We start from the raw sequence: 57,671 nt of genomic DNA, 5'->3' as shown, positions 1-57,671 counted from the left end.
CTCGCTGACCAGCGACAGCGACGCGGAGCCGCCGGCGGGCGGGCCGGAGCAGCTGGAGAACGGCGACTTCGGGGACGGGCTCGGCGGCTGGTTCACCTACGGCACCAACGCCACCAGCACCGCGGACGGGCGGCTGTGCACCACCGTGCCGGCCGGTCTGGCCAACCCGTGGGACGCCGGGATCGGGCAGAACGACGTGCCGCTGGTCGACGGCGCGACCTACACCTTCTCGTTCGAGGCGTCGGCCTCGCCCGGCTCTTCTGTCAACGCCAACGTGCAGCTCGGCGACGCGCCGTTCACCTCGTTCTTCTCGCGCGCGGTGCCGCTGACCCCCGCCACCCAGACCTTCGAGTACACCTTCACCGCGAGTGCGGACACCGAGCGGTCGCAGGTGGTGTTCCACGTGGGCGCCAATACCGCCGAGTACCGGCTCTGCCTGGACGAGGTGTCCCTGCGCGGCGGCGAGGAGGAGCCGCCGTATGTGCCGGACACCGGGCCGAGGGTCCGGGTGAACCAGGTCGGCTACCTGCCGAACGGGCCGAAGCACGCGACCGTCGTGACCGACGCCACCGCGGCGCTGCCGTGGCAGCTCAAGAACGGCGGCGGAACGGTGCTGGCCAGCGGGAACAGCACGTCGCGAGGCGTCGACCCGGCTTCGGGGCAGAACGTGCACACGGTCGACTTCAGCGCCTACACCGGCGCGGGGACCGGCCTGACGCTGGTCGCCGACGGCCAGGTCAGCTACCCGTTCGACATCTCCGCCGACGTGTACGACCAGCTGCGCTCGGACTCGCTCCAGTTCTTCGCGATCCAGCGCAGCGGCATCGCCATCGACGGCGCGCTGTTCGGCGCGCAGTACGCGCGGCCCGCCGGTCACCTGGGGGTCGCCCCCAACCAGGGTGACACCGACGTACCCTGCCAGCCGGGCGTCTGCGACTACCGGCTGGACGTGCGCGGCGGCTGGTACGACGCGGGCGACCACGGCAAGTACGTCGTCAACGGCGGCATCGCGGCCTACCAGCTGCTCAGCACCTTCGAGCGGACCAAGACCGCGATCACCGGCTTCGGCGGCGCGGAGCTGGGCGACAGCACGCTGCGGGTGCCGGAGCGCGGCAACGGCGTGCCGGACGTCCTGGACGAGGCCCGCTGGGAGCTGGAGTTCCTGATCCGGATGCAGGTGCCCGCGGGCAAGCCACTGGCGGGCATGGCGCACCACAAGATACACGACCAGAACTGGACCGGCCTGCCGCTCCAGCCGGAGGACGACCCGCAGCTCCGCGAACTGCACCCGCCGTCCACGGCGGCCACCCTCAACCTGGCGGCCACGGCCGCGCAGTGCGCCCGGCTGTTCGCCCGGTACGACTCCGCCTTCGCGGCCAAGTGCCTGACCTCCGCCAAGCGCGCCTGGACGGCCGCCAAGGCCAACCCGGCCAGGTACGCCAGCCCGAACGACGGCAACGGCGGCGGCACCTACAACGACAACGACGTGAGCGACGAGTTCTACTGGGCGGCGGCCGAGCTGTACCTGACCACCGGCGAGGCCGCCTACCTGACCGAGCTGCGCGCCTCGCCGCACCACACCGGGAACGTGTTCAGCTCGACCGGGTTCGGCTGGCCGGCCACCGCCGCGCTGGGCCGGATGGACCTGGCCACCGTGCCGAGCGAGCTGCCGGCCGCGGAGCGCAACCAGCTCCGCCAGTCGGTGGTGACGGCCGCGGACGGGTATCTGGCCACGCTGGCCGGTGAGGCGTACGGGTTGCCGCTACCGGGGAGCGGCAACAGCTACTTCTGGGGTTCCAACAGCAACATCATCAACAACGTGATCGTGATGGCCACCGCGTACGACCTGACCAGGGACCGCAAGTACCAGGCCGGGGCGCTGCAGGGGATGGACTACATCTTCGGCAGGAACGCGCTCAACCACTCCTATGTCACCGGCTGGGGGGAGAAGAACCCGCAGAACCAGCACAGCCGGATCTTCGGCCACCAGCTAGACGAGACCCTGCCGAATCCGCCGGCGGGCTCGATCGCCGGGGGCGCGAACGCGGCGCTGGAGGATCCGTACGCCTCCGGCCTGCTGGCCGGGTGCAAGCCGCAGTTCTGCTACGTCGACCACATCGAGTCGTACGCGACGAACGAGGTGGCGGTCAACTGGAACTCGGCGCTGGCCTGGATCGCGTCCGCGCTGGCCGACCAGGGCAACGGGCAGGCGCCGGCCGCCGGGGCGTGCCGGGTGGACTACGTCCGGCACGGCGCGTGGGCCGGCGGGTTCACCTCGCAGGCCACCGTCACCAACACCGGGACGACGCCGATCGACGGCTGGACGCTGCGGTGGGCGTGGACCGGCGACCAGAAGGTGACCGACCACTGGCTGAGCAGCATCACCCAGTCAGGCGCGTCGGTGGCCGCGACCAACCTCAGCCACAACAAGAAGATCATGCCGGGCAGCACGGTGACGTTCGGCTTCCTCGGGGACAGCGCCGGCGGGGCGAACCCGGCTCCGGGGCTGTTCACCCTGAACGGGAAAGCCTGCGCGTAACTACCTGCGCGTAACTATCGGAAAACAGGGCCGCGTCGTCTCCGGACGGCGCGGCCTTTTCACATCCCGCGACCGAAATTTTCGGACATACTTAGAAATGTGTCGGCCGTTTCGGTTCCTGCCTCTGGTCGGCGGAGGCGGGCGCGGCCGGGATGGGCGAAGGAGCGACCGGTGAAGAGCACGACAGGGCAGGATCTGGCCGGTCACCCGACCCAGATCGTGCCGTTCCACGCGACCGGCGCGACCGGCGCGACCGGCGCGACCGGCGCGACCGGCGAGGTCGCGACCGGCCCGCTGACCTGGGCGCAGCAGCACATGTTCGCGCTGATGGAGCAGCTGGCTCCGGACACCAGCAGCGTCAATCTCCGATTCACCTGGGCGCTCCGTACGGGGGTCGGCGCGGCCGAGGTGTTCGAGGCGCTGCGGGAGCTGATGGAGGGGTTCGACGCGCTGCGCACCGTCTACGTGCCGCCGCCGTACGGGCCGGGGCAGCGGGTGCTGCGCGAGGGCGAGCTGGAGGTTCCGGTCGTGGAGGCCGGGCCGGGGGCCGCCGCGACGGTGGCCGGCGAACTGGCGGCGGCGATGTGGGCGGTGCCGTTCGACGTGTGCGAGGAGTGGCCGATCCGGGTCGCGCTGGTGACCTCGGGCGGGGCGCCGAGGCAGCTGGCGGTGGTGGCGTCCCATCTGGTGCTGGACCAGACGGGCGGGCACTGGCTCCACTACCACCTGCGGGGGGTGCTGGCCCGGCCGCCCGCGGCCGTACCCGGGGCGGAGGTCGTGCACCGGCCGCTGGACGAGGCCGAGTGGGAGAAGTCGGACGCGGGGCGGCGGCACGGCGAGCGCGCGGTGCGCTGGCACGCGGAGACGTTCCTGGCGATGCCGCAGACCATGCTGCCGCGCCCGGCGGCGGCCGTGGAGCCGCCGCGCTACCGGTACCTGCAGTTCGACTCCCCCGCGCTGGCGATGGCGGTGGCCGCCCTGAGCGCACGGCACAACGTCAGCGCGGCGAGCGTGCTGTTCGCGGGGATCAGCGCGATCGCGGGGCACGTCAGCGCGCTGGACCGGTCGTTCCTGCAGCTCACGGTGGGCAACAGGATCGCGCCGAGGACCCGGTTCGCGGTCGGCATGCACACCCAGGACGTCCCCGTATGCATCGATTTATCGGATATTTCGGTATCCGATCTGATGGTGCGGGCGGGGACGGCGCTCACCCGGGCGGCCCGGTTCGGGGCGCATCCGCCCGGCGAGCTGGCGGCGCGGCGGCGCGAGATCGAGTACGAGCGCGGCATCTCGTTCGACCTGTCCTGCTGGCTCAACTACCGCCGGTTGGGGCCGCCGCGCCCGCCCAACCCCGGCGCGATCGGCCCGGACACGCTGGAGCGCACGCTCTGGCGCTGGCTGCCTGGCGTGGACAGCAGCACCAGCAGCTACTTCGTCTTCGCCGACGACGCCGGGGACATGCTGCGGCTGACCATGCTGCTCGACTCGGCGGTCCTGCCGCCCGAGGAGGCGCTGGACTGGCTGCGCGGGGTGGAACGGCTGCTGGCCGCCGCCACCACGGCCGAGATCGGCACCGCCGAGATCGGCGAGCACACCGGCCTGGCGCCCGCCCGGCGGGACGGCGACTGGCGCCGGACCGAGGGCGGCTGGGCCCACCTGCCGAGCGTCGCCGACCTGGTCAGGAGCGTCACAGGGGCACGCTCCGCCGAGGTCACCGAGCACGGCGGCGAACTAATCGCTCACCTGATAAATCCGGATTTCGCGGATCTGCGGAAGGTGCATGCGGCCTGCGTGGACGCGCTGCCGGGTGTCCGGGTGGCGGTGGCTCCCCATCGGTACGTCATATATGCCGACGCCCCCGGTCCAGGCGCGAACGTCCTGGCCGAGGGCACCGGTCGGGCGGTCAGCTGAACTGACCTGGCGTGCGGCCGTCTCCGGCGGGGCCACGGTAGGCCTGGGCGAGGTCCATCCACCGGTCGGCCTCTCCTCCCTCGGCGGCCAGGTCGAGATCGTCCCGGTGCCGCCGCCGGGTCACCAGCAGGCAGAAGTCCGCCGCCGCCCCCGTGATCCGGTTCTGCGCGTCCTCGGGCCCGAACGCCCAGAGCGCCCCGGACGGCCCGGTGAGCTCGAACCGGAACTCCTCGTCCGGCGGCGTCAGCCCGCGGGCCAGGTAGCCGAACGTCCAGGTCCTGATGGCGAACGCCACGATGAGCTGGATCCGGTCGGTACGCTCCGGCTTGATGCCGAGCGCGTCGGCGATGTCCTGGCCGTGGCCGAACAGCTCCATCATGCCCGCCATCCCGAGCACCGCCGGGGGCAGCGGGTTGACCAGCCAGGGCACCATCTGGTCCGGCGGCGCGGCGGCCAGCGCCTTGATCGCACCGTCCCGCTGGGCCCGCCACTGGCCCAGCAGCACCTCCGGCGGCTCGGCCAGGAAGCCCGCCATCGCGTACCGGACGTTGGCGTCGAAGTCCGGCGACAGCGAGGCCGCCAGCTTCCCGAACGCCTCCGCGTTGGAGGCGGCCAGCCCCGCCATCCGGAACGTCGCGGACAGATGCGCGATCTGGTGCGCGATCGTCCAGCCGGGCGAGGGGGTCTCCAGCGCCCACTTCGCGGCGGGCAGGCCGGCCACCATGCGGTCCACGTCGTCGCCGTCCGCCGTGAGCGCGGCGATCACAAGTTTCAGGTCGGTCATGTCGGTGTCCTCTCGCCCGGATGTCGCAAGACCCGTCCGTCTCATCGTCACGAGAAGGCGCATCGCGCCGCACCTTTTGGATTGCGCAGCTATTCCGGCAGCCAGGCCGCGCGGTCGCTGACACCCACGCTGACCGGCAGGTGAACCACCGCGACGGGGTGCGTCAGGTCAGCAACCTGGAAGACGTGCAGCGCGCCGCGCCGCCCGACCGGGTCGTGGCCGAACACCAGCAGCCACTCCCCCACGGCCACCGGCCGCCCGGCCCGCCACCCCGGCCCCAGAGTCACCCTGCGGTGGCCCAGGTCGAAGACGGAGGAGTCGGCGGGCAGCCAGACCGGTTCCTTGGCGCCGCAGCGCGAGAGCAGGCCGATCTGCCCGCCGCCGGGCCTGGCCACGTACGGCAGGCGGGTGCCGAGCAACGCCGCCGCCCGGTTGTAGGCGACCGGCGGGTGGAGCATCACCAGATAGCGCTCGGTGAGCGCCACCGAGCTGATGAACGGCGCCGGGTCGGCCAGCGCGAACGGCACGGAGCGCAGCACCGTCCCGTCAGGACCGGCCGTGACGTGCTCGGCCTGGCCCAGCTCCGGGTAGGTGACGACGGTGTGCCAGCAGCCGGTCACCGGATCAGGCACCGGCCTGGCCACGGTCATCTCCGGCAGCCCCGAGGGGCTGAGCCAGAGCGCGGGGGCGAGCGCGGGAATCGGGCCGAGCGGCGGCCGGCCGCACAGCGACGCCTCGGCGCGGTACCAGTGCGCGGCCCCGTCGCGGAACCTCACGCCCGAGTGCGTGAGTGGGCCGGCGAGCGGGTGCGCGGCGCCCGGGCTGGGCAGCGCCTGGACTAGCGAACCGGTCAGCTCGGCGGGGAGCACACCCTCCACGGCCAGCGGATCCTCGAACCGAACTGCGACGTCGTGTGCGGTCATGACCGACGCCTCCCAATACATAACAGTGTTGTGGTTAATAGATATCGCTGTTATGCAACAATGTCAAGGTGAGCCCTCGCCGATCGGACCCCGCCACCAAGCCCGCCCTCGTGGACATCGCGGCCCGTCTGCTGGCCGAGAACGGCCCGCAGGCGCTGTCCACTCGCCGTATCGCCGCCGAAGCAGACAGCTCGACGATGACCGTCTACACACATTTCGGCGGGATGAGCGGGCTCGTCAGGGAGATGGTCCGGGAGGGCTTCTCCCGGCTCCAGGAGCGGCTGACGAGCGTGCGGGAGACAGCGGATCCGGTGGCCGACATGGCGCTGCTCGGGCGCGCGTACCGGTTCAACGCGCTGGCCAACCCGCATCTGTACGCGGTGATGTTCGGCGGCTCTTCGCTGGCCGGATTCTCGCTGTCGGAGGAAGACCGCCAGCACGGCCGGTACACGCTGGGCAACGTCGCCGAGTGCGCCGAACGCTGCCTGGTGAGTGGCCGGTTCCGGCCCGGGGACGCGATCCTGGTGGCACACCAGATGTGGACGGCCATCCACGGACTGGTCACGCTGGAACTCGGCGGCTACCTCATCCCGCCGTACGACGCGAACGCCTGCGTCGAAGCCCAGCTGGTCGGGCTGATGGTCAGCGCCGGCGACGACTGGCCGTCCGCGACCGAGTCGGTGGCGCGCTCCCTGGAGCGCGTGGACGAGATCGAGATGTAGCTACAGCGGCACGTTGCCGTGCTTTCGCTGGACCGCCGGGGAGCGTTTGGTGCGCAGCATCTCCAGGCCGCGGGCGATGACCGCGCGGGTCTGCTCGGGGTCGATGACGTCGTCGACGAGGCCGCGCTCGGCCGCGTAGTACGGGTGCATGAGCTGGTCGGTGTACTCGGTGACCAGTTCCGCGCGCAGGCCGTCCTGGTCGGCGGCGGTGGCCAGCTCCTTGCGGAACAGCACGTTCACCGCGCCCTCCGCGCCCATCACGGCGATCTCGTTGGTCGGCCAGGCCAGCGCGAGGTCACAGCCGATCGACCGGGAGTCCATCACGATGTACGCCCCGCCGTACGCCTTGCGCAGGATCACCGACACCCGGGGCACGGTGGCCTCGCAGTAGGCGTACAGGAGTTTCGCGCCGTGCCGGATGACGCCGGCGTATTCCTGGTCGGTGCCGGGGAGGAAGCCGGGCACGTCCACCAGGGTGACCAGCGGGATGCCGAACGCATCACAGAACCGTACGAACCGGGCGGCCTTCTGGGCGGCGTGCACGTCCAGCACGCCCGCGAGGGCGATCGGCTGGTTGCCGACCACGCCGACGGTCTGGCCGTCGATCCTGGCCAGCAGGCAGACGATGTTGGGCGCCCAGTCCTCGTGCAGTTCGATGAAGTCGCCGTCGTCGACCAGTTCGGCGACGACGGCGCGGATGTCGTAGGGCTTGTTCGGTTCGACGGGGACGATCCCGGCCAGCGCGGGGCGCAGGTCCGTGGTCGCGCCCCTGGCCGGGCCGCCAGGGGGCGGCTCCAGGTTGTTGCCGGGCAGCAGCGACACCAGGTGGCGCACGTCGGCGAAGCAGCTCTCCTCGTCGTCGTGGACGAAGGTGGCCACGCCGGTCCCGGCGTGCACGGCCGCGCCGCCGAGCTGCTCGTGGGTGACCCGCTGGCCGCTCACCGCCGCGACCACGTCGGGCCCGGTCAGGTACATCTTGGCGATGTCGCGGACCATGAAGGTGAAGTCCGACAGCGCCGGCGAGTACGCCGCGCCGCCCGCGCACGGCCCGAGGATGACGCTGATCTGCGGGATCACCCCGGACGCCTGGACGTTGCGGCGGAAGATGCCGCCGTAGCCGTGCAGGGCCAGCACGCCCTCCTGGATCCGGGCGCCGCCGCTGTCGTTGAGCGCGATCAGCGGCGCGCCGGTGGCGACGGCCAGGTCCATCACCTTGTGGATCTTGGCGGCGTGCGCCTCGCCGAGCGAGCCGCCGAAGACGGTGAAGTCCTGGGCGTAGACGAAGACCCTGCGGCCGAAGATGGTGCCGGAGCCGGTCACCACGCCGTCGGTGTGCGGCCGGTTCTCGCCGATCTTCAGGCCGTGCGCCTGGGTGCGGCGGTAGCGGTCGAGTTCGTCGAAGGAGCCCTCGTCCAGCAGCGCGGCCAGCCGTTCGCGCGCGGTGCGCTTGCCGAGCGCGCGCTGCCGCGCCGCCGCGTCCGGGTCGCCGGCCGTGATCCGGTCGCGCAGGCCGCCGTGCTCCCGCCGCAGGCCCGCCATGGTGCGCGGCTCCGGCGGCGGCGGGTCGGCGAAGACCTCCGGCACGGGCACGTCGACCACGGATCGGCCGTTGACCCTCCGCACCGAACTGCCCACGGCACGCACTCCCCTTCCCGGGGGTTCTGGAAACGGTCTGAGGTCCTCCCGCGAGACCGTCATCGGACCGCCACCCGCTCGGCCGCGCCCGCCTGCCGGGCGGTGATCCGCCCGGTGGCGCGCAGCCAGCTCACGGTGTCGCCCATGGTCTCGGCGAGCGGTCTGGCCGGGACGGCGAGCGTGGAGGCGCCCTCGTCCACGGGGGTGGCGACCGCGCAGGTGTAGACGGCGCCGTACTGGGCGGGTATGTGCCACGGCCACCAGCGCTGGGCCAGGTCGGCCAGGCGGGCGGCCGGGAGCATCGCCCGGGCGGGCAGGTACGCGGCCCGCAGCGGACGCCCGGTGACCTGGCGCAGCGCGCCGAGGAACTCCCGGGTCGCCACATACCTCCCAGGCCCGAAATGCCGCCCGCCGACGTCGGGGCCGGTGAGGGCCCGCAGGTGCAGTTCGGCGGTGTCGCGGACATCACCGAGTGGGAAACCGCCGGTCGGCCACATCGGCATCAGCCCCCGCAGCACATCCCGGATCCGGGCGTTCTGGTCGCCCAGCCGGGGATCGTCGGGCCCGGCCAGCGCGGGCGGATAGGTGATCACCACCGGCACGCCGTCCAGCTGGTGGCCGCGCGCCACCTCCTCCGCGCCCGCCTTGCTGGCCAGGTACGTCTCCCGCGGCCGGCCCACCGGCGAGGTCGGCCCGATGACGCCCGGCGGCGCGGGATAGAGCGCGCCGACCGTGGACACGTGCACGATCCGGCCGACACCCGCGCGCCGGGCCGCGCCCAGCACCACCTCGGCGCCGCGCGTGTTCACCCGGCGCATCTCGGCGTGCCGCCTGCTGTCGAAGGAATAGACGGCCGCGGCGTGCAGCACCGCGTCCGCGCCGCGCACCGCGCGGGCGACCGCGGCCTCGTCGGTCATGTCTCCGGCGACGGCGTCGACGGCGTCGTGCTCGACCCCGGCCGGGTCCCTGACCAGCAGCCGGACCCGGTGCCCTGCCCGGATCAGGGCCGCGACCGAATGGGAGCCGACGAATCCCGTACCGCCGGTAACGCACACCAGCATCTGTAACCCCCCTCGTCGGCCACCAGCGTCCCCCGGGGTTGATCCAGGTGTCTTCTCTCAACGTGCGCTAACGGAGCATTCTGGAAGAAGAAACGCGCTCGCCTGCGGGAAAAGATGGGTACACACTCCAGAGACTCGGAGGGCATCGATGGCAACCCATGCCGCGGCGGGCTCGTTCCCGGTGCAGAACGGCGCGCTGAACACGCGTCATCACAAACTCGGCCTCAACATCTTCCTGTTCATCGTGATCGCGCACTGGGCCGAGCACGTCGCCCAGGCCATCCAGATCTACGCGCTCGGCTGGCCGCTGCCGGAGGCCCGCGGCGTTCTCGGCGTGCCGTTCCCGTGGCTGGTCAAGTCGGAGTGGATGCACTACGGATACGCGCTGTTCATGCTGGTCGGCCTGATCATCCTGCGGAAGGGCTTCACCGGCCGGGCCAGGACCTGGTGGAACATCTCGCTCGGCATCCAGGTGTGGCATCACCTGGAGCACCTGCTTCTGCTGCTGCAGGCGCTGTTCGCCGCCAACCTGCTCGGCCGCCCGGCCCCGACCAGCATCCTGCAGCTGATCGTGCCCCGGGTGGAGCTGCACCTGTTCTACAACGCGGTGGTCTTCGCGCCGATGGTGGTGGCGATGATCCTGCACCGCCGTCCGAACCGGACGGAGAAGGCCCGGATGAACTGCACCTGCGCAGTCCCCGTCCCGGTATGAGCCGCCGGCGGGGTCTGCCGTTCTCCTCGGTGGTGACGGCGCTCGCCGGGTTCATCCTGCTCTGGTTCACGGTCCCCGGCATCGGCCCCGCGGTTCGCGCCGCGCGGGCTGACGGGGTCTCCGGCGTCTTCACCGCCAGAGAGCTGGTCTGCGTCCAGCATCCCGGGCACGAGAGCTGCACCTGGACGGGCGACTTCCTGGCCCCCACCGGGCAGGTCAGGGACCGCGTCTCGCTGTACGGCAGCGGCCGGGAGAGCATGCGCGCCGGCGCGACCGCCTCCGCCGTGGACATCGGCAGGACCTACTGGGTCTACGGGCCCGACGGGTCAGACGAGTGGGTGTTCACGGGGCTGCTGCTCCTGTTGGGGGCGGGACTGCTGGCGTACGCGGCGCGGGCGGCGGTGGTGCGCCCGCGCGCCGCCGCGACATGAGCAGCGCCAGCGCCACCGCGACGCAGATCAGGGCGGCCACCAGGCCGAGCGCGGGCTTGGCCGCGCCGAAGTAGTCGCCGATCGCGAAGGCCCCCAGCGCGCCGCCGAGCTGCCGCGCCGTGTTCAGCGTCCCCGACGCCACCCCCGCCAGGTGCGGCGGGATCGCGCGCAGGCCCTCGATGGTGGCCGGCGCGAAGGCCAGCCCCATCCCGATCCCGATGACGCCGAGCGGGATCAGGTAGGAGGCCGCGTCCGAGGTCAGGTAGGCGACGCCCAGGACGCCGAGCGCGTAGAGGGTGAGCCCGCCGGCCAGCGGCAGCCGTCCGCCGACCTTGTCGGCCAGCTTGCCGGACAGCGGCGCCAGCGCGGTCAGGGCGAGCGTCATCGGGAGCGCGGTCACGCCGGACATCAGCGGGCTCAGGCCCAGCGCGTGCTGGGTCTCCAGCACGTAGACCAGGAGCAGGCCGTACAGCGAGAAGGAGGTGATCGCGGTGATCGCGACGGCCAGGGTGTAGTCGCGGTGCCGGAACAGGCCGGGGACGGCGGTGAACCGGTGCGGGCGGGGCGGGCGCAGGTCCGGGATGAGCAGCAGGGCGAGCGGCAGCGCGGCCAGGCCGACCGGCACGTTGATCAGGAAGACCGACTGCCAGCCGAACCGGGTGACCAGCAGGCCGCCGAAGGTCGGGCCGCCGACCGAGGCGGCCCCGGCGACGGCCGTGAAGATGCCGAGGGCGAGGCCGCGCCGGTGCGCCGGGAAGATCGCATGGATCAGCGCGAGGGCCTGCGGGACGAGCGCCGCCGCGCCGACGCCCTGGGCGACCCTGGCGGCGACGAGCAGGCCGGGCGTGGGCGACAGCGCGCACAGCAGCGACGCGCCGGTGAAGACGGCCAGGCCCGCGGCGAACACGTTGCGCGGGCCGAGCAGGTCGCCGACCCGGCCGAACACGATCAGCAGGGAGGCGAAGGCGAGCAGGTAGCCGTTGAGTATCCAGACGATCTGGCCGACCCCCGCGCCCAGCGAGGTCATGATCGCCGGGGCGGCCGTGTTCACGATCGTGGTGTCCACCAGGATCAGGAAGTTGGCCACGCACAACACCGCGAGGGCACGCCAGGGATTCGCCGGATTCATGGTCCTCCAGAACGAGCGCGGGCCGTCATCATGCTGGCCCACGCGGTCACCTCCAGCAAGGCCCGGTCGCTGGGGTCGGTGGCCCGGAAGGCGTCGATCGCCGTGCCGGCCTGGTAGGAGGCTTTGGCGGTGAGCAGCGCGAGGCGGGCCACCGGGCGGTGCCCGGGGGCGAGCCCGGCCGCCGCCTCCGTCGCCCAGGCGGTGCTGAGGCCGGGCGGGGTTCCGTCCCACTTGCCGACCTCGGCGGTGACCAGGTCGCGGACCGGCTCGGGCACCGAGCGCTCGCCCGCCGCCGCGACGGCCGCGGTCGCCCGCGCGACCGCGCCCGCCACGTACGGATTTCCGTCCGCCCAGGACAGCTCGGCCGGGAGCGGCGCGTCCGGCAGCAGCCGGAGCGAGTCGCCCGGTGGCCGCGGCTTGCGGGCCGACGCCCCCATCATGGCGCCGAGGACGCGCAGCGCGCCGCCGCGCATGCCCCCCGGCACCTCGGGCGGGAGCGGCGATTCGCCGAGGAACACGTTGACCATGCGATTGAGGTAGTGGAACGTCAGCCGGGTCCCGACGACCTCAGGCAGCGGCCCGGGCTCGGCCGGGGCCGGGCCGCCCAGGCCGCGCAGGGTCGCGCCGTGCACGTCCACGCAGTACGGGCAGGCGTTGGCGCGGGAGACCTCGGTCGCCACCAGCTCCTTGGCCCCCCGCGCCACCTGCCCCTGGGCCAGCAGGGACTCCCGCAGCAGCATCCAGGCCGCGGCCATCACCTCGGGCGCCGCCGAATGCAGCGCGACCGGCGGGGCCAGCATCCCGAAGTCGCGCTCCACCTGGGCGTACACCTCCGCCACCAGCCCCCTCGCCGCCCCTGGCGGCACCGGCGTGACATGCCGGACCTGGGCGAGGGACCTCCGCAGCGCCCTCTTGACGATCACCGGACTAGGCGTTCTGGGTCTCGGGCTGGTGCCGGGAGACCCGCAGCGCCATCGCCGGCCGCATCAGCGACTCCACCGGATCGATGAGCCCGGCCACCCGCATGAACGCGGCGGTGACGATCCCGTCGTGCTCGGCCGCCGCCCGCAGCCGGTCCATGTACGCGTTGCCCATCAGCACCTCCTCGCTCCGCTCCCCCTCCACGCCGGGGAAGCTGAGGTCGCCGCCGGCCGCGACGCCCCACGGCGCCTCGATCACCTTGGCCACGTCGGTGAAGAACGCCTTGGCGTCGGGCAGGCCGCCGCCCTTCAGGTGCTCGCGCAGGGTGAGGCCCTCCAGCGCGGCCACCGTCATGCCCTGGCCGTACACCGGATTGAAGCTGCACACGCCGTCGCCGACCACCAGCAGCCCCAGCGGGAAGCGGGTGAGCCGCTCGAAGTGCTTCCAGACGCTGGCCGGGTAGCGGAACGCCACCCGCTCGTCCAGCACCTCAGCGTCGTGCACGGCCTCGTGGATGTCCGGCACCGGCAGCGACTTGACGAAGGCCAGGTGGCCCTCGGGGTCGGTCGGGGCCTGGTCGCCCAGCATGCCGGTGAGCGAGAGCAGGTAGCGGTCGTTCAGCCGGGAGAAGAACGCGCCGCGCGGGTGGTCGGGGGTGGCCACGCAGAGGATCGCCATGTCCTCGCCGAGCACGTTCTCGCGCAGCCGGTAGTGGCAGGTGGTGTAGGAGAGGCCGATCTTGACGCGGTCCTCCTCGGGGCGCGGGTAGCCGAGCTCGGCCAGCCAGGCGGGGGTGCGCGAGCCGCGCCCGGTGGCGTCCACCACCAGGTCGGCGGTGAGCTCGACCTCCGCGCCCTCACCCTCGGGCGCGACCTTGACCCCGGTGATCCGGCTCCGGTCCTGGGTGACCGTGAGCGAGAGGATGACGTGGTTCTCCAGGAACCTGACGTTGGGCAGGGCCTGCACCCGGGCGCGCACCGCGCCCTCCAGCTCCGGCCGGGTGGCCGAGATCACCTTCAGGCCGGTCGCCTTCGGCTGGAGCCGATGGCCGTTGAAGTACCAGCGCAGGTTGACGCCCATGTCGCCGGTGGGGATCCCGGCGTCGGCCAGTTCCCTGGTGAGGCCGGGGAACATGCCCTCCAGCACTTCCTGGCCCTTGGCCAGCAGGCCGTGCGCGTGCGCCCCCTGCGGAACGCCGCGGCGTGGGTCGGCCACCCCGGCCAGCTGGTCCCGGTCCACCAGCAGGACTTCCTCGAATTGCTCCGACAGCACCTTGGCGGCCACCAGGCCGGCCATCCCGCCGCCCAGCACCACCGCGCGGTTCCGCATCTTCTGCTCCTCTACAGGTAGAAGGTATTGGGCGGCATCCCGCACAGGATGCGGCCGTAGAGTTCACGGTTGGTGTCCGGATGCATCAGCGCGTGCAGGTTGACGGCCTGCATGTCGCGCTGGATCCGCTGCATCGGCACGTCGCTGTAGATGGACGAGCCGCCGCTCGCGGTGGTCAGCAGATCCACCGCCTGCTTGGCCAGGTCGCAGACCGCGCCCATGTCGGCGCGGGCGCGGGCCCGCTCCTCCGCGGTCCACTCCGCGCCGGACTTCTCGTCCACCTGGCCGGCCAGCCGGAGGGCGTGGAACTCGGCCTCGTCGATCAGCAGCCGCGCCTCGGCCACCTGGAAGTGGGTGAGCGGGGCCTCCCGCTGGCTGGTGTACGCCGTGTAGGTGATGTGCCGGTCGGGCAGCCGGCCGAGGAAGGCGTCCCAGGCGCCCTTGGCCATGCCGAGCACGGTGCCGACCGAGGAGGCCGAGGCGACCGGGAGCAGCGGGTTGCGGTAGATCGCGCTCTCGGCGTTGCGCTTGGAGCCGTACTGCTCGTGCAGGATCGCGCCCATCGAGAGGATGCGCTCCTCGGGGATGAACACGTTCTGGGCGATCGTGGTGATGCTGCCGGTGCCGCGCAGGCCCGAGGTGAACCAGTCGTCCACGATCTGCAGGTCGGCCAGCGGGACCAGGGCCATGATCGGCTCGTGGCCGCCCTCCGGGGTGGGGCTGACCGCGACGATCACCTGCCACGTGCTGTGCCTGGCGCCGCTGATGAAGCCCCACTTGCCGTTCAGCACGGCCCCGCCCGGCTGCCGTACGGCCATGCCGGTCGGGCTGAGCGTGCCGCACAGGCGGGTGTCGGGCGAGTCGAACACCTCGTCCTGGACGTCGTCGGGGAACATCGCCGCCATCCACGACGTGATCCACCAGACGGACGCGGTCCACGAGGTGGAGCCGTCGCCGCGGCCGAGTTCCGAGGCGACCCTGACCATGGTGCGGGCGTCGCTCTCGTAGCCGCCGTACCGGGCCGGGACGCGCATCCGGTAGATGCCGGCGTCGCGGAGCGCGTCCAGCGAGTCGGGGGTCAGCTGCCTGCCGTCCTCGGTGCTGAGCGCGTTCGCCTGGAGCAGCGGAACCAGTTCCGACGCGCGCCGGACGAGCTCTTCCTGGGCTGGCGCCTGAGCGTGTTTCACCGGGCCTCCTCGTTATTCCGAATAACCGATGCGGCGGCGTTTCCGGCGGGCCCGGATAACGCTTGCCGCGCTATTGGCGCGACGCTGGAATTCGCGCCGCAATTCATCTGGCGCGCGGGCGACCGGCGCGGCCGGTCACCCGCCGGGCCTGAAACGTTCATCCGCGCAGCGATCGCTGAAAGGCGCGTACGTCGGCGACGTACAGGTCGGGCTCCTCCATCGCGCCGAAGTGGCCGCCGCGCGGCAGCTCGCTCCAGTGGGTGATGGTGGGGACCAGCCGCTCGGCCCAGGACCTGATCGGCGCGGTCGCGTCGCCGGCGAAGACGGCCACGCCGACCGGCTGGGTGACCGGCCAGGGGCCGCCGAACTTGGCGGCCACGTTGGAGACGGTCCGGTCGGTGTTCTCGTAGTAGAGCGAGCCGGACGAGAGGGCCGTGCGGGTCAGCCAGTAGAGGGAGACGTTGGTGAGCATCTGGTCCCGGTCCACGGCGTCCTCGGGGGCCTTCTCCGCGTCGGTCCAGTCCATGAATCGCTCGACGATCCAGGCCAGCTGGCCGACCGGCGAGTCGGTCAGGCCGTAGCCGATCGTGTGCGGGCGGGTGGCCATGAGCTTGAAGTAGGCCGACAGCTCCTGGTCGAAGTGGAGGAGTTTGCCGAGGCCGGCCATCTCGTCCGGGGTGAGCGCGGCCATCTCGGCCGGGTCGCCGGACGGGAAGGTGACCAGCATGTTCACGTGCACGCCGAGCACGTTCTCCGGGTCCACCTGGGCCAGCTGGAAGGAGATCATCATCCCCCAGTCGGAGCCCTGGGCGATGTACCGCTGGTAGCCCAGGCGGCGCATCAGCTCGGCCCAGGCGCGGGCCACCCGCCAGGAGTCCCAGCCGGTCTCGGCCACCGGGCCCGACAGGGTGAAGCCGGGCAGCGACGGGATGACCACGTGGAACGCCTGGGACGGGTCGCCGCCGTGGGCGCGGGGGTCGGTGAGCGGGCCGATCACGTCCAGGAACTCGGCCATCGAGCCGGGCCAGCCGTGCGTGATGATCAGCGGGGTGGCGTCGGGTTCCGGCGAGCGCACGTGCACGAAGTGCACGTTGGCGCCGTCGATCTCGGTGACGAACTGGGGGTGCTCGTTGAGCCGGGCCTCGGCGGCGCGCCAGTCGAAGCCGGTCCGCCAGTACTCGGCCAGTTCCTTCAGATAGTCGAGGGGGACGCCGCGGCTCCAGCCGGTTCCTGGCGGCTCTTCCGGCCACCGGGTCCTGGCCAGCCGGTCGTGCAGGTCGTCCAGGTCGGCCTGCGGAATTTCAATGCGAAATGGACGCATTTTCAGCCACCTTCCAGATTAGGCCATGACATTTCGGGCATTGCCCGGAAAAATGGCACTATTGGGGCGTTTTGCTTTTGGGCGTGGCAAATCACTCATCCGGCGCAACCGGACGGGTGGAGGGAACGGGAGACGCACGGGCCAGCGTGCGATGCGGCCGGCCATGGCCGCCGGGGCCGCATATTCATGGTCGGCCCGGCCGGGCCGTGACGCATCTCCCTAAATGCCGCGTCTATCCGGCGGCGGCGTACTCCATGGGCAGGCCGAACGAGCCGAACAGCTCCGGCGAGAAGAACACCGAGACCCGGTGCACGTAGCCGCCCTTCAGGCTCAGCACGTGCATCGAGTAGGCGCGGTGCACCCGCGCGTCCTGACGCAGGTAGAAGGCGAAGGCGGGCTGCCCGTTGGCCCGGGTCGGGACCATCAGGGTGTCACCCGGCCCGGCCGGGCACTGGGAGGCGATCAGCCGCCCGATCGCCGCGCGCCCGCTGAACCAGGCCGCGAACGGCGGCATCTCCCAGACCGCGTCCTCCTCCAGCAGCCGCATCAGCGCGGCCACGTCGGCCGTCTCCATCGCGGCCGCCCACCGGTCCAGCAGCTCGCGCTGGTCCCGCCGGGCCGGCTCGGTGTAGTCGTCGTCGGCCGAGACCTCGCCCAGCTGGGCCCTGGCCCGCTGCAGCATGCTATTGACCGCGGCCGTGGTGGTGTTCAGCAGCTCGGCCACCTCGTTGGCCCGCCACTCGAAGACGTCGCGCAGCAGCAGCACCGCCCGCTGCCGGGGCGGCAGGTGCTGGAGCGCGGCGGCCATGGCCAGCCGTACCGTCTGGCGGGAGTGGACGATCGCGGCGGGGTCCACGTACTCGGGCCGCAGCAGCGCGTCCGGCAGCGGTTGCAGCCAGGGGATCTCCGGCTGCGCCGGGGGCAGCCGCTCCGGGTCCTCGCAGGGGCCGCCGAGCCCGGTGGGCATCGGCCGCCGGTTCCGCTGCTCGACCGCGGTCAGGCAGGCGTTGGTGGCGATCCGGTACAGCCAGGTACGGATCGACGAGCGCCCCTCGAACTGCTCGTAGGACCGCCACGCCCGCAGGTAGGTCTCCTGGACCAGGTCCTCCGCCTCGTCCACCGAGCCGAGGATGCCGTAACAGTGCGCCAGCAGCTCGCGCCGGAACGGATCGGCCAGGCGGGTGAAGTCACCCTCGCGATCTGCCATCCGACACTCCCTGCTCCGGCCGCCAAGACTGTCAGATCCCACCGTAATCATCCGGCCCGTGCTTGTCCCTACCTGATCTTTGCGCGGAGCCGATGAGTTTTGGACGCACGTCTGGTCTGTACTTGTGAAGTCCGTTGCAGCAGTCCCAGGAGGTGGCATGCGAGCCCTGTCCAAGCCGCGCGAACTGGTGGCCGCCCGGTGGCTGATCGCCCGGCAGGCGCCCCGTGGCGGACGCGGGCTGGTGCTCCTGCTGGTGCTGGTCAATCTGGTGCTGGGCGTGCTGCCCGTGGTCTTCGTGGCGGCCACCAGCGTGGTGCTGGGGCGGGTGCCCTCGGCCGTACGGGACGGGCTGGACTCGGCCGCCTGGGACTCGCTCGTGGCAGTCTTCGTGGTGGCCGCGGCGGCGTTCGTGGGGCAGCAGATCTTCGCGCCGCTCCAGTCGACGCTGGGCGAGCTGCTGGCCCGGCGGATCGACGGCCAGGTCTACGACGAGCTGATGGGCGCCGCGCTGCGCAGCCAGGGCATCGCGCCGCTGGAGGACCAGGAGGCGGTGGACGCGCTCCGCACGGCCGCCCGGGAGCTGGAGTTCGGCGTGCAGAGCCCCGGCCAGGCGTGCGCGGGGCTGCTCGCGCTGCTGGCCCGCTACACCCAGCTGACCGGCTACGCGGTCGTGGTGGGCCTGATGTTCTCCTGGCTCGCCGCCGCCGGCCTCACCGTCGCGGTGCTGCTCTTCCGGTACGGCCAGCGCGGCGGCCTGCGCAAGTACGTCAAGGTCCGGTTCGCCCTCGGCCCGGCCGAACGCAAGGGCGACTACTTCCGCGACCTGGCCACCCAGCCCGCCGCCGGCAAGGAGATCCGCGTCTTCGGCCTGACCGGCCATCTGCGGGACCGGCTGCGGGACTCCTACCTGACCTGGCTGAAGCCGATGTGGGCGGAACGCCGCCGCGTCTACCTGTGGCCGTTCGTCGGGTTCGCGCTCTGGACGCTGGCGGTGATGGCCGCCGTCTTCGGCGCGGCCGGCGCGGCCGGAACCCTCACCCTCACCCAGTTCGTCCTGGTGATGCAGGCCTGCCTGGGCGCGCTCCGCCTGTCGGAGTACTACCCGGAGGCCGACCTGCAGACGGCCGTCGGCATGGAGGCCTACGACCGGGTGCTGCGCTTCGCCCGCCACGTCGAGACGCCGTCGGCGCCGTCGCCGGGCGGGGCGATCAGGCCCTGGCTCCCGTCCCGCATCCCCGACCCGGTCTGGACGATCCAGTTCGACGACGTCACCTTCGCCTACCCGGGCCAGAGCCGCCCGATCTTCGAGAACCTCAACCTGACCTTCCCGATCGGCCGCTGCACCGCGATCGTCGGCCTCAACGGCGCGGGCAAGACGACCCTGGTCAAACTCCTGGCCCGCCTGTACGAGCCGACCTCGGGCGCCATCCGCGCCGACGGTGTGGACATCGCCAGCTACCCGATCGAGGTCTGGCGCGCCAAGCTGGGCGTGATCTTCCAGGAGTTCGCGAAGTACGAGGCCCCGGCCGCCGACAACATCGCCTTCGGCGCGGTCGCCGCCATGGACGACCGGGCCGGCATCCGGGCCGCCGCCGACGCGGTCGGCCTCACCGAGACCCTGGACGCGCTCCCCCTCGGCCTGGACACCCCGCTGGCGCGGCACCTGACCGGCGGCGCCGAACTCTCCGGCGGCCAGTGGCAGCGGGTCGCGCTGGCCCGGGCGCTGTTCGCGCTCCGCCACGGCTCCCCCATCGTGGTCCTGGACGAACCCACCGCCAGCCTCGACGTCCGCGCCGAGGCCCAGTTCTTCGAGACCTTCGCCGCCCTCACCCAGGGCGCCACCACCTTGCTGATCTCGCACCGCTTCTCCACCGTCCGCCAGGCCGAGCTGATCGTCGTCCTGGAACACGGCCGGATCATCGAACAGGGCGCCCACGAGCATCTGCTGGCCCTGGAGGGCCGCTACGCCACCCTGTTCCGGCTCCAGGCCGACCGGTTCACCAGCGAGGTCCCGGCATGAGGGACCTGCTCTCCGGCGCGGTCCAGATGATCTCGACCGCCTGGCGGATGGACCGCCGCAAGACGATCGTCTCGGTGGTGCTGATGGTGTCCGGCGCGGTGGCCGCGCCCGCCCTGGCCGCCGCCCTGGCCTGGATGACCGGCGCGGTGGTGGCGGGCGACACCGGCGGCGCGGCCGTGGCCGGGGTGGTCGTGGCGGCGCTCGCCGTGGCCGTCCTGACCTTCGGGCACTTCGCCCACCTGGCCTACTTCGAACTCTCCGAGCTGGCCGAACTCGACTTCGCCGAGCGGCTCATCACCCTGTCCAACGGCTCGGCCGGGATCGAGCACCACGAGCGGCCCGAGCACGCCGACTCCCTCACCGTGCTCCAGCAGGAGGCCCGCCAGTTCCGGGTCGGCCTGGAGGCCCTGCTCAACAGCATCGGCCTGGCGCTGGCCGTCGCGCTGACCGCCGTGCTGCTGGCCCGGGTCAACCCGTGGCTGCTGCTGCTCCCGCTGGCGGCGCTGCCGCCGCTGCTGACCGGCCGGATCGCCGAGCGGATCAGCGACCGGGCCAGGACCGCCACCGCCGAGCCCACCCGGGTCGCGCTCAACCTGTTCCACCTGACCACCTCGGCCAGGCTGGCGGGCGAGCTGCGGGTGTTCCGGCTGGCCGACGAGCTGCGCGGGCGGCACCGCTCGATCTGGGCGGCCGCGACGCGCGGCCTGGTCCGCGCGCACCTGGCCGCGACCTGGGTGCGCGCGGCGGGTCAGATAATCTTCGCGCTGGCGTATGTCGGCGCGGTCCTCCTGGTGGTCCGCGACGCGATCACCGGGCGGCGGGGCGTGAGCGACGTGGTCCTCGTCATCGCGCTCGCGGCACAGGTGAACCAGCAGGTCACCACCGCCGTCACACTACTGCAGGACCTGCAGCGCATGGCCGCCGCGTACCGCAGGCTGGCCGACCTGGCCAGGGTCGTCACCACGACGGGCCCAGGTTCGCCCGACCAGTCGCCGCCCGACCGGCTGCGCGACGGGATCACTCTGCGGGACGTGTCGTTCACCTACCCCGGCACCGCGACCGCGGTGCTGGGTGAGGTGAATCTCCGGCTGCCCGCCGGCGGCACGGTCGCCATCGTCGGCGAGAACGGCGCCGGCAAGACCACCCTGGTCAAACTGCTGTGCGGGTTCTACCGCCCGACCCGCGGCCAGGTCCTCATCGACGGCGTCGACCTGAGCCGGATCGCGATCGACGACTGGCGCGAGCGGATCGCCGCCGGTTTCCAGGACTTCATCCGGTACGAGTTCCCGGCCGGCGAGACCGTCGGCGTCGGCGACCTGCCCCGGCTGGCCGACCAGGACGGGATCCGGGCCGCGCTGGCCCGCGCCCAGGCCGGCGACGTGCTCGGCCAGCTGGAGCACGGCCTGGACACCCAGCTCGGCAAGACCTACGCCGACGGCGCCGAACTGTCCGGCGGCCAGTGGCAGAAACTGGCGCTCGGCCGGGCGCTGATGCGCTCCGCGCCACTGCTGCTGGTGCTCGACGAACCCACCTCCGCGCTCGACCCGCAGGCCGAGCACGCCCTGTTCGAGCAGTACGCCGAGCAGGCCGGCCGGGTCAGCGCCGCCACCGGCGCGATCACCCTGTTCGTCTCGCATCGCTTCTCCACCGTCCGGATGGCCGACCTGATCATCGTGGTCCAGGACGGCCGGATCGTCGAGACCGGCGCGCACGCCGACCTGGCCGCCGCCGGCGGCCTCTACTCCGAGCTGTTCGCCCTGCAAGCGCGGGCCTACAGCTGACCGAAGCCACGCCTGGTAATCCCCGAACGGCGAGAGTCCAGCCCCGCTCCGGCGGGCCTGGACTCTCGTCGTTCCGGGGATCGCATCCCTACAGATACGGGCTGTCCGGTTCCAGGCCGCAGAGCACCCGGCCGTACAGCTCCATGTTGGTGTTCGGGTGGTTGAGGGCGTGCAGGTTGATCGCCTCCATGTCCCGGACGATCCGCTGCATCGGGACCGACTCGAAGATGGAGGAGCCGCCGCTCGCCGTGTTGTAGATGCCGATCGCGTCATGGGCCAGCCGGCAGGCCCGGCCCATCGCGACCCGGGCCAGCGCCCGCTCGGTCACCGACCAGCTGTCGCCGGTCGCGCACTTGGCGTCGACCAGCTCGGCCAGCCGGTACGCGTGGAACTCGGCCTCGTCGATCTTGAGGTTGGCCGCCGCCACCTGGTGGTGGGTGATCGGGGCCTCGCGCTGGTCGGTGTACCCGGAGTAGGTGATGCCCCGGCCGGGCACCCGGGCGAAGAACGCCTCGCGGGCGTTCATCATCAGGCCGGCCACCTTGCCGATGGTGGAGGCGGACGCGGCCGGGATCATCGGGCACCGGTAGATCGGCCGGTCCTTGTTGATCTTGGACGCGTACTGCTGCATCATCAGCGGCGCGATGGCGATCACCCGGTCCTGCGGGATGAACAGGTTCTCGGCCACCATCGTGACGCTGCCGGTGGCGCGTAGCCCGGACACATGCCAGTCGTCCAGGACCTGGATCTCGCCGATCGGGACCAGCGCCATAATCGGCTCGCCGCCGCCGTCGGGGGTGGTCAGGACCGCCGACAGCATCTTCCACTGGCTGTGCGCGGCGCCGCTGTTGAACGCCCACCGGCCGTTGACCAGGATGCCGCCGTCCACCGCGGTGGCCATCCCGGTCGGGGCCAGGGTGCCGCAGACCCGGACGTCCGGGTCGTTGCCCCAGACCTCGTCCTGGACCGGGTCGGGGAACAGGCTGACGATCCAGGAGGTGATCCACCAGAGCGCGACGGTGAACCCGACCGCGCCGTCGCCCCGGCCGAGCTGGATGCCGACGTCGACCAGGCTCCGGGTGTCGGACTCGAAGCCGCCGTACCTGACCGGGACCCGCATCCGCAGGATGCCGGTCTCGGTCAGCGCGTCGACCACCTGGTCGTCCATCCGGCGGCCCGCCTCGGCGGCGGGCGCGCGGTCCCTGATCAGCGGGACCAGGTCGGTGGCCCGGCGGAGCATCTCCGCGCGCTGCGGTATCTCCGTTGTATGCAAGTTGAACTCCCTAGACCGTGGCGGGCACGCGGGTCAGCCGGACCGGCAGCGAACGGTGGCCGTTCATGATGAAGGTCGGCAGCGGCTGGAGGTCGTCCGGCTCGACCGCGAGGGTCATGTCGGGGAAGCGTTCCCACAGCCGGGTCAGTCCGACGGTGGCCAGCATCCGGGCCAGCGTGGCGCCGAGGCAGTAGTGCACGCCGTACCCGAAGGAGATGTGTTCCTTGTTCTCGCGGGTGAGGTCGAACACCTCGGCCGAGTCGCCGTGCAGGGCCGGGTCGCGGCCGGCGCCGCTGTAGTTGATCAGGATCGGGTCGCCCTTCGGGATCACCACGCCGTCCAGGTCGATGTCCTCGACCGCGTACCGGAGCGGCAGGTGGCCGAGGGGCGACTCGACCCGCAGGACCTCCTCGATCAGGTCGTTCCAGCCGACCTGGCCCGAGGTGAGCAGCGCGCGCTGCTCCGGGTGGGTGAGCAGGAGGGTGACCGCGTTGTCCATGAAGTTGATCGTGGTCTCCGAGCCCGCGCCGAGGATGGCGAAGATGGTGTCGGCCAGCTCGCCGTCGTTGAGGCGGGAGCCGTCCTCCTCCTGGGCCGCGATCAGGTCGCTGGTCATGTCCTCGCCGGGCTCGGCCCGCTTGGCGGCGATCAGGTCCTCCATCGCCAGCCGCCAGCCCATCAGGGTGGCCTGCGCCTCCTCCGGCGTGACGGTGGTGTTCACCATCATGTCGATGACCTCGTTGGCCTTGCGGCGGGCCGCCTCCGGCAGGCCGATCAGGTCCGCCACCAGCCGGGCCGGCAGCGGGTACGCGAAGCGTTCGCGCAGGTCCACGACCTCGCCGGGGGCGGCGGCGGCCAGGCCGTCGATCAGCTCGTCGACCAGTTCCTCGATCCTGGGCCTGATCGCCTCGGAACGGCGCGGCGTGAACGCCTTGGAGACCAGCTTCCGCAGGCGCTGGTGGTTCTTGCCGTACGCGGTGACCATGTTGTCCATGGCCACCCAGCTGATCAGCTCCCAGTCCTGCGGGATCTGCCCGGTGTAGAAGGCCGGCCAGTGGGAGCGGGCGCTCTTGGTCACCCGCGGGTCGGCCAGCAGCTTCTTGGCCACCGCGTAGCTGTTGACGTCCCACACCACCACGCCGCCGGGCAGCTCGACCTGGGTCGCCGGACCTTCGGCGCGCAGCCGGGCCGCCTCGCCGTGGAAGTCACGGCCGGTCGGGTCGAGGGCGACGGGGCACTTGTTCTCCTGCATAGTGATCTCCAGAACCTTGGTCAGGCCGCGGTGGGGGTGTTCTGGTAGGCGGCGATCAGCCAGCCGTCGTCTTTCCTGGTCAGCACCCAGGTCGCCCGGATCTCCCGCTCGGGGGTGACCTTCTCGTCGCCGGGGTGCAGCACGCCGCCCTGGGTGACGATGACGGCGACGTCGTCGCTGAGGTAGCGCATGCTGAGCGGGTCGCCGTGCACCCGGGTCCCCTTGAACGGGCCGGCGTACGCGGCGGTCATGAAGTCGCGGATCTCGGCCCGGCTCTTCAGGTAGACGCCCGGCAGGATCAGCGACGCGTCCTCGGTGCAGGCCGCGGCGAAGGCGTCGCCGTCGTTCTTCGCCCACGCGGCGACGATCCGGCCGGGGGCCTGTTCCGCACCGCGGGATGGGGCAGTAGTCATTGCTTTTGCCTTTCGGTGGGGTTGTCTCTCTGACGTTGCCATCCGTGACCGGGGGCTGCATCTCTGTGGTTGCTGCCCCCGGTCGGTCGCCACTCGGTCGCGCTCAGTCGCGGACGAGCGAGGGCACCAGCGGCAGGACCGCGTTCCTGGCCGAGGTCGCGCCGTCCGGCGCGGGCGCGCCGTAGGTCACGTTCACGCCGCGGGCCCGGGCCGCCGCGACGATGCCGGGCATGGCCCGCTCGGCCAGCGCGGCGATGGTGAGCGCCGGGTTGACGGTCAGCGCGCCCGGCACCGCAGATCCGTCGGTGACGAAGATGCCCGGATGCCCGCGCAGCTCGTGCCGGTCGTCCAGGGCCGAGGTGGCCGGGTCGTCGCCGATCCGGCAGGACGCCAGCGGATGCACGGTGTACGCGCCGACCACGTCGTTGGTCCACGGCATCACCCGGGACAGGCCGTCCCGCTCCATGATGTCCTTCACGTCGGCGTCGGCCATCGCCCAGCCGCGCAGGGTGTTGGGGGTCGGGTCGTACCGGATCGGGCCCCGGCCCAGCATCTGCTGGGAGATCCGCATCGCGTTCCCGGTGGCCGGCGGCGGCCCGAAGACGCCCTCGTTGTCGTCCTCGGTCATCGCGAAGATGGTCAGCCAGGACTGCCAGCGCCGGACGATCTCCTTCTTCTCGGCCCCGAACCAGCTCGGCCCGGTCGCGTCCGGCACCTGCGCCAGGATGGTGCCGAACCCGGGCGGGAAGTAGAGCTGCTCCAGCGAGTACCGGGTGTATTCGGGCCGCGCGCCGTCCAGCCGGTCCCAGCTGGCCACGCACGGACCCTTCCCGACCTGGGACGCCGCGTACGGCACGCCGTCGGACTTGGCCAGCCCGAGCAGGTCGCGCACCCGGTCCTCGTCCAGGATCGCGGTGTTCAGCCGCTCCCCGTTGCCGGAGAAGTACCGCCCGACCGCGTGCGGCATCGTGCCGAGCTCCGGCTCGGACCGCTGCAGGATCACCGGCGTCGCCCCGGCCCCGGCCGCCAGGATGATGATCTTGGCGTCGATGGAGCCGCTGCCGGCGGTGATCCGGTAGTCCGAGTCGTCGATGATGTTGTAGTGCACCCGGTAGCCGCCGTCGGCGTTGCGGGTCAGCTTCTGCACCTCGTGCATCGGCCGGATTTGCGCGCCGTGGGCGAGCGCGGCGGGCAGGTAGTTGAAAAGCAACGACCTCTTCGCGTCGAATTTGCAGCCCGCCATCATCCAGTTGCAGTTGGTGCACTTGCCGGTGTCGATGGCCACCGGCACCGGGTTGGCGGTGCGCCCGGCGTGCGCGCAGGCCGCGGCGAACAGGCCGCCGGAGTAGGTGACGTCGTTCCAGTCCTGGCGGGTGACCGGGAGTGACTCCTCGACCCGGTCGTACCAGGGGTTGAGGGCGTCCCGGCTGACCGAGCCCGGCCACATCCGGCGGCCGATCGAGCCCTGCCGGTCGAAGACGAACCGGGGGGCCCGCGGCATCGCGGCGAAGTACACCACGCTGCCGCCGCCGACGCAGTTGCCGCCGAGCAGGCTCATCCCGTCGCCGACCACGAAGTCGAAGATCCGGGTGTAGGACGCCCCGAGCTTGAAGTCGTGGTCGAAGTCCTCGCCTTCCAGCCAGGGCCCGCGTTCCAGGACCAGGACGCTGGCGCCGCCCGCCGCCAGGTGGTAGGCGGCGATCGCGCCGCCGAACCCGCTCCCGACGACGAGGACGTCCACGCTTTCCGTGCCGTTGCGGCTTTCGGTGCCATTGCGCTGAGTCATGCGGGGCTCCCCGATGAGGTCGTGCCCGGATGGAGATCGGCCAGCTGACGCCCGTAGGAGTAGTCCGGGAATCGCCACAGCCCGTCGGCGTCCGGCCGGGAGAAGCCCATCGCCGCGAGGCCGGGGTGACCGGCCGCCATCGCGTCGACGGTGTGCAGGTGGGCCCCGGTGTCGAAGGCCATGTTGCTGAACAGCGCGACCAGGATCCAGATCTCCCGCTCGGGGTGGAGCGGCGAGGTCAGGTGCTGGACCAGCGCGGTCCGGTCCGCGAACGACAGGCCGACCAGGGGCGGCAGCGCCGGGTCCGGGGTCAGGCCGTGCTCGGCGGCGTAGCCGCGGGCGTGCTCGTTGAGCAGGTCGGCGAACGCGCCGAGCTCGGTGGCGATGCCGGTGGCCGGGTCGCCCAGGAGTTCGAGCGCGCCGGCCGCGACGGCGCCGCCGCCGGGCGCGGCTCCGGCGACCGCGAGGTCGTCCGGAAACCGCTTCTCACCGGGGACGATAGTGTCGGCAAACGCCTCTAACGTCATAGTTAAGTGGGTTTTGTCGGGTAGGTCAGGTCGCATCGGCGTTCCTCCTGTTTGTACCGTGGAGTCGGCATGTGGACGCGCGCGATCGAACTCCCACATCGTCGTTTCAGTACCGATTGCGGTGCATCTTCCGAAATGCCGTCCTCGCCGGGCGTTCAGACCGTGGCACCCCGTGGGGTTCCGGTCCGCGCGAGGCCGGGGTATTTTGCAAAGATCAGCCCCCCGTGGGGAGGGGCCGGGGACCCGTCCTACTCGGAACCGTCACGTGTGCCGCGCGGCGGTGGAGGTGGCCGATGATACGTGCGCCTGATTCTCCGGCAGGCGGGCTCGACGGACCCTCTCTGGTCCAGCTGGCCTCATTGCGACCTGCGGATTCACCCCGGCTGGCCGGGGAGGACGCGGACCACCTGATCCGGCTCGCCGGACTGGAGACCGCGCTGCCGCCCATCCTCGTGCACCGCCAGACGATGCGTGTGATCGACGGCATGCACCGCCTGCGGGCGGCGGCGATGCGCGGTCAGGACACCATCGAGGTGCGGTTCTTCGACGGCAGCGAGGCCGACGCGTTCGTCCGGGCGGTCCAGGAGAACGTGGCCCACGGGCTGCCGCTCTCGCTGGCGGACCGCAAGGCGGCGGCGGAGCGGATCATCGCCTCGCACCCGATGCTCTCCGATCGGGCCATCGCCGCGTGCGCCGGGCTCGCCGCCAAGACGGTCGGCGCGGTGCGCCGCCGTTCGAACGCGGATTCGCCGCAGTCGAACCAGCCGGGCCGGCGTCTGGGCGTCGACGGCCGGGTGCGCCCGCTCGACGGCGGGGACGGCCGGCGGCGGGCCTCGGAAGTGATCGCGGCCAATCCGGACGCGTCCATCCGCGAGATCGCCAGGGCCGCCGGGGTCTCCCTCGGCACCGCCCACGACGTGCGCCACCGGCTGCTCAGGGGCGCCGACCCCGAGCGGCCGCCGCGACCGCCGCGTAAGCCGCCGGCGCCGCCCCGCCCGGAACCCAAAGACTCCCCCAGCATCCTGCAGACGCTGCGGAAGGACCCCTCGCTCCGGCTGACCGACCCGGGACGTGAGCTGCTCCGGCTGCTCCACTCGCGGTCGATCGCCGTCGGCGACTGGCGCGATCTGGTGGACGCGGTACCGGCGCACTGCGCCGACTCCGTGGCCCAGCTGGCCCGCGACTGCGCCGAGGCGTGGGGTCAGTTCGCCAGCGAGCTGCAGCGCCGGGAGGATTCGGGCTGATCACCGGCCCAGGCGGCCCTAAACGCCGAGCGTAATACGCCCATGGCCTCGTGCGATTACGTCGCGCACCGGTTCAGGCACCCCCCGCAAATGTTCACGGCAGGCCGCCCGGAAACTTTCATGTTCAGAACTTGAAAGGTTGACAGGGAGGGGTTTCCCATTGTCTCTTAACGCTGTGCGGTGATTCTCCAAGACACCGCCGAACCCTTCCGCCGCCGTAGCGTGAATGGAGGCTGCCCCGAAGAAGAAAACCCGAATTCACCGAGGACGCGCGCGAATTCGAGCTCTATTCATGTGGGGAATAATTGGACCTGTGACATCTTCAAACGTCCGACTACACGTAGTCGCGAAAGACGTTTTGGCCAAGGGGAAGCAGCAATGGAAGAGGCCATCGAAAAGGCCGTCGGACGAGTTATTCAAACCATGCATGAGAATCTCAGCGAGCAGTTGACTGTCGATGACATGGCTCGCACCGCGATGTTCAGCAAGTTTCACTTCTCCCGCGTCTTCCGTCAGGCCACCGGGATCTCACCCGGGCGGTTCCTGTCCGCGCTCCGCCTGCAGGAGGCCAAGCGCCTCCTCATCTCCACCTCGCTCAGCGTGGCCGATATCAGCAACCGGGTCGGCTACACGAGTGTGGGCACCTTCAGCTCGCGCTTCAAGAGCAGCGTGGGCATCGCCCCCACCACCTACCGGCAGTACGGCGGCTTCGCCACCCGCATCGTCCCCGACAGCCGTTCGATCGGCGCGGAGATCCGGTCCGCCACCATCCAGGGCGAGGTCTGGGCGCCCTCGACGGCCCGGCTTGGCCTGATCTTCGTCGGGCTCTTCCCCACCTGTGTGCCCCAGGGCCGGCCGGTGCGGTGCACGGTGTTGCACAGCCCCGGTCCGTACCTGCTGGAGGACGTTCCTCCGGGCTCCTGGCACCTGCTCTCGCACGCGGTCTCCCCAGGGGAAGAGGAGATCATCGGTGACCCCTTCAGCCGAGCGCACGCGCCGTCGGTCGCCGGGGTCGGCCCGATCACCATCGGTCCCGACACCCGGATCACGACCGCCGACCTGCACCTCAGGCCGGCGCATCCTCTTGACCCACCTGTGCTGATGGCGCTACTGGACGTGCGGAAGGTCGCGCTCAGATCCGCCGGGTGACAGCAGAGGACGCACGACGAGGCCACGGTCAAGGACGACCGTGGCCCCTCACATTTTCGTCAGCCGATCGCGGTCACCGACATGGGCAGGCCGCCCTTCATCCGCAGCGACAACATCGGCTCGGGGACGGCCTGATAGCCCGGCGCGGCCCTCAGCCGCAGGTCCCTGGCCACCATGGCGGTCACGAACGCGGCCTCCATCATGCCGAGGTTGTTGCCCACGCAGAACCGCGGCCCGGCGCCGAACGGGATGTAGGCGTAGCGCGGCCGCCCGGTCTGCACGTCGGGGTTGAAGCGCTCGGGATCGAACTTCTCCGGCTCGTTCCAGAAGGCCGGATGCCGGTGCAGCGTGTACGGGCAGACCAGCACGTCGGAACCCGCTGGAACGTGATACCCGCCCACCTCGTCGTCCGCGAGCGCCTGCCGGGTGAGGATCCACACCGGCGGATACAGCCGCATGGCCTCCTCGATCACCATCGAGGTGTACCGCAGCCGGTGCAGGTCCTCGTACGCCGGCAGCCGGTCCCCCAGCACCTCCACGGCCTCCTCCCGCAGCCGCTCGGCCACCTCGGGATGCCGGTCCAGCAGGTAGAACGTCCACCCCAGCGTGCTCGCCGTGGTCTCGTGCCCGGCCAGCAGCAGTGTGATCAGCTCATCCGTCATGCGCTGCCGCCCGACCTTGGGATCGTCCTCCTCCGCGGTGGACACGATCAGCTTGGACAGCACGTCGTCGCCCCAGTCGCCGGGCCGGGCCCGGCGCTCGGCCACCAGCCGGTCCACCACGTGCTGGAGCTCCTTGCGGGCCTGCCGGAACCGCAGCTGCTTGGGCAGCGGCACCCACATGGGCACCGCGCCCAGCGACACCATCTCGAACATGGCCTGGTCCTGGACCGCCTCGAAGGCGTGCCCGACCCCGCTGAAGGCGCCCAGGTCGGCGTCGAGCAGGGTCCGGCCGAGCACGCCGAGGGTGAGCGCGGTCAGCTCGTCGGTCACGTTCACTGGACCGGTCCCGGCCAGCGCCCGCAACCGGTCCACCAGCGCGGCCGCCTCCTCGGCGACCACGCCGGCCTGGGCGGCGATGCGTTTGGCCTGGAAGGCCGGCTGGATCATCTTGCGCTGCTTGCGCCACAGGTCGCCCTCGCTGGTCAGCAGGCCGTCCCCGAGGGCGCGTTTGGCCTGCACCAGGCCGATGCCCTTGTGGTAGTTGCCGCTGTTGTCGGCGAGCACGTGTTTGGCGTGGTCGGGGTGGTTGAAGAAGTACAGCGTCTTGGGGCCCATGGAGATCTTCACGGCGTCGCCGTACTGGTCGGCGGCGGCGCCCATCAGGGCCAGCCGGTCGCTCGCCAGCTTGACGAACAGGGCCGGGGCGGACCGCCGGGGCGGCCCGGGCGGAACCGCCCGGGCCTGGTGTCCACGTTGGCCGCCGGTGGTCGCGGTCATGTGCGTACCTCACTCAGGTCGATCTGCCGGAACCTGCCGTTGAAGAACAGCAGGGCCTCCTCGGCCTCCTCGTCGTGGGAGAGCACCTTGCCGATGAAGATGGAGTGGTCCCCGCCGTCGTAGGTGCGCCAGACCTCGCACTCGAACCTGGCGATGCTGGCGTTGAGCATCGGCGCGCCGGTGAGCGTGCCGGGGAACCAGTCGACGTTCTCGAACTGGGCCAGGCCGGGCACCCGCCAGCGGTCGGCGAAGCGTTTGGCCAGGCCCTCCTGGTCGGCGGCGAGCACGTTCACCCCGAACGAGCCGGCGTCAGGCAGCATGCCGTGCATGATCGCGCTCCGGTCCACGCAGATCAGCACGAGCGGCGGATCCAGCGAGACGGAGGTGAAGGAGTTGGCGGTCATGCCGTGCGGAGCGGTCCCGCCGACGGTCACCACGGTGACGCCGGTCGCGAACCTCCCGAAGGCGCGCCTGAGGATTTTCTGGTCTGCCATGTGGATTCCCCCGAGGGCTACGGCACGTAGGGTTGGAGTGCTCGAACCAGCGAGTCGGGCACGCGGGCGGGCACGGTGCGGGTGTTGGGTCCCCGCATGCACGCCACCCGCTGACGGCCGCGGGCGATCAGCGCCTCGCCGACGCCCAGGTCGCGGGCGTCGAGCTTGACGTAGTCGAAGCTGAATTCGAGCTGGGTCTGGGCCAGGTCGACGAGGTGCATCCGGATGGACAGCTCGTCGAAGGCGGTGATCTCGGCGTAGAACTCGCAGTCGACCTTGAGCGTGAACAGCTTGAGGTCGTCCTGCAGTTCGGCGAGCACGTCCGGCGCGTTGGTCTTGAGGAACATCTCCCGGCAACGCCCCTGCCAGCGCAGGTAGTTGACGTAGTAGACGTTGCCGACGATGTTGGTCTCCTCGAAGCCGACCGTGTGCAGGTATTCGAAGTAGTTGCCCACCTCAGCGCCCTTCGGCGAGGACGGCGAGCACGACCGGCTCGCCGTGGCCGCGCAGGCTGGTGGCCAGCGTGGCGATCCGGAGCGAGCCGGAGGCGAACACGACCCAGGGGTCGCGGCCGGCTCTGGCCAGCGTGAGCGGCGCGGCGGTGGTCAGCCCGGCCTTCTGCAGGCACTCCAGCGCGGACCAGACCCTGGTCCCCGCCGTGTCGGCGCTGTCGCCGGTCTCTTCTGCCACCAGGCCGGCCAGCGCGGCGTGCCCGCCGAGCAGCCCGGCCCAGGTCTCGGCCGACCGTTCCGCGACCGGTTCGAGGTCGCAGCCGAGCTGCCCGTCCGCGCGGACGGCGAGCGTCAGCCCGGCGCCGTGCGCGGCCGAGACGGTCCCGCCGTCGATCTCCGGCCGCCCGTCGGGGCGGTACCGGATCTCGACCGGGCCGCCGGACGCGCGCCCGACGGCCAGGGCCGTCGCCGCCCGCCGTTCGCCGCCGGGTTCCACCGCGACGGCGACGTCCGCGCCGATCAGGTCCGCCAGCATCCGCTCCACGTACGGCCCGAGCAGCGCGGGCGCCCACGGGCCCCGGCCGTCGCCCTTGCGTACGGCGCGCAGCCGCAGGCCGTCCCAGCGTTCGACCGGCCGCCCGGTCTCGTCCCTGACGACGATGTCGTATATATAGGTGTCGCCGTCGCGTTCCCGCTCGACCGCGCTGTAGCGCATCCGCCCGGTGGCCGGGGTGGCGTGCACCCGCTCGATGCCCTGCGGGAGCAGGGTGGCGTGCGGGACGCAGACCTGGTTGCCGTGCATCAGCGCGTCGCGCATGCCCGGGTCGCCGAGCAGCAGCTCGCCGGAGAGGTAGCCGGCGAACCAGTCGGCCGCGTCCACGGCGGCGACGTCGGCGTCCACGTGGCGGGCCGCCGCGCGGTGGTAGCCCAGCAGGCGCTGGAACCGCCGGCCCTGGAAGAGGATGCCGCCGTACAGGTCCACGGCCGGGTCCAGCGGGACGGCGGGCAGGCCGTCGGCGATCTGGTCGGGCGGGCCTTCCGGCACCGGGTCGGAGGTGAAGGTGAGCCTGGCCCGGAAGTGGTCGGCCGCGAAGGCCGTCTCCGAGCTGCGGATGGCCACCTCGACCACGTCCGCGCCGGTGACGGCGGCGGCCACCCGGATGGTGGTGACGCCGGCGGGCGGGATCACGATCGGCCGCAGGAACTCGGCGTTCTCGATGACCGGGGTGCCGCTCCAGCCGGTCGCGGCGGTGGCGACCTGCGCCATCGCCTCCATCCCGAACACGGCGGGGAACAGCAGGTTGCCGTCGAGCAGGTGGTCGGCCAGGTAGAGGTCGCCGCCCGCGCCGAGCTCGGTCTCGGTGACCAGTTCGACGCCGTGGTAGCGGATCAGCGGCCGGTCCACGAACCGCAGCAGCGGCAGCTCGGGCCGGTCGTAGCGGACGGTCTCGATGCCCTCGGTCCTGCCGCTGATCACGGTGACCACCGGCGCGGCCGGGTCGCTGACCAGCCGCCGCATGATCTCGACGCCCTGGTCGGGGGTGACGGGGGTGATGCCGTCCCTGGTCAGAGACTCGACCACGTCCAGCCGTTCGCCCATGCCGACCCCGGACCAGACCGACCACTCCATGCAGAGGGTGCGGCAGCCGGGGTGCAGGTCGGCGAACTGCTCGGTGAGGGCGCAGAGCCATTCGTTGGCGGTGGAGTAGTGTCCCTCGCCGCGCAGCCCGGCCCGGCCGATGATGCTGCCGAAGGTGATCAGCAGCTTCAGCCGGCCGGTGTCGACGGCCGACAGCACCGCGAGCAGGCCGTCGATCTTCGGGGCGAAGGTGCGCCGGAACGCGTCCGCGTCCAGCGAGGTCAGCCCGGCCGGTTCGTTGCGGCCCGCGCCGTGCAGCAGCGCCGTGATCGGGCCGATCCCGGCCAGCGCGGCGCCGACCTGGCGCGGGTCGGTGACGTCGGCCTGGACGTAGCGGACCGAGATCCCGAGGTCGCCCATCCGGCGCAGGTTTCCGGCCAGCTCCGCATCCCCCTCCGGCGCGGACCTGCCCATCACCACCAGCGCGGCCCCGCTGTCGGCGGCGACCGCGATCGCGCACTCGGCCGTGATGCCCTTGCCACCGCCGGTGACCAGCAGGACGTCATCCCTGGTCAGCGGGTGTTCGGTCACCGCGGCGGTGACGGGCATGGCCCGCAGGGTGGGCACCCGGCGGACGCCGTCGGCGTCGTGGTGCACTTCGGCGTACCGGTCGGTGGCGGCCACCTCGGCCAGCACCTTCGCGGCGGTGTCCGGCCCGTACGGGATGTGGACGATCGTCACCCGGACGTGCGGGGCCTCCAGGGAGAGGGTCTTGGCCAGGCCGGCGGCGCCGTACGGATCCGACTGGACCAGCACGAACCGGGTGCCGGGCGCCGACACCACCGCCGCCTTGGCCCCGGCGAGGGCCGCTCCCAGGTCGGCCTCCAGGCACAGGTCCGGCAGGCACACCAGGATGCCCGCGCCGACCCCGGCCTGTTCGAGCTGTTCGCGGAGGGCGTCCGCGAACGGGTGGCCCGGCGGGGCGAATGCCCGCCAGGGCCCGTTGCCCCCGGGGACCCTGGGTGTAATCGGGGGCAACGGGGTCTCGTCGAGATCGAGCGAGAACGGCCGCGCCCAGGCGGCGGAACCGGCGATCTCTCGTGGTGCCGCGGGGGCACCGGATTCTGCGAGTGTGCCGAGCGCGTCGGCCAGTTCGCTCACGGTCGAGGTGGCGAAGTTCATCGGCGCGGCGGCCGGGGGGACCCCGAGCGCCTGCGCGGCCTGGTTGACGATCTGCCCGACGGTGATCGAGCTGAGGTGCAGGTCGTCCAGGAGGTGGCTGCCTGGGGCGACCATCTCCATGGGCAGTTCGGCCCGTTCGGCGGCGAGCCGCCGGAGCAGGTCCACGATGGATTCGCCGGCTTCGGCGGAGACCGCGGCGGTTTCGACGGCCAGCACGGGGGCGGCCGCGATGTCCACGTCCGGGACCGACTCGCACGGGCTGGCGAAGAACGAGAACTCCTGCCCGACCTCCAGCGGCCGGACCAGCCGGCCGTGGAACAGCGCCTCGGTGGTGATCGGGACCCCGGTCACGTAGGCCGCCGCGACCACCCGCAGCAGCCCGGTCAGCGACTCGTCGTCGGTGTCCATCGAGACGGCCGCGACGCCGGTGACGCCGGTGGCCAGCCCGCTGAGCACCCGCCCGGGACCGACCTCCACGAACAGGTCGATGTCCTTGGCGGCCAGCTCCACGGCCTGCGCGAACTGCACGGGTTCGGTGATCTGCAGCCGCAGCAGGGCGGGGATGTCGGTGTCGGCGGCCAGCGCGTCGCCGGTCACCGTAGACACGATCCGCGCGCCGATCTGGCCGAACGCGCCCCGGTCGAGCCGGCCCGCGAATTCGGCCGCGGCGGGCGCGACCAGGGGTGAGTGGAAGGCGTGCGAGACCCGCAGCGGGGTGAACTGGACGCCCGCCGCGGCGGCCTTGCGGCCGACCGCCTCGACCGCTTCGGCGGTTCCGGCGATCACCGTCTGCTCGGGCCCGTTGTAGCCGGCGATGACCACCGGGTCCGCCCCGATCAGGTCGAGGGCGGCGTCGGCGGTGGTGGCGAGCCCGGCCATGGTGCCGGAGGAGCTGTGCTCGGTCATCGTCCTGCCCCGCAGGGCGGCCACCTCCAGCAGCGTCTCCTCGTCCATCGCCCCCGCCCAGTGCAGGGCGGAGATCTCGCCGAGGCTGTGCCCGACGGCGACGGCCGCCTCCATGCCGAGCGTGGCCAGGGCGCGCAGCCCCGCCATCGAGCCGGTGACGATCCTGGGCTGGGCCACCGCGGTGGCGACCACGTCCGCCCCTGCGGGCAGCGCCGCCTTGGCGTACACCTGGTCCACCTCGGCGAAGCGGCGGCGCAGCGCGCCGCCGCTGACGCCGCGCCCGGAACCCTGGCCGGGGAACAGGTAGCCGACCCGGCCCACCCCGGTCACGTGGCCGAGGAAGCCCTTACCGTCGAACAGGCTGCTCTCGCCCGCGTCCAGCGCGTCCAGGACGCGGCGCAGCCGCGCCTCCGCGTCCTCGGGCGAGGTCACGATGACGGCCGCCCGGTACGGCAGGTCGCGCAGGTCCCGCTGCAGCGTCGCGGCCAGGTCGCCCAGCTGCGCGTACGACAGCACGGGCACGAAGGCGGCCAGTTCGGCCACCCGTTCCCGCAGTTCGGCCGGGGAACCGGCGTCCATCAGCAGCAGCTCGGCGTCCTGCGCCGAGGCCGCGAGCGCCCGGGTGCGCGGATCGAACGGGAGCCGCTTGCGCGCCCCCGACCGTTCCAGCACCAGATGGGTGTTGATGCCGCCGAACCCCATCGCGGTCACCCCGGCCCTGACCGGTTCGCCGCTGGGCCAGGCCTCGGCCTTGCGCAGCACCCGCAGCGCGACCGGCTCCTCGGTCAGCACCGGATGCGGGTCCACGCAGCCGACGGTCGGCGGCAGCACCTGCTGGTGCACCGCCATCGCCGCCTTGATCAGGCCGGCCACCCCGGCCGCGCCCTTGGTGTGCCCGATCATGCCCTTGATCGAGCTGATCGCCGCGGGCGCGGCGTCCGGGTCGGCCGACCTGCGGGCCAGCGACAGCGCGGTGAGCTCGGTCTTGTCGCCCACCTGGGTGCCGGTGCCGTGCCCCTCGAACATGGGCACGGTCTCGATCCCGAAACCGGCCCGCTCGTAGGCCCGCCGCAGCGCCAGCTGGTATCCGGCCACCTCGGGCCGGGTGATCCCGCCCTTGCCGTCGGAGGAGATCCCCCAGCCGGCGATCGTCGCGTAGATCCGGCGGCCGGCCCGCTCGGCGTCCTCGGCCCGCATCAGCACGATGATCCCGCAGCCCTCGCCGGGCCAGAACCCGTTGGAGCCCTTGTCGTACAGGCGCATCTCGCCCCTGGCCAGCGCGCCGGTCTTGGCGAAGCCGATCACCTCGAACGGGTCGATGGACAGGTCCACGCCGCCCGCGATGGCCACGTCGACGTCCTGGTCGACCAGCGACCGGCAGGCCGTCGCGACCGAGAGCAGGGACGAGGAGCAGGCGCCGTCGACGGTGTAGCCGCCGCCCTTCAGGTCGAAGTGGTTGCAGATCCGGCCGGCGATGGTGTTGGCCAGGCCGCCGGCCAGGCTGTCCTCGTCGATGCCGGGGAACGGCGCCTTGTAGACGGTCTCGTAGTCGCGCAGGAACGCGGCCACCTTCTCGTCCTCCCAGCCGTGCTCCTTGAGCGTGGCCGCGGCGGTCCTGCGCACGTACGGCCAGCGCAGCCGCATCACGTTGGCCCGGGAGAACTCCCCGGTCAGCGTGTTGCCGACGATCACGCCGGTGCGCTCCTTCGGCAGGCCCTCGGCGCCGGGGAACCCGGCGTCGGCGAGGGCCTTGGCGGCGGTGTCGAGGGCCAGCCAGTGGGTGAGGTCGGTGGAGCGGTAGGTGCTTCCCGCGATCTTGTACGCCACCCGGTCGAACTCGTACCCCTCGATGACCGCGGCGTTGCGGGCGTAGAACCGGTCCGGGGCGGCCGGGTCGGCGTCCCAGTAGTCGGCCTGCCGCATCCGCTGGTCGGGCAGCCGCCGGAAGGCCCTGCGCCCGGCGAGGACGTTCTCCCACAGCTCGCGCGGGGAGGACGCGTCCGGGTATCGGCAGGCCATCCCGACGATGGCGATCCTGGTCATACGGGTGCGACCTCCCTGCCGGGCTGGGCCACCGCGGCCTGGGCCTCGGCCAGCGTCGCGGCCTCCTGCTTGGCCCTGGACTGCTCGGAGAAGTGCAGCGACCACAGGAAGCCGCCGCGGACCAGGCAGACGATCGCGGTGGCGAAGAAGATCCCGTAGGGGATGCTCATGCCGGTCAGCACCCCGTAGGTGAGCGCGACGCCGCCGCCGAAGGCGATCTGCGCCCCCGGCTTGGACGGGCTGGTGCCCGGGTCAGTGATCATGTAGTTGGTGAACAGCACGAACGCCACCCCGGTCATGGTCGCCAGACCGCCCAGGATGTTGACGTCCAGCAGCACCCCGCGCACCACGGCCTGGAGCGCGAACCCGCCGACCCAGGCCATGATCAGGTACATCCGCCCGGTCAGCTTGGCGTTGATCATCGTCCCGGCCATCACGATGCCGAGCGGGATCAGCCAGTCCAGCGGCCCGTCGATGTGCTCGGTGAAGTGGTACGGCGGCGCGATGCTGGCCCACGGGAACAGCAGCAGGATGACCGTGATGCCGAAGTTGGAGGGGTTCATGAAGTGCCGCAGCCGCCCGCGCACCGGCGCCCGCAGGATCCACTTGGCGCCGACCGCGACCATGACACCGAAGATCATCACGAGCAGGCGGTCGTTGACGTAGATCAGCATGTTCATCGCGAGGCTGGTGATGTGGGCCGGCAGCAGGAACTCCATCAGCCCCTTCGCCCCGCCGCCCCGGAAGCGCGGCGCCCGGTGTTCCACCCGCGCGCCGATCATCTCCAGCACGATCTCCACCGTGTAGCCGGTGGCCAGCGCGATGAACGGCCAGAGGTAGGGCTGCTCGAAGCCGAGCCAGGTGTAGCCGAGGATGTTGAAGACGGTGATGGACATGGCGAACCGGCGCAGCGCGGTGATCACCTTTTTGTCGTGCCGCGGCGGCTCGGCCACCGGACGAGCACCATTCGCTGTGGAACCGTTCTGTGCTGACATGGGAGCTGTCACCTCTCCGTCGCCTGAGCGCCCAGCTGGATGTCGTGCCAGCCCGGACTCAGCTGAAGGTTCTGTTCGTGGATTTCGCCGCTACGGTCCCGCCAGCAGAGGTTCACCTGGACCGGGCCGGTCACGTTCTCGCCGAGGCCGAAGTGCACCTCGCTGCTGCGCTTGCCGGAGTGGCCGCTGCCGCCGTCCACCCGGCTGATCTGCTTGCGGCCGTCCGGCATGGTCAGCGTCACCTGCGCGCCGACCACCGGCGACCCGGACAGGCTCGCGTCGGCCCGCTCGTGGGTGAGCCGCAGGCCCAGGAAGCCGCCCTCGCTGGTGCTGGTGTTCTGGTAGAAGACCGGCTCGTCCCACTGCCGGGCGACCGCCATGTCGAGGCGGCCGTCGCCGTCCGCGTCACCGGTGGCGACGCCGCGGGTGGGCACCGGGATGGACATCCCCAGTTCGCCGGCCACGTTGCTCCAGTAGCCGTCGGCGCCCTTGACGTAGAACATGAAGGTCTGGCTGCCGCCGACGTCGTCGCCGGCCCGCACGTTCGGCCACCACACCGGGTGCTGGAGCACCTGATCGTTGGCGGTGGCCAGCTCCTGGAGCAGCGGCCAGCGGTTGACCTCGCCCTTCACGAAGCCGGTGGACTGCGCGATGGCCGGCTGGCCGCTGTTGTTGAAGTCGGCGATCTTCAGGTCCCAGCCCCAGCCGGACCAGGCCAGGCCGAGCGGGGCGCTCAGGTCCTTCCAGGGCGCGTGCCCCTGGGACAGGTCGGCGCGCACCTGGCTCTTGTCCTTCGCGTCGCTCATGAAGGCGAAGTTGCTCTCCTGGATGCCGAAGGTGGTGGTGATGTTGCTGACGAACATGTCGTAGAGGCCGTCGCCGTTGAGGTCGCCGAAGTCGACGCCCATGCCCTTGAAGGAGTCCAGGCCGACCACCTTGGACTTGGGGACCAGCGGCGTCCTGGTGCCCTCCACCACGGTGAACCTGATCTGGCCCGGGCTGGAGGAGTTGCGCAGCATCCGGTCGGGGCCGAAGTCGTGGCCGAGGTACATCTCGGGCAGCATGTCGCCGTCCACGTCGGTCGCCGCGGCGGCCAGCACCCAGCCCTTGGAGACGTTCAGCGGCAGCGCGTCGCCGATCTCCTGGAAGCTCACCGAGGCCGGTCCCGACGCCGTCCAGCGGAGGAAGTAGTCCTCGCCGCCGTTGATGCCGTGCGACATCGAGTGGTTCATGGCCACCCCGCCGCTCAGCTTGTCGTCGAGCACAGGCCCGTGCGGGAAGTAGTTGCCCACGTAGACGTCGTCGTGGCCGTCGCCGTCGAAGTCGTCGACGACCACGGCGTTGGTGTTCCACTGCGGCCCGGTGTACCCCGGCGTGCTGCTCCGCGGCGGCACCGCCTCGATCGCCTGGTACGCCGCGGCGCTCAGCCCGTCCGCGTCCGCCTTGGCCAGGTAGATGATCGGGGTCCGCCCCCACAGGTAGACCAGCAGGTCCATCCGGCCGTCCTCGTTCAGGTCGGCGGGGACGCAGCCCATCGGGGCCATCACGTCGTTCATCGGCAGCCCCGAGGGGACCAGCGCGAACGGCGCGTACCTGTCGGCCTTGAGGCCCGGCGTCGGGGTGACCACGACCTGGTCGATGCGCGGGTCGGTGACGCACAGGTCGTTGGACAGGCCGTCACCGTCCAGGTCGTTCATGGAGATGCCGGCGCCGACCGAGGAGATCCACGCGTCGATGTGCGTGTAGTCCTGGTTGACCCGGCGGATCGTCTGGTTCTTGAAGCCGCCCGGCAGCGCGATGTTCATCGGCTTGAAGCCGTACGTGCTCGCCATCTCCTGCCGCTCGGCGGGGGACGCCGAGGGTAGTTTGACGATCACGAACGCGACGGCGAGCAGCGCCAACGCCACGATTCCCGGCAGTTGCCTGCGGATCCAGCCAGCTGTGCGTGCCACTGACTAACACCTCCCAAGAGATACGAATTCATCGGCGATGCGCTGCCGCCACACCTCGTAGCCGGGCGGCACGCCGTCGAGCGGCCCGTCGGGCAGGGCTTCCGCGCAGATCAGGGACGCCTTCTCGGGCGTCATCCCGCAGAACACGCGGACGGCCAGTTCGGTGTGCGGGCCGAGCAGCCCGGCCTCGATCCGGGCGGTCGCGCCGAACGCGCTGCCCTGCGCGACCTGCGGGCGGTAGATTCCGGCCCGGTCCCACAGGGTGCGCAGCTCGGCCTCGGTGGCGCCGCCGGCGTAGGTGGCGGCGAGGCCGGTTCCGGCGTACAGGTCGGCGCGGCGGGACTCGGGGAACTTGTCGATCAGGTCGGCCACCAGGACCGGGTCGGTGCCGGCCACGAACCACATGGCCCGGCCGATGCCCTGGTCGATGGCGCGGTTGGGGTAGTCGCCGTGGTCGCCGCGCGGCCAGGGGAAACGCGGTTCCTGGAACTGGCCGTGCACGTACTTGGCGGTCTGGAAGTAGGCCTGGTGGAAGCCGTACCCGTCGAGGGCGAGCCAGCGGAGCAGCGGGTCGGGGGCCTGGACCCGCGACCAGACCAGCCGGGGCAGCCGGGCCATGGCCCAGCCGATTCCGACATAGACCATGTAGACGTGGTTCCGGCCGCGGCCCGCCATGAATGCGGGGAATCTGCCGCGGCCGCCGAATGGCAGCGCGTCGACGATGGTGAATGCCATCGCCGCGCCCTCGTAGGCGAATCCGCGGAAGCGTTCCGGAATTTTCTCCAGCAATTCTTCCGCGTCGGGCGCCGTACGGGCCTCGGCGGCGTAGGCGAATCCGGTGAGAAAGGAGCGCCCGACCGTTTCGAGCAATTCTTTGGCGGCCGGGCTCTTTTCGTGGAATCCCCTTACGTCGACCCTGGTGGCAGACATATCCGGGGTAAGAATTTTGCGCCTGAGCGCGCGCACCATATTAGCCACATATCAAATATCCATTGACTGTGGAGGCACGTCTACTTCAAACTTGCTCACGCGAATTAAGCTTGCTTCTGACGTTATTACGCCACAACTCGTAGGCCGGGACGTCGGCCTTCGCGGCGGCGTCGACGGCCGAGTCGTCGGCCACCGCGACCGCCCCCTCGACCGACACGTCGGCCAGGATCGACACTCCGGCCGCGCTGTGCTCGGGCACGTGCCCGCCGTGGTGCCTGGCCTTGGCGGCGAACACCGCGCCCTGCGCCAGCTGGGCCCAGTGCTCCCCCGACTCGCGGCGCAGCGCGGCCAGCGCGGCCGGGTCGGAGCCGCCCGCGAAGGTGGCCGCCAGCCCGACGCCGCTCCACAGGTCCGCCTGCCGGCCGGCCGCGAACTTGCGGACCGCGCCGACCACGCCGGGGACCTGCCCGCCGTGGATGAACCAGAGCGCCCGGCCGATGCCCTGGTCGACGGCGCGCGGGAAGTAGTCCGCCCGGCCCTCCCACGGATAGGCGGCCGGGATGCGCTGCTCGTCCACCCAGCGTCTGGTCTCGAAGTAGGCCCGGTCGAAGCCGTACCCGTCGACGGCCAGCCAGGTCATCGCCGGATAGTACGGCGAGCCGGTGAGATCCGGCATGATCTTCTTCCACAGCGGCCGGGGCAGCCGCGCCATGGCGAAGCCGACGCCGATGTAGGTGAGGAAGATGTGCGGATGTCCAGGCCCGAGCAGCAGGTCGCGGGTGCGGTGCCCGCGCCCGCCGCCCATCGCGTCCACCACGGCGAACGCCATGGTGGCGCCCTCGTAGGCGAAGCCGCGCTGTTCGGGTTCGACCAGTTCGAGGCGGCGTTCCACCTCCCACTGGTCGCGGGCGTCGATGCCCCATTCGAAACCGCAGATGACGGCCTGCGGGATCGCCTCCAGGTGCCGGGTGGTTCCCGGCGGCGCGGCCGGGAAGCCGCGGGCGGAAAAGCTCACCTCCCGTAACGACGGGGTGAGCAGCAGCCGGCGCAGCGAGCCGATCGTGGTCGGCATGGTCCCTCCTCGGGGTCGCGTACCCTCACACGATGCCCAGGTGGCGGGGGCCGGCGCTTCTCCGGATGTGCGGGAGACATCTCCGAATGTGCGCTACTGGGCGGACTGGGCCAATCTGTCCTGCAGTTGGGCGTGCCTGAACTGGTAGACCGGGCCCGCCTGGCGGAGCAGCCCGACCCGGTGGGCGTCCTCCAGCAGCCCCATCAGCCGGCGCGGCACCCGCCGCCGCAGGCTCAGCACGATCAGCGCGACCAGGTAACTGGAGCTGGCGCCCTTCAGCCCGAAGGTGAAGGTGAACACCAGGCCGCCGCCCAGGCCGAACAGCACCCCGGCCACCACGCCGGGGCCGGCCCCGGACAGGCCGGGCAGCAGCGCGGCCGTCAGGCCGAAGGTGAGGCCGAGGGTGAGGCCGCCGATCAGCGAGCGGCCGTAGACCAGCTCCAGGTCGCGGCGCAGGGTGACGGCGGGGGTCTGCGGGCCCGCGCTGGTCAGCGGGGTGGTCACCCAGCGGTTCAGGCCGACGATCAGGCCGCCGGTGAACACCACCGCCAGCCCGAACCAGAGGCCGTCGCTGAGCTGGCCCGCCCCGGCCACCAGCCAGAACCCGAGCGCGGCCACCATGCCCACCAGGAACACCACGGCCAGGCCGAAGGTCAGGTTCCCGGCGAACTGCCGGACCGGGCCGCGCAGCCGCAGGTCGGCGTAGGCGGGTTCGAGCGCGGACCTGTTGAGCAGCGCGAGGCCGCCGGTGAGGCCGCCGACCAGGCCGCCGACGACCCCGCCGACCAGGCAGAACAGCAGCGGGCCCGGCATGCTCTTGGGATACAGCAGCAGGGTCATGAGCCCGCTGAACACCGCCACGGTCAGCCCGACCGTGAGCCCGACGGTGATCCCGCCGACCAGTGTCACCCAGTTGCGGGACAGCGCCCGGTGCAGCTCCCACCAGCGGAAGTCGCGGTTGTCCTGGGTCATGTGCCGGGCCAGGAAGGACAGCCAGCGTTTGGCGTCGTCGGGATCCCAGCCGCGGCGCGGCCGGAACGGGTGCCCGCCCCGGACCACCGCCTGCTCGTCCTCCGGCAGCACGGTGGCGAACGCGGCGTGCACCAGGTTGTCCAGCAGGTGCTCGGTGATGGAGGTCGAGGTCGGGAAGTACTCGCGGTCGCACAGCCCGCCCGGGTCGGTCCTGGTGTCGATGTAGACCTTGCGCAGCAGCCAGAGCGCGAGCGGCGTGGACAGCGCCTCGGCGATCGGGCCGTCCGGCTCCCGCCGTACCGCCGCCAGCACCCCCGCCCAGACCGTACGCTGCCCGGCCGGCAGCCGCCCCTCGATGTAGGCGACCACGTCGGCGCTCTTCACCGGCCTGGGCTCGATCACCGCGCCGCCCGCCAGCGGCCCCCCGCCGCGCCCTTCGACGGCGGCCCGGAACTCGGGGGTACGGCAGGTCAGGATGAGCGCGTCGACCGCGTTCAGCGCGGCCAGCACCTGGGGGCGCACCTCGTCGGGCAGCTCGTCGAGACCGTCCAGCACCGGCAGCACCCGCAGCTGCCGGACCAGGCCGAGCGCGGCGTCCGGCCCGAAGTCGGCGGCCCGCAGCGCCGGATAGTTCTCCCGGAGCCGCCGGGCCAGCCACTGGTGCACCGACTCGCCGCGCGGGTCCCAGCCGGACATGGACAGCAGCACGGGCACCGGGTCGCCGGGCCGCGGGTCGTCCAGGAGCTCCTTGAGCAGCAGCACCGCCAGCGTGGTCTTGCCCATCCCGGGCGCGCCGATGATGACCAGCCGGCGCCGGGTGAGCTGGCGGAAACGTTCCGCCATCTCCGGCATACGATCCGCCCGACCGTCGAAGCGGGGGCGGCCGATGCCGAGCCAGTTGAGCGGGAACCTCGGGCGGTCGATCTTCTCGGCCCGGTCCATCACGCCGGGCAGGCCGGTCATCCGCCAGCGCACCGGCAGCGGGGCCGGATCGTCCAGCTCCCGGATCTGGATCTCCTCCCGCCACTGGGCCCGGACGAACTCGCGCAGCGCCTGCTCGGCCCCCGCGATCTGGTCCGGGGTGCTCATGCTGCCCGGCTGGCGGCCCCGCCAGTCGAAGACCACCTGGCCGAGCAGGGTGGCCACGGCGACGATCAGGCCGACGATCTGGATCCAGTCGATGGTCCCGGGTGACCAGGGCGGGGTGAGCACGCCGACCAGCACCACCGCGATAACCAGCGTCGCCCCCACGCGCAGCCACAACGGCCAGCCCCTCACTCCCCTATCGTGACAGTCCGGGCGATCTACGGGAATGGCGTCGCCGCCGCTCATATGCGAGCGACGGCGACAATATGGATTCGGCTACGCCGCGCAGCCCGCGAGGCTCGCCGGTGGGGCCGGTTGTGGGGTGTTGGCGAAGAAGAGCTTCGCGCAGTCGATCGTGTACCGGGGGGTCTCCTCCGGGACGAAGTGGCCGGCGTCGGGGACGACGACCTCGCGGACGTCGTCGGCGACGTGGCCGAAGGAGGCCGCGATCATGCCGCCCAGCGAGAACTCGCCGCCGGCCGCGAGGACCGGGATGTGCAGTTGCTTGGCGGTGGCGTTGGCCTGGTTGTCGGCGGAGTCGGCGGCCAGCGAACGGTAGTACTCGTAGCCGGCGTGCCGGTCGCCCGGCTCGCCGTACGCCTTGTAGTACTCCTGCCTGGGGATGTTCTCCGGGTGGCGGGCGCCGTCGTAGAAGTAGTCGAGGACCGGCTTGACGTCGTCCCGGTCAATGACCGCCTCGGCGAGTGGGGACATGTTGAACAGGAAGTGCCAGCTCCAGGCGTAGAAGTCCTCCTGGCCGAAGCCGGGGAGCACGGACTCGATCACCATCAGCCGGGAGACCTCGGTGGGGAAGTCGCGCGCGTACGGATAGGCGACCTGGCCGCCGACGTCGTGGGCGAGGAGTTCGACCTGACCGCGGAAGCCGATCTTGCGGACCGCGTCGCGGACCCGGCGGGCGGTGGTGGCCTTGTCGTAGCCGTTGGCGTAGACGCTGGAGTCGCCCAGGCCGGGCAGGTCGATCGCGATCACCGTATGGTCGCGGGCCAGCTCGGGGATGACCTTGTTCCAGGTGTACCAGGTGCCGAGCCAGCCGTGCAGCAGCACCAGCGGCGGACCGTTCCCGGCCTTGACGTAGTGGATGCTGCCGCCGTCCACGGTCACCTTGCCGTGCTTGAGGTCGCCGCCCGCGTTCGCCGGGCCGGCGGCGGAGGTGAACAGGGCCACCAGCGCCGCGATTATCGCGAACAATGTGAGGCGTCTCATAATTTCTTCATCTCCACGGTCCCTCCTTGATTACCGATGTCTTGATCCTCGAATACGAGGAGAGACCGCGCATCTCTAAGAATGCGCACTGAAGGTGACGTGAATCTTGCGCCCCACCCGTCCCGCCTCGGCCAGCAGGTCCTCGCTCCAGCGACCCCAGAGCCCGGCCATCCGGGAGGTGATGACGACCGTGTCCACGGACTGGTCGTCGAGACCGGTGAGCAGGCCCATCCGGTGGTGCCCGGTGTGGCCGCCGCCCGCGGTCGCCCGCTGGAGCAGTTCGCGGTCGAAGTCGAACAGGGTGGCCGAAGGCAGTGACGGCGGCACCCGGCCGCCCGAGCCGAAGACGACGATCCGGCCAGACGGCGCGATCTCCTTCACGGCCGCGTCGATCTCGGCGGACACGTCCAGGTCGCGGACGCTCGCCGCCCAGTCGAGCACGGCCCGGCACTCGTCGTCGATGGTCCCGAAGAGCAGCCGTGGGATGAGCAGGGCGAGCACCTCGACCTGGGGCTCCTCCCAGCCCGCCAGGAAGTAGCGCAGGTTGATCGCGACGTCCTGCATGTCGTTGGCCCGGTTCCGCTCGTGCGGATACTCCAGCGCCCAGGCCGTCCTGGACAGCTCCAGCGGCACGCCGTTCCTGAACAGCCGGAAGCCGAGATGCATGTCCTCGCAGCCCCAGCGGTCGAAGCCCTCGTCGAAACCGCCGGCCTGGTGGAACTCCTTGGCCGGGACGGAGACGTTGATGGTGAAGAAGAGCAGCCACGGGATGGCCATGCGGCTCAGGTCGAAACCGTATTTCTCGTACAGTCCATGCCTGACGTCCAGGAACCACGACTTGCCGGTGAAATGCTCGACCACCTGCTCGGGCGGCATCCGGGACATCGCCTCGGCGATGGCGTCCACCTCGACGTGGCCGTAGTCGGGGTTGTAGCCGTAGGCGTACCCGACGATGGCCCGCGGGCCGCCGGGACGGGCGTGCTCGGCCAGGTGGGCGCGGAGGAAGTCGGGGCCGACCATGCCGCCGGTGTCGAGGAAGACCAGCAGCGGCGCGGTCGCCATGCCAGCCCCCGCGTTGCGGGCGTGCCCGGCCCGGAACCCCAGATACTCCATCCAGTGGTATTTCATGTTCAGCTGCCCGGCGAAGGAGTCGACCACGGCCTTGGTGTGATCGGTGGAACCGTCGTCGGAGACGATTACCTCGAAATCGTCGACGGGAATGTCCTGCCGGGCGAGGTGATGAAGAGTATCGCGCAGCATTTCCGCGCGATTGTAGGTGGGAATGATGACGGAAATCTTCATGAGTTCTCCCTAAAGACGTGTCAGCTGTACGCTTTCGCCTGAAGCGCGAAGAGCTCCGAATAGAGGCCGCCGCCGGCGGCGAGCGTGCTGTGGTCGCCGACCTCGGCGACCCGGCCGTCCTGCACCACGATGATCAGATCGGCCATCCGGACGGTGGAGAAACGGTGCGACACGAACAGCGTGATCGCGCCGGTCGCCTCGCCGACCCGCCTGGCCTGCTCGGCGTAACGTTCGAAGAGGGCGTGCTCGGCCTGCGGGTCGAGCGCGGAGGTGGGTTCGTCCAGCACCAGCAGCAGCGGCGAGGAGCGCATCAGCGCCCGGCCCAGCGCCAGCTTCTGCCACTGGCCGCCGGACAGTTCGGCTCCCTCGGTGAAGGACTTGCCCAGCTGGGTCTGCAGGCCGTCGTCCAGCTGGTCGAGCACGTCGGAGCCCTGGGCCCGATCCAGCGCATCCCTGATCGCGGTCTCGTCGCCCAGGTTGGGCAGGTCGCCGAGGCCGACCGTCTCGCCGGCCAGGAACTCGTACCGGACGAAGTCCTGGAAACCGGCGGCGATGCGCTCCCGCCAGGCTTCGATCGGGAAGCGCCGCATGTCCACGCCGTCGATGAGCACCTGGCCGCGGGTCGGCTGGTAGAACCCGCACAGCAGCTTGACCAGTGTGGTCTTGCCGGCGCCGTTCTCGCCCACGATGGCGGCCGTGGATCCGGCCGGGATGTGCAGGTTGACGTCGCTGAGCACCTTGGCGTCGGTGCCCGGGTAGGTGAACCCGACGTCGTCCAGCCGGATTCCGTCCGTGAGCCGGTCGGGCGGGCTTTCGACGCCGGGCGAGGAGACGGTCACCACCTCGCGGATCCCGGCCAGCCGCCGGTACGCGCTGGACATGCGCTGCAGATCCTGAAGCAGCGTGACGGCGGTCGTGACCTGCTGGTTCACCTGCGCCGCGAGGGCGATGACCAGCACCACCTCGCCGACGCCGCGCCGCCCGGCGATCGCGTCCCGGACCACCAGCAGGACCGCGCCGACGTAGGCCAGCGCGAAGATCACCTGCCCGGCGGCGCGGATCCAGGTGGCGGCCAGGTGCGCCCGCCACAGGCCGCGGGTGGAGTCCGCCCACAGCCGGGTGTGCCGCCCGCGCAGCTCCTTGGCCAGGCCGAAGACGCGCAGCTCACCGGCGAGCCTGGCGGAGGTGGACAGGTGGAACAGGTTCAGCGCCACCCGGGTGGACTCGGCGGTGGCGGTCCGCGCGGTGTCCCTGATCCGTTCCGCCAGCCGGCCGGTGAGCAGCGGCGGGATCGCGGCCAGCGGCAGCAGCAGCAGCCACGGGTTGACCAGGGCCAGCAGCACGCCGGTGAAGGTCACCGCCAGGCCGAGACCGATGCCGTTGAGCAGCGCCTCCAGGCCGACCCGGAACTGGCGGCTCTCCTGCTGCAGCACGGTCAGCGCGTCGGCGTGCTCGGCCCGCTCGTGGTGCTCGATGCCCACCGAGCCGTTGGAGAGCGCGATGAGCTGCTCGTCGAAGTCGAGCTCGGCCAGCTCGGAGAGCTCGAAGTAGGCCAGGTGGGCGAAGTGGCCGAAGGTCAGCACCATCACGGCGAGCGCCGCGACGACGACGCCCGCCAGGGCCGCCTGGCCCGGGTCGTGGGCCACGATCGCGTTGGTCATCCAGGCCAGGCCCGCGGCGAGCCCGGGGGCCGCCGCCGCGCCGGCCACCATCAGCACCACCGAGATCGCGGTCTTGCGCCGGTCCATCCGCCACGCGGTGCTGATCATCTTCCAGGAGCCGGCGAAGAGGTCTATCACGCCGGCACCTCCTCGTCGATGTCGGTGTCGTCGGTGAAACGGTCGGCCTGGAGGTGGAACAGGGTGGCGTACCGGCCGTCCAGCGCGAGCAGCTCCTCGTGGCTGCCCTGCTCGATGATCCGGCCGTGTTCCAGGACGACGATGAAGTCGGCCTGCCGCACGGTGGAGAAGCGGTGCGAGATGAGCAGCGTGGTCGCGCCCTGCGTGAGGCCGGCGAAGTCGTCGAAGAACCGGGCCTCGGCGCGGACGTCGAGGCTGGCCGTGGGCTCGTCCAGGACCACGATCGAGGAGCCGTGGCGGAGGGCGAACAGCGCCCGCGCGAGCGCGACCCGCTGCCACTGCCCGCCGGACAGGTCCGCGCCGTCGGTCAGGTGCCTGGCCAGCGGCGTGTCGAGGCCGAGCGGCAGCCGTTCCAGCGTGGCGGTCAGGCCCACCCCTTCTGCGGCGGCCCGGATTCCGGCCCGATCATCCATGTACGCCACCGCGCCGAACCCGATGTTGACGGCCGCCGACGCCTCATACCTGGCGAATTCCTGAAATATCACGCCAAGCTTGGCGCGCCAGGCCTCGATCGGGTAGGTCGAGATGTCCACGCCGTCCAGCCGGACCGCGCCCGAGGTGGGCTCGTACAGCCGGGCCAGCAGCTTGACCAGGGTGGTCTTGCCCGCGCCGTTCAACCCGACGATCGCGGTGCACCGGCCGACCGGGATGGTCAGGTCCAGGTCCTCGAAGACCGCGCGCCGCTGCCCCGGATACCGGAAGGTGACCTGGTCGAACTGAATGGTGTGCACCGGCTCGGGCACGGTGCCGGTCGCCGGCTCCTCCTCGACCTCGTCGATGCGGTCGGCGAACCGCTGGACCGCGTCGTACGCCTCCATGCCGATGGCGGTCTGCAGGTCCGACTCCGGGTAGTACTCCGCCAGCCGCAGCGACCCGAGCGACGCCTGCATGACCAGGATGAACGTGGTCAGCGTGAGCGTGTCGGTGAACCCGACCAGGCCGAAGACCGCGGCCGTGGCCGCCAGCGCCCACGCCCCGAACCAGACGAACGGCCACAGGTAGACCCGCCGCCGCTCCGCCCACATCGGCCGCAGCCAGGCGAAGTACGCGGTCCGCAGCGTGTCCCGCATCCAGCCGGCCAGGCCGAACACCCGGATCTCCTTGCCCGCCAGCGGCTGGATGGCCAGCGTGCGCAGGTAGTCGCCCTTACGCTCGGCCGAGGTGAGGGCGAACCGCACTCGGGCGTATTTGCGCAGGCCGCCGCGCTGGCCGTACCGGAACAGCAGGACCGCGACGACCAGCCCGGCGGCGGCGAGCCAGGAGAACGCCACCCCGACCACGACCGCGTACCCGGCCAGCTGCGTGTAGCGCCCGATCAGCGCGACCAGTCCCGCGCAGGCCTGCCCCGGGCTCTGCACCCCGAACTCCAGCTCCCGCGCGGCCACCCGCAGGTCCTCGAGCGCGCCCTGATCCTCCAGCGGCCCGATCCCCGGCGTCCGCAGCGACGCCGCCATCAGCCGCTCGACCATCTGGCCGTCGATCCTGCGCGCGGTCAGCTCCCCCAGCGACGCCTGCAGCGGCGCGATGATCTGCTGCGCCACGAACGCCACCGCGGCCACCACGAACACCGCGACCAGCGAGTCCCACGCGGCCGAGTCCAGGCCGCCCCGCACGGCCTCGGGCACCCGCCCCAGCACCACGCTGGTGGCGATCACGAACACCACGGGCAGCAGGCCGAGCACCAGGTTGACGGCCACCAGCAGCGTGACCAGCCCCGTCCCCGCCTTGGGCACCAGCTTGGCGATCCGCCAGCGGGAGGCCGCCAGTTCGCCGGCCGACATCGCGTACGGATTCGCGGACACATTGCCGGACATCAGGCCCCCCGACCACTCGCGGCGAGGTAGTCCGCGCACATCGGCAGATTCCACTCGCGAATGATGTTGTTGAGTTCCCAGTAGTTGAGCTCACCGATCCGCGGCAGCAGGTCGACGATGGGCGTCCGGTACTTGGCCGCCATGTACGCGTAGTTGCTCGCGGCCTGCTCGTTGTTGCCGTCGAAGCTCTTCTCGTGCGGGCAGTGGATCGCGGCGGCCTTCCGGTTCAGGATGAAGTGGGCGCCGTCGCGGTGCAGCCGGTAGCCGAGGTCGACGTCCTCGCCGCCCCAGCGCGTGAACGCCTCGTCGAACATGCCGACCTTGCGCAGCTGGTCGGTCTCGACCGACACGTTGCAGGTCCAGTAGTTCAGCCACGGCGCGGGAAGGTAGCCGAAGTCGTCGCCGTACATCCCGTAGAAGATCTCCCGGACGTCCAGCCAGGTGCCCTTCTCCTCCAGGGTGGCGATGGTCCCGTCCGGGTCCTTGAAGTCGATGGCCTGGTTGATCTGGGCCGCGTCCTCGTTGTCGAGGTTGAAGCAGTACACGTACCCCACGACCGCGACAGGGCCGTCGGCCTTCTCATGGCTGTCCAGGTAGGCCCGCAGGCACCCCGAGTGGGCGAGCACCCCCGAGTCGATCAGCACGGTGATGTCGCCGTCGGCCGCCGCTATCCCCACGTTGCGGGCTTTCGCCGCCCGGTAGCCCTCGTCCTCCTGGTAGAAGTACCGGAGGTTGAGCCGGCTCCGGAAGGTCTCCACCATTTCACCGGTCGAGTCCGAGGAGCCGTCGTCCACCACCAGGACTTCGAACTGGTCGGCGGGCAGGCTCTGCCCGACCATCGACTCCAGCGTGTGCCGAAGTAGTTCCACCCGGTTGTAAGTAGGAATGACCACACTGCACTTCAACGACCCCGCCATTGCCGCTCCAGTCCCACCACGTCGAGAAATGCGCCTAAAACGCCCGGACTGTCAGTCTCCGGGGGGCCCGGCGGGGTCGCATCTTCCTAAATGCTGACGTCATTCACGCAGGTCAGGCGGCCCTCCACAGCTGAACGACGGCCCGTACGGCGACCAGCGCCACCGCCATGGTCACGATGTAGAGCGGCACCCCCAGCGCCACCTGCCGGGCCACCTCCGCCACGACGCCGACCTGTTCCGCCGGAGGCAGCGGCGCGCGGCCGTCCCCCCACCAGGAGGTGACCTGGGAGGCCACCCAGGTGCCCCGGCCCACCAGGGCGTCGTGCAGGAACGGGCCCGGGGCGGTGACCAGGGCGAACGCGACGCCGCCCGTCACCACGTAGAGCGTCTTGCGCAGCTGGTCGTCCTGGACGCGGGCCGCCACCCAGCCGGCCAGCGGCAGGATGACGGCGATGGCGGGGATGAGCCCGACGAAGCCGGCCGAGGAGTCGAGCAGCCAGTGCAGCCAGTGGCTGATCGCGGGGCCGCCCTCGCCGAGGTAGATGGCGTGGTACCAGAACATCACCGCGCCGCCGCCGTAGGCGAGCAGCAGCGCCGAGATGAGCAGGGCGGCCCAGGCCATCCGGCGGGAGTAGAAGTCGCGCAGGATCGCGAGGACCGATCGGGGGTTGAGCAACGCGCGGAGGTCGCCCGCGCGTTGCTCAGAGGTCCCGGGCTGGTACGCCGGGTCGAACACCGTCCACGCGGTCGCGTGGGGAACTCGAGGTGGCATCTTCGGCCTCCGTGTCAATCGCTGTCAATGCCCGCGAGAACCCTAAGTTGGCATTGATCCCGGGCTGCCACGGGAAAACTTTTCCGCCCTCTGCTACTGCCGTTGAACTGGGCGGACACCTCTATATCAATGTTAGTTGAAATGTATATTTCAATTAGGCCGGGAATTCCCTGAAGGGAATTGGCGTGAATCGTTCAATAGGAATTCCGGTGGCTTATTGAATGTTTCAAGTCCGGTAACGTTGGAACCGTGGATCTGCTCATACGCGACGCCGCCCTGCGCGGGCGCCCCGGCCGCTGGATGATCGCCGCCGAGGCGGGCAAGCTGACGGCCGTACAGCCGGAGGACCGGGACGCGCCGGCGGCGGCGACCGTCGTCGACGCGGAGGGCAACCTGGTCACCGAGCCGTTCGCCGACGGGCACCTGCACCTGTGCAAGGTGCACACCCTGGACTTGTCCGGCCCGGCGGCGCTGGAGGCGTACACCGGCGGCACCATGGGCGCGGCGATGGGCGCGATCGAGCAGGCCGCGGCGGTCAAGGCGGACCAGTCGGTGGAAGCGGTCACCGCCAGGGCCAGGGCGGCGCTCACCGAGTCGGTCCGGCACGGCGTCCGCCGCGTGCAGGCCTTCGCCGACGTGGACCCGGCGGCCGGGCTGACCGGCGTGCGAGCCCTGCTCGCGCTGAAGGCCGAGTTCCGGGACCGGGTCGACGTCCAGGTGGTGGCGTTCCCGCAGGACGGGGTGGTGCGCGCGCACGGCACGGCGGAGCTGGTCGGGGAGGCGGTCCGGCTCGGCGCCGACGTGGTCGGCGGGATCCCGTGGATCGAGTGGACCGACGCCGACGCCCGCGAGCACATCCGCCGGATGGTCGAGCTGGCCCACCGGTACGGCCGCCGGGTCGCCATGCTGGTCGACGACGCCGGGGACGCCTCGCTGCGGACCACCGAGATGCTGGCGAGCGCGCTCCTGGAACACGGCATGACCGGCCGGGGCAGCGCCCAGCACGCCCGCGCGATGGCGCTCTACCCGGAGCCCTACCTGCGCCGGCTGATCGGCCTGTGCCGGGTGGCGGGCCTGGGCTTCGTCAGCGACCCGCACACCGGCCCGCTGCACCTGCCGGTCTTCACCCTGGCCGAGGCCGGGATCCCGGTGGCGCTCGGGCAGGACGACATCGAGGACGCCTACTACCCGTTCGGGCGGCACAACCTGCTGGAGGTCGCCTTCCTGGCCGCCCACCTGCTGGACGCCCGCACCGACGCCCGGCTGGACGCGCTCTACGACATGATCACCGTCACCGCGGCCAGGGTCATGGGCGCGCCCGCGCCCCGGATCGAGCCGGGCGCCGACGCCGACCTCGTCATCCTGCGCGGGCGCACCGTGCGGGCGGCGCTGGCCGAGCACGCGCCGCCCAGCCACGTGATCGTGGCCGGCCGCGTGGTCGCCGCCACCCGATCGCAGACGACCTTCGCCGGATGAACCTGATCGAGATCCCGGCCGGCTGGATCGTCCTGCGGGACGAAAGGACCAGGACGAACTGGCGCGCCGAGATCGCGGCTTTCCGGCTGGCGCCGCATCCGGTGACCCGCGAGCTCTACCGCGCCGTCACCGGCGACGCCCCCGAGAGCCCGGCGGGGCCCCGCGCGCCGGTGACCGACGTCTCCTGGCTGGACGCGATCCGCTTCTGCAACCTGCTCTCCCGGCAGCGCGACCTCCAGCCCTGCTACACCGTCGGCGAGGACGTGGCCTGCGACTGGACGGCCGACGGCTACCGCCTCCCCACCGAGGCCGAATGGGAGTACGCCTGCCGCGCCGGGCACACCGGCGTCCGCTACGGCGAACTCGACGAGATCGCCTGGCACCGGGACAACTCCGGCGGCGAACCGCACGACGTCGCCACCAGGACGCCGAACGCGTGGGGCCTGCACGACATGATCGGCAACGTCTGGGAGTGGTGCTGGGACGTCTACGACCCCGCCGTCTACGGCCCCTACCGGGTGTTCCGCGGCGGCGGCGTGCACGACCTGCCCCGGGCGCTGCGCGCCGCCTGCCGCCGCAAGAGCCACCCGGCCTTCCGGATCGACGACCTCGGCTTCCGGGTGGCCCGGACGGGTTAGGCGGCCCGCGCCATCTTGCGGCTCAGCCGGGGAATGCGGCGGACGCGCTTGTCCAGCCAGGTCGGCCCGCTGGAGGTCACCGTGACCGGCACGCCCAGCTCGTCGGCGACGAAGGCCGGCCACGGCCCCGGCACCGCCTCCAGGACCGGCCGGGTCTCCAGCAGCCGCCCGGCCAGCCCGAAGTCGCCGGGCGCGAGCCTGGCCTGCCCGTCGTAGGCGCGGCAGACGCGCAGCTCCGGATGCTCATCGGCGACGTCGAGGTGGGTGAGCGCCAGCTCGTCCACGCCCCCGCAAACCTGGACGGCGTAGCGGGCGGCCACCAGGTCCAGGTGCCCGACCCGGAACGCGCCCTGCCACTCCCCCGTGTCGTTGTGCCGCTCCGGCAGCGCCAGCTTCGGGTCCTCGGTGACCAGCGGCCCGGCCCCGTGCCGGGTGCTGTAGGTGCGCAGCACGCCGAGCCGCCGCGCGTCGCCGTCCCCCGCGCCGGCCTCGTCCAGCAGCGTGAAGGCGTTCACGAACGTGGTCGTGGACCAGGTCGTGTACGGATGGAATCCGTACCGCTCGTCCAGCAGCACGCCCTGCGCGCCCTCGAACAGCAGCGGCCCGCCCGACGGCAGCCGGCCGGTGCGCACCCGGTGCGCGAACCAGCGGAACGCGTCCGCCACGTCGTCCACCGGCGGCAGCGGCACCTCGCCGACCTCGTCGAGCACCCAGTCGCGCAGCCGCCGCAGCAGCAGCCGGAGCGAGCGCGGGCTGCCGCAGTCGGCGACCCGGGGCGCCGCGGCGGGATGGGAGAGCGCGTAGGAGGCCGTCTCGCCCACTCCCATCCCGCACGAACCGTGCCGGTCCCGCCCCCTGGCCCGCTCCCGCGCCCGGTTCGCCGCCCTGTGGTACGGCGTGGTGACGAGCGCGTCCGGCGCGACGGTGAGCAGCTCGAACGGGTCGGCCGTGCCGAGCCAGCGCAGGTGCTGGTGCTCGGCGATCAGCGCCAGCGGGTCGACCATCATGAACCGCGACAGGAACGTCGGGACGCCCCAGAACGTCCCGGCGCCGAACTGCGCGAACGTGTGGTGCCGCCCGTCGGGGGTGACCACGTTGTGCCCGGCCTGGGCGCCGCCGTTGTAGCGGACCACCGCGTGCGGCTGGTCCTTGCGGGAGCAGAGCCAGTCCACGATGGTGCCCTTGCCGCTGTCGCCGTACCCCAGGTCGGCGATGATGACGTGCTCGTCCATCTCTCCCCCGTTACCGTGCCCGCTGGGACATGACGCGGTCGACCACGGTGAGGGCGATCGTCTCGCAGATCTGCGAGAGGTCGTCGATCTCGATCACCCGGTCGGCCAGCAGGTTGTGCCAGAAACCCGTGACGAACTGGTCCCGCCCGTGCGAGGTGCCGCCGGGGATGATGAAGTTGACGTCCCACGACATCTTGGCCTGGCTGAGGATGGCCTCCAGCCGGATGTCGTTCGGCAGCCCCTCGCCGAACAGGCCGGCCACCTCGTGGCCCTTGACCACCGGGTAGGCGGTCTCGTCGCCGATCACGAAGGCGATGCCGCGGACCCCGCGCTTGGTGAAGCAGTCCAGCTGGGTGTGCCTGGCCAGGAAGTAGAAGGCCAGCTCGTACGACTCGGCCATGCTGCCCCCGCCCCCGCCTTCCAGCAGGATGCGCCGCAGGTCCTCGTCCATCCGGTTGTCCGACTCGAACTGGCCGATCTGCAGCGGCGCCCGGTCGCAGGTGGCGTCGCCGATCGCGCCGAACAGGATCTGCGCGTCCGGCAGGTGCCGGTGGATGGTGCCGAGCAGCCGGGGCAGCCGGGCCTGGAGCTCCCGCGGGACCAGCTGCATGGAGCCGGTCACGTCGAAGAGCACCGCGATGGCCACGGACTCCGGATGCTCGGCCGAGTCACGGGATTCGCGGACGCCGAGCCCGATCGGATCGAGGGCCTGGTGGACCCGCCACTGATGGCGGCTGAGCCGTTGCATCGCCTCGGTGTGCCCGAAGGCGCTCTGACCCTTCTCCTCCCGATACCGCTGCGCGGCATCGTAGGAGTCGATGGACCAGCGTCCGCTCCCCATGACGTTTCTCCTGTTCCGGTGGCTTCAGTTGCGTATTTCGTCTTCGCGCGACGGCCGCAGCAGAGCGGGGTGGAGCCGCTTGGCGTCGCCCTTGCGGTAGAGCCGGGCGCGGGGCCCCCCTCGCGGACCCCCGCGCTCGGTGGTCATCCCGGTGCTCTCCACGAACCCGGGGACCGACAGCACCTTCCGGTGGAAGTTGCCTGCGTGCAGCGGCTCCCCCCAGACGACCTCGTAGACCGCGCGCAGTTCGGAGATGGTGAACTCCTCGCCGACGAACGAGGTCGCCAGCGGGGTGTACTCCAGCTTCGAGCGGGCCCGCTCCAGGCCGTCGTCGAGGATCTTCGCGTGGTCGAAGGCCAGCTCCCGAGTGGCAGTCAGGGGAGTCCAGAGCGCGGCGTCCGCGTCCGATCCGGCCTTCGGATCGGGCAGCCAGGGGGCGAAGGCCAGGTACGCGACCGTGACCACGCGCATCCGCGGATCGCGTCCCGGCTTGCCGTAGGTTCCGAGCTGCTCCAGGTGGACCCGGTCCAGATCGTGCGGGAACAGATTGGTCTCCTCGGCGAGCTCGCGCGCCGCGGCCTCCTGCAGGTCGTCATCCCTGACGAACCCGCCGGGCAGCGCCCACGCGCCCCGGTACGGCGGTTCGCCGCGCCGGACCAGGAGCACGTGCAGCCGCCCGTCCCGGATGGTCAGCGCCACGACATCGGCCGTGACCGCCATCGGCTGGAAGGCCCGCGGGTCGTATCCCGCGAGGAACTCCGATTCGTTCATCCCGCCCGTCTTTCTCAAGTCGAGTGTTTCTCGTATTGAGAATAACGCCGGGACTCCCTGTCACACAAGACCCTGTGAACGTTTCACCGCCTCCGGCGCAGCGGCGCACGTCACAGGGGGGCCACCCCGTCATGTTGGCGAAACACCCTGTACGCCCATCCGAAACCAACGGACATTGGGAGCGCTCCCAATGAGGGGGTTGGGCGCGCTTGTAGCCGTTTGCCCGCACATCGGGACGGCGTGGACCCCATATGGCTGGGAGATGATCAGTTTGAGATTAAGATCCTGGCGAGGGCGTTTGATGGCGGTGGCGACCGCGATCGCCACTGCTTTCGCCCTTGCCACCATCCCCTCGACCCCGGCGAACGCCGCCGTGGCCTGTCAGGTCACGTACACGAAGACCTGGGAGGGCGGCAACGGCTTCGGCGCCTCCGTCCGGCTCCAGAACCTCGGCGACCCGGTGTCG

44 protein-coding genes (1 of these 44 running past the window's edge) are annotated in these 57,671 nt (G+C 71.4%); 11 read left to right on the top strand and 33 right to left on the bottom strand.

Annotation, left to right across the window (positions count from 1 at the left end; translation table 11 throughout):
• Nucleotides 1–2,539: the 3' portion of a glycoside hydrolase family 9 protein gene (locus Acor_RS00420; protein ID WP_218034043.1), read on the top strand. It extends 509 nt beyond the left edge of the window; the window shows 2,539 of its 3,048 coding nt (coding positions 510–3,048); its start codon lies off the left edge, out of view; it ends in the stop codon at nucleotides 2,537–2,539.
• A 171-nt stretch (nucleotides 2,540–2,710) separates the two neighbouring features.
• The gene (locus tag Acor_RS00415) at nucleotides 2,711–4,450 is read left to right on the top strand and encodes a condensation domain-containing protein (protein WP_155334460.1); all 1,740 of its coding nucleotides are present in this window, start codon (nucleotides 2,711–2,713) and stop codon (nucleotides 4,448–4,450) included.
• On the opposite strand, the gene Acor_RS00410 is transcribed toward Acor_RS00415, so the two are convergent.
• Together Acor_RS00410 and Acor_RS00405 are read right to left on the bottom strand one after the other, a co-directional pair.
• The gene (locus tag Acor_RS00410) at nucleotides 4,443–5,234 is read right to left on the bottom strand and encodes a TIGR03084 family metal-binding protein (RefSeq protein ID WP_155334459.1); all 792 of its coding nucleotides are present in this window, start codon (nucleotides 5,232–5,234) and stop codon (nucleotides 4,443–4,445) included. The genes Acor_RS00415 and Acor_RS00410 overlap by 8 nt on opposite strands.
• A gap of 89 nt (nucleotides 5,235–5,323) precedes the next feature.
• Nucleotides 5,324–6,157, bottom strand: a complete 834-nt coding sequence (locus tag Acor_RS00405; protein ID WP_155334458.1) for a hypothetical protein — start codon at nucleotides 6,155–6,157, stop codon at nucleotides 5,324–5,326.
• A 68-nt stretch (nucleotides 6,158–6,225) separates the two neighbouring features.
• Here Acor_RS00405 and Acor_RS00400 point away from each other — a divergent pair, with 68 nt between their 5' ends.
• Nucleotides 6,226–6,879, top strand: coding sequence for a TetR/AcrR family transcriptional regulator (locus Acor_RS00400; protein WP_155334457.1), 654 nt, complete (start codon nucleotides 6,226–6,228; stop codon nucleotides 6,877–6,879).
• Here Acor_RS00400 and Acor_RS00395 read toward each other — a convergent pair whose 3' ends face one another.
• Together Acor_RS00395 and Acor_RS00390 are read right to left on the bottom strand one after the other, a co-directional pair.
• Nucleotides 6,880–8,418, bottom strand: a complete 1,539-nt coding sequence (locus Acor_RS00395; RefSeq protein WP_155334695.1) for an acyl-CoA carboxylase subunit beta — start codon at nucleotides 8,416–8,418, stop codon at nucleotides 6,880–6,882. It abuts the gene before it with no gap.
• A 155-nt stretch (nucleotides 8,419–8,573) separates the two neighbouring features.
• A complete protein-coding gene (locus tag Acor_RS00390) occupies nucleotides 8,574–9,575 on the bottom strand; it encodes an NAD-dependent epimerase/dehydratase family protein (protein WP_155334456.1) in 1,002 nt (333 codons plus the stop codon).
• 148 nt (nucleotides 9,576–9,723) lie between these two features.
• Between Acor_RS00390 and Acor_RS00385 the strand changes: the two genes are divergently transcribed.
• Both Acor_RS00385 and Acor_RS00380 read left to right on the top strand, forming a co-directional pair.
• Nucleotides 9,724–10,287 carry a hypothetical protein gene (locus tag Acor_RS00385; RefSeq protein WP_155334455.1) on the top strand — a complete coding sequence of 188 codons (564 nt, stop codon included), beginning with the start codon at nucleotides 9,724–9,726 and terminating at the stop codon, nucleotides 10,285–10,287.
• Nucleotides 10,284–10,718 carry a hypothetical protein gene (locus tag Acor_RS00380; RefSeq protein WP_155334454.1) on the top strand — a complete coding sequence of 145 codons (435 nt, stop codon included), beginning with the start codon at nucleotides 10,284–10,286 and terminating at the stop codon, nucleotides 10,716–10,718. The genes Acor_RS00385 and Acor_RS00380 overlap by 4 nt, the downstream gene beginning before the upstream one ends.
• Here Acor_RS00380 and Acor_RS00375 read toward each other — a convergent pair.
• From Acor_RS00375 to Acor_RS00350, 6 genes are all read right to left on the bottom strand, one after another.
• Entirely contained in the window at nucleotides 10,630–11,847 is a 1,218-nt protein-coding gene (locus Acor_RS00375; protein WP_155334453.1) for an MFS transporter, read from the bottom strand. The two genes, Acor_RS00380 and Acor_RS00375, sit on opposite strands and share 89 nt — an antisense overlap.
• Nucleotides 11,844–12,770: a carboxymuconolactone decarboxylase family protein gene (locus Acor_RS00370; RefSeq protein WP_155334452.1), complete on the bottom strand. Its 927-nt coding sequence runs from the start codon at nucleotides 12,768–12,770 to the stop codon at nucleotides 11,844–11,846. The genes Acor_RS00375 and Acor_RS00370 overlap by 4 nt, the downstream gene beginning before the upstream one ends.
• 4 nt (nucleotides 12,771–12,774) lie before the next feature.
• A complete protein-coding gene (locus tag Acor_RS00365; RefSeq protein WP_155334451.1) occupies nucleotides 12,775–14,097 on the bottom strand; it encodes an FAD-dependent oxidoreductase in 1,323 nt (440 codons plus the stop codon).
• Nucleotides 14,098–14,108: 11 nt separating this feature from the next.
• The gene (locus Acor_RS00360) at nucleotides 14,109–15,284 is read right to left on the bottom strand and encodes an acyl-CoA dehydrogenase family protein (RefSeq protein WP_155334450.1); all 1,176 of its coding nucleotides are present in this window, start codon (nucleotides 15,282–15,284) and stop codon (nucleotides 14,109–14,111) included.
• Nucleotides 15,285–15,441: 157 nt separating this feature from the next.
• Nucleotides 15,442–16,605 (bottom strand): epoxide hydrolase family protein, encoded by a 1,164-nt coding sequence (locus Acor_RS00355; protein WP_155334449.1) that lies wholly within the window; start codon nucleotides 16,603–16,605, stop codon nucleotides 15,442–15,444.
• 232 nt (nucleotides 16,606–16,837) lie between these two features.
• A complete protein-coding gene (locus tag Acor_RS00350; protein WP_155334448.1) occupies nucleotides 16,838–17,812 on the bottom strand; it encodes a sigma-70 family RNA polymerase sigma factor in 975 nt (324 codons plus the stop codon).
• A 157-nt stretch (nucleotides 17,813–17,969) separates the two neighbouring features.
• Here Acor_RS00350 and Acor_RS00345 point away from each other — a divergent pair, with 157 nt between their 5' ends.
• Nucleotides 17,970–19,832 (top strand): ABC transporter ATP-binding protein, encoded by a 1,863-nt coding sequence (locus Acor_RS00345; protein ID WP_155334447.1) that lies wholly within the window; start codon nucleotides 17,970–17,972, stop codon nucleotides 19,830–19,832.
• Nucleotides 19,829–21,613: an ABC transporter ATP-binding protein gene (locus Acor_RS00340; RefSeq protein ID WP_155334446.1), complete on the top strand. Its 1,785-nt coding sequence runs from the start codon at nucleotides 19,829–19,831 to the stop codon at nucleotides 21,611–21,613. Before Acor_RS00345 ends, Acor_RS00340 begins: the two co-directional genes overlap by 4 nt.
• An 88-nt stretch (nucleotides 21,614–21,701) precedes the next feature.
• Here the strand turns inward: Acor_RS00340 and Acor_RS00335 are convergent, their stop codons facing one another.
• The 5 genes from Acor_RS00335 to Acor_RS00315 all read right to left on the bottom strand — a co-directional run bounded on the left by Acor_RS00335 (nucleotide 21,702) and on the right by Acor_RS00315 (nucleotide 26,864).
• Nucleotides 21,702–22,886, bottom strand: a complete 1,185-nt coding sequence (locus Acor_RS00335) for an acyl-CoA dehydrogenase family protein (protein WP_155334445.1) — start codon at nucleotides 22,884–22,886, stop codon at nucleotides 21,702–21,704.
• 10 nt (nucleotides 22,887–22,896) lie between these two features.
• Nucleotides 22,897–24,138, bottom strand: a complete 1,242-nt coding sequence (locus Acor_RS00330; RefSeq protein WP_155334444.1) for a cytochrome P450 family protein — start codon at nucleotides 24,136–24,138, stop codon at nucleotides 22,897–22,899.
• 20 nt (nucleotides 24,139–24,158) lie between these two features.
• On the bottom strand, nucleotides 24,159–24,551 hold the full coding sequence (locus Acor_RS00325) for an SgcJ/EcaC family oxidoreductase (RefSeq protein ID WP_155334443.1): 393 nt from the start codon (nucleotides 24,549–24,551) through the stop codon (nucleotides 24,159–24,161).
• Nucleotides 24,552–24,654: 103 nt separating this feature from the next.
• The gene (locus Acor_RS00320) at nucleotides 24,655–26,337 is read right to left on the bottom strand and encodes a GMC family oxidoreductase N-terminal domain-containing protein (RefSeq protein WP_155334442.1); all 1,683 of its coding nucleotides are present in this window, start codon (nucleotides 26,335–26,337) and stop codon (nucleotides 24,655–24,657) included.
• On the bottom strand, nucleotides 26,334–26,864 hold the full coding sequence (locus Acor_RS00315; protein ID WP_246238323.1) for a DUF5987 family protein: 531 nt from the start codon (nucleotides 26,862–26,864) through the stop codon (nucleotides 26,334–26,336). Before Acor_RS00315 ends, Acor_RS00320 begins: the two co-directional genes overlap by 4 nt.
• Nucleotides 26,865–27,223: 359 nt before the next feature.
• Between Acor_RS00315 and Acor_RS00310 the strand changes: the two genes are divergently transcribed.
• Both Acor_RS00310 and Acor_RS00305 read left to right on the top strand, forming a co-directional pair.
• Complete coding sequence (locus Acor_RS00310) at nucleotides 27,224–28,108, top strand: ParB/RepB/Spo0J family partition protein (protein ID WP_246238322.1); 885 nt, start codon at nucleotides 27,224–27,226, stop codon at nucleotides 28,106–28,108.
• Nucleotides 28,109–28,486: 378 nt separating this feature from the next.
• Nucleotides 28,487–29,257 carry a helix-turn-helix domain-containing protein gene (locus tag Acor_RS00305; protein WP_155334439.1) on the top strand — a complete coding sequence of 257 codons (771 nt, stop codon included), beginning with the start codon at nucleotides 28,487–28,489 and terminating at the stop codon, nucleotides 29,255–29,257.
• Nucleotides 29,258–29,316: 59 nt separating this feature from the next.
• Here Acor_RS00305 and Acor_RS00300 read toward each other — a convergent pair whose 3' ends face one another.
• The 15 genes from Acor_RS00300 to Acor_RS00230 form a co-directional block, all read right to left on the bottom strand.
• Nucleotides 29,317–30,696 (bottom strand): cytochrome P450, encoded by a 1,380-nt coding sequence (locus Acor_RS00300; protein WP_155334438.1) that lies wholly within the window; start codon nucleotides 30,694–30,696, stop codon nucleotides 29,317–29,319.
• Entirely contained in the window at nucleotides 30,693–31,190 is a 498-nt protein-coding gene (locus tag Acor_RS00295; RefSeq protein WP_155334437.1) for a flavin reductase family protein, read from the bottom strand. The genes Acor_RS00300 and Acor_RS00295 overlap by 4 nt, the downstream gene beginning before the upstream one ends.
• A gap of 17 nt (nucleotides 31,191–31,207) precedes the next feature.
• Nucleotides 31,208–31,645 carry an acyl-CoA thioesterase gene (locus Acor_RS00290; protein WP_155334436.1) on the bottom strand — a complete coding sequence of 146 codons (438 nt, stop codon included), beginning with the start codon at nucleotides 31,643–31,645 and terminating at the stop codon, nucleotides 31,208–31,210.
• 1 nt (nucleotide 31,646) lies between these two features.
• Nucleotides 31,647–37,352: a type I polyketide synthase gene (locus tag Acor_RS00285; RefSeq protein WP_155334435.1), complete on the bottom strand. Its 5,706-nt coding sequence runs from the start codon at nucleotides 37,350–37,352 to the stop codon at nucleotides 31,647–31,649.
• Complete coding sequence (locus Acor_RS00280) at nucleotides 37,349–38,305, bottom strand: enediyne biosynthesis protein (protein WP_246238320.1); 957 nt, start codon at nucleotides 38,303–38,305, stop codon at nucleotides 37,349–37,351. Before Acor_RS00280 ends, Acor_RS00285 begins: the two co-directional genes overlap by 4 nt.
• A gap of 50 nt (nucleotides 38,306–38,355) precedes the next feature.
• Nucleotides 38,356–40,299 (bottom strand): CRTAC1 family protein, encoded by a 1,944-nt coding sequence (locus Acor_RS00275; protein WP_155334433.1) that lies wholly within the window; start codon nucleotides 40,297–40,299, stop codon nucleotides 38,356–38,358.
• Between the two features lie 3 nt (nucleotides 40,300–40,302).
• Nucleotides 40,303–41,268: a DUF1702 family protein gene (locus Acor_RS00270; RefSeq protein ID WP_155334694.1), complete on the bottom strand. Its 966-nt coding sequence runs from the start codon at nucleotides 41,266–41,268 to the stop codon at nucleotides 40,303–40,305.
• A gap of 46 nt (nucleotides 41,269–41,314) precedes the next feature.
• The gene (locus Acor_RS00265) at nucleotides 41,315–42,301 is read right to left on the bottom strand and encodes a DUF1702 family protein (RefSeq protein WP_155334432.1); all 987 of its coding nucleotides are present in this window, start codon (nucleotides 42,299–42,301) and stop codon (nucleotides 41,315–41,317) included.
• Nucleotides 42,302–42,394: 93 nt separating this feature from the next.
• Complete coding sequence (locus tag Acor_RS00260) at nucleotides 42,395–44,551, bottom strand: NACHT domain-containing protein (RefSeq protein ID WP_155334431.1); 2,157 nt, start codon at nucleotides 44,549–44,551, stop codon at nucleotides 42,395–42,397.
• 84 nt (nucleotides 44,552–44,635) lie between these two features.
• Complete coding sequence (locus Acor_RS00255; RefSeq protein ID WP_155334430.1) at nucleotides 44,636–45,583, bottom strand: alpha/beta fold hydrolase; 948 nt, start codon at nucleotides 45,581–45,583, stop codon at nucleotides 44,636–44,638.
• A 75-nt stretch (nucleotides 45,584–45,658) separates the two neighbouring features.
• Nucleotides 45,659–46,885 (bottom strand): glycosyltransferase, encoded by a 1,227-nt coding sequence (locus Acor_RS00250; protein ID WP_155334429.1) that lies wholly within the window; start codon nucleotides 46,883–46,885, stop codon nucleotides 45,659–45,661.
• A 20-nt stretch (nucleotides 46,886–46,905) separates the two neighbouring features.
• Nucleotides 46,906–48,684: an ABC transporter ATP-binding protein gene (locus Acor_RS00245; RefSeq protein ID WP_155334428.1), complete on the bottom strand. Its 1,779-nt coding sequence runs from the start codon at nucleotides 48,682–48,684 to the stop codon at nucleotides 46,906–46,908.
• Nucleotides 48,681–50,558 carry an ABC transporter ATP-binding protein gene (locus Acor_RS00240; RefSeq protein ID WP_218034042.1) on the bottom strand — a complete coding sequence of 626 codons (1,878 nt, stop codon included), beginning with the start codon at nucleotides 50,556–50,558 and terminating at the stop codon, nucleotides 48,681–48,683. The genes Acor_RS00245 and Acor_RS00240 overlap by 4 nt, the downstream gene beginning before the upstream one ends.
• A complete protein-coding gene (locus tag Acor_RS00235) occupies nucleotides 50,558–51,451 on the bottom strand; it encodes a glycosyltransferase (protein WP_218034041.1) in 894 nt (297 codons plus the stop codon). The genes Acor_RS00240 and Acor_RS00235 overlap by 1 nt, the downstream gene beginning before the upstream one ends.
• Nucleotides 51,452–51,587: 136 nt before the next feature.
• Nucleotides 51,588–52,247: a hypothetical protein gene (locus Acor_RS00230; protein WP_155334426.1), complete on the bottom strand. Its 660-nt coding sequence runs from the start codon at nucleotides 52,245–52,247 to the stop codon at nucleotides 51,588–51,590.
• A gap of 249 nt (nucleotides 52,248–52,496) precedes the next feature.
• Between Acor_RS00230 and Acor_RS00225 the strand changes: the two genes are divergently transcribed.
• Entirely contained in the window at nucleotides 52,497–53,723 is a 1,227-nt protein-coding gene (locus Acor_RS00225; RefSeq protein ID WP_218034040.1) for an amidohydrolase family protein, read from the top strand.
• On the top strand, nucleotides 53,720–54,361 hold the full coding sequence (locus Acor_RS00220) for a formylglycine-generating enzyme family protein (RefSeq protein WP_155334425.1): 642 nt from the start codon (nucleotides 53,720–53,722) through the stop codon (nucleotides 54,359–54,361). The genes Acor_RS00225 and Acor_RS00220 overlap by 4 nt, the downstream gene beginning before the upstream one ends.
• Here Acor_RS00220 and Acor_RS00215 read toward each other — a convergent pair.
• The 3 genes from Acor_RS00215 to Acor_RS00205 are packed head-to-tail and all read right to left on the bottom strand — an operon-like array spanning nucleotide 54,358 to nucleotide 57,205.
• Nucleotides 54,358–55,593: an adenylosuccinate synthetase gene (locus Acor_RS00215; protein ID WP_155334424.1), complete on the bottom strand. Its 1,236-nt coding sequence runs from the start codon at nucleotides 55,591–55,593 to the stop codon at nucleotides 54,358–54,360. The genes Acor_RS00220 and Acor_RS00215 overlap by 4 nt on opposite strands.
• A 10-nt stretch (nucleotides 55,594–55,603) precedes the next feature.
• Nucleotides 55,604–56,434 carry a hypothetical protein gene (locus Acor_RS00210; RefSeq protein WP_155334423.1) on the bottom strand — a complete coding sequence of 277 codons (831 nt, stop codon included), beginning with the start codon at nucleotides 56,432–56,434 and terminating at the stop codon, nucleotides 55,604–55,606.
• 24 nt (nucleotides 56,435–56,458) lie between these two features.
• Complete coding sequence (locus Acor_RS00205) at nucleotides 56,459–57,205, bottom strand: NUDIX hydrolase (RefSeq protein ID WP_155334422.1); 747 nt, start codon at nucleotides 57,203–57,205, stop codon at nucleotides 56,459–56,461.
• Nucleotides 57,206–57,671 lie beyond the last annotated feature (466 nt).

Origin of the sequence: Acrocarpospora corrugata (assembly GCF_009687845.1) — a bacterium.
GTDB lineage: Bacteria > Actinomycetota > Actinomycetes > Streptosporangiales > Streptosporangiaceae > Acrocarpospora > Acrocarpospora corrugata.
This window is presented reverse-complemented; position numbering and strand designations above follow the sequence as displayed.

Coding starts and splice junctions, on each gene's coding strand:
- Acor_RS00410 (WP_155334459.1), bottom strand. CDS start 5,234: ATGACCGACCTGAAACTTGTGATCGCCGCGCTCACGGCGGACGGCGAC.
- Acor_RS00405 (WP_155334458.1), bottom strand. CDS start 6,157: ATGACCGCACACGACGTCGCAGTTCGGTTCGAGGATCCGCTGGCCGTG.
- Acor_RS00395 (WP_155334695.1), bottom strand. CDS start 8,418: ATGGCGGGCCTGCGGCGGGAGCACGGCGGCCTGCGCGACCGGATCACG.
- Acor_RS00390 (WP_155334456.1), bottom strand. CDS start 9,575: ATGCTGGTGTGCGTTACCGGCGGTACGGGATTCGTCGGCTCCCATTCG.
- Acor_RS00385 (WP_155334455.1), top strand. CDS start 9,724: ATGGCAACCCATGCCGCGGCGGGCTCGTTCCCGGTGCAGAACGGCGCG.
- Acor_RS00380 (WP_155334454.1), top strand. CDS start 10,284: ATGAGCCGCCGGCGGGGTCTGCCGTTCTCCTCGGTGGTGACGGCGCTC.
- Acor_RS00375 (WP_155334453.1), bottom strand. CDS start 11,847: ATGAATCCGGCGAATCCCTGGCGTGCCCTCGCGGTGTTGTGCGTGGCC.
- Acor_RS00365 (WP_155334451.1), bottom strand. CDS start 14,097: ATGCGGAACCGCGCGGTGGTGCTGGGCGGCGGGATGGCCGGCCTGGTG.
- Acor_RS00355 (WP_155334449.1), bottom strand. CDS start 16,605: ATGCGTCCATTTCGCATTGAAATTCCGCAGGCCGACCTGGACGACCTG.
- Acor_RS00350 (WP_155334448.1), bottom strand. CDS start 17,812: ATGGCAGATCGCGAGGGTGACTTCACCCGCCTGGCCGATCCGTTCCGG.
- Acor_RS00345 (WP_155334447.1), top strand. CDS start 17,970: ATGCGAGCCCTGTCCAAGCCGCGCGAACTGGTGGCCGCCCGGTGGCTG.
- Acor_RS00340 (WP_155334446.1), top strand. CDS start 19,829: ATGAGGGACCTGCTCTCCGGCGCGGTCCAGATGATCTCGACCGCCTGG.
- Acor_RS00330 (WP_155334444.1), bottom strand. CDS start 24,138: ATGCAGGAGAACAAGTGCCCCGTCGCCCTCGACCCGACCGGCCGTGAC.
- Acor_RS00325 (WP_155334443.1), bottom strand. CDS start 24,551: ATGACTACTGCCCCATCCCGCGGTGCGGAACAGGCCCCCGGCCGGATC.
- Acor_RS00320 (WP_155334442.1), bottom strand. CDS start 26,337: ATGACTCAGCGCAATGGCACCGAAAGCCGCAACGGCACGGAAAGCGTG.
- Acor_RS00315 (WP_246238323.1), bottom strand. CDS start 26,864: ATGACGTTAGAGGCGTTTGCCGACACTATCGTCCCCGGTGAGAAGCGG.
- Acor_RS00305 (WP_155334439.1), top strand. CDS start 28,487: ATGGAAGAGGCCATCGAAAAGGCCGTCGGACGAGTTATTCAAACCATG.
- Acor_RS00300 (WP_155334438.1), bottom strand. CDS start 30,696: ATGACCGCGACCACCGGCGGCCAACGTGGACACCAGGCCCGGGCGGTT.
- Acor_RS00295 (WP_155334437.1), bottom strand. CDS start 31,190: ATGGCAGACCAGAAAATCCTCAGGCGCGCCTTCGGGAGGTTCGCGACC.
- Acor_RS00285 (WP_155334435.1), bottom strand. CDS start 37,352: ATGACCAGGATCGCCATCGTCGGGATGGCCTGCCGATACCCGGACGCG.
- Acor_RS00270 (WP_155334694.1), bottom strand. CDS start 41,268: ATGGTGCGCGCGCTCAGGCGCAAAATTCTTACCCCGGATATGTCTGCC.
- Acor_RS00265 (WP_155334432.1), bottom strand. CDS start 42,301: ATGCCGACCACGATCGGCTCGCTGCGCCGGCTGCTGCTCACCCCGTCG.
- Acor_RS00255 (WP_155334430.1), bottom strand. CDS start 45,583: ATGAGACGCCTCACATTGTTCGCGATAATCGCGGCGCTGGTGGCCCTG.
- Acor_RS00250 (WP_155334429.1), bottom strand. CDS start 46,885: ATGAAGATTTCCGTCATCATTCCCACCTACAATCGCGCGGAAATGCTG.
- Acor_RS00240 (WP_218034042.1), bottom strand. CDS start 50,558: ATGTCCGGCAATGTGTCCGCGAATCCGTACGCGATGTCGGCCGGCGAA.
- Acor_RS00230 (WP_155334426.1), bottom strand. CDS start 52,247: ATGCCACCTCGAGTTCCCCACGCGACCGCGTGGACGGTGTTCGACCCG.
- Acor_RS00220 (WP_155334425.1), top strand. CDS start 53,720: ATGAACCTGATCGAGATCCCGGCCGGCTGGATCGTCCTGCGGGACGAA.
- Acor_RS00215 (WP_155334424.1), bottom strand. CDS start 55,593: ATGGACGAGCACGTCATCATCGCCGACCTGGGGTACGGCGACAGCGGC.
- Acor_RS00210 (WP_155334423.1), bottom strand. CDS start 56,434: ATGGGGAGCGGACGCTGGTCCATCGACTCCTACGATGCCGCGCAGCGG.
- Acor_RS00205 (WP_155334422.1), bottom strand. CDS start 57,205: ATGAACGAATCGGAGTTCCTCGCGGGATACGACCCGCGGGCCTTCCAG.